This is a genomic window from Nitrosospira sp. Nsp2 (assembly GCF_003050965.1).
GTDB lineage: Bacteria > Pseudomonadota > Gammaproteobacteria > Burkholderiales > Nitrosomonadaceae > Nitrosospira.
This window is the reverse complement of record NZ_QAOU01000007.1, coordinates 1-57,671: the sequence shown is the minus strand read 5'-3', so window position 1 is coordinate 57,671 and position 57,671 is coordinate 1. Positions and strand designations below refer to the sequence as shown.

At 54.4% G+C, this 57,671-nt stretch carries 52 protein-coding genes (1 of these 52 running past the window's edge); 36 read left to right on the top strand and 16 right to left on the bottom strand.

Going from position 1 to position 57,671, the window contains the following annotated elements; all coding sequences use genetic code 11:
- Both aat and C8R31_RS13520 read left to right on the top strand, forming a co-directional pair.
- On the top strand, nt 1-281 hold the end of the coding sequence (gene aat / locus C8R31_RS13525; protein WP_107694605.1) for a leucyl/phenylalanyl-tRNA--protein transferase. Its footprint begins 418 nt before the window's first position; only the last 281 of its 699 coding nucleotides appear in the window; the start codon falls outside the window, past its left edge; its stop codon occupies nt 279-281.
- Nucleotides 265-1,020 carry an arginyltransferase gene (locus tag C8R31_RS13520; protein ID WP_107694604.1) on the top strand — a complete coding sequence of 252 codons (756 nt, stop codon included), beginning with the start codon at nt 265-267 and terminating at the stop codon, nt 1,018-1,020. The genes aat and C8R31_RS13520 overlap by 17 nt, the downstream gene beginning before the upstream one ends.
- A gap of 68 nt (nt 1,021-1,088) precedes the next feature.
- Here C8R31_RS13520 and C8R31_RS13515 read toward each other — a convergent pair whose 3' ends face one another.
- Nucleotides 1,089-2,024 (bottom strand): tetratricopeptide repeat protein, encoded by a 936-nt coding sequence (locus C8R31_RS13515; RefSeq protein WP_107694603.1) that lies wholly within the window; start codon nt 2,022-2,024, stop codon nt 1,089-1,091.
- A gap of 126 nt (nt 2,025-2,150) precedes the next feature.
- Between C8R31_RS13515 and C8R31_RS13510 the strand changes: the two genes are divergently transcribed.
- The 4 genes from C8R31_RS13510 to C8R31_RS13495 all read left to right on the top strand — a co-directional run bounded on the left by C8R31_RS13510 (nt 2,151) and on the right by C8R31_RS13495 (nt 5,249).
- A complete protein-coding gene (locus tag C8R31_RS13510) occupies nt 2,151-3,191 on the top strand; it encodes a quinone-dependent dihydroorotate dehydrogenase (RefSeq protein WP_107694602.1) in 1,041 nt (346 codons plus the stop codon).
- Nucleotides 3,188-3,892, top strand: coding sequence for an electron transport complex subunit RsxB (locus C8R31_RS13505; RefSeq protein ID WP_107694672.1), 705 nt, complete (start codon nt 3,188-3,190; stop codon nt 3,890-3,892). Before C8R31_RS13510 ends, C8R31_RS13505 begins: the two co-directional genes overlap by 4 nt.
- A 46-nt stretch (nt 3,893-3,938) precedes the next feature.
- Nucleotides 3,939-4,658 carry an endonuclease III gene (gene nth, locus C8R31_RS13500; RefSeq protein ID WP_107694601.1) on the top strand — a complete coding sequence of 240 codons (720 nt, stop codon included), beginning with the start codon at nt 3,939-3,941 and terminating at the stop codon, nt 4,656-4,658.
- A gap of 156 nt (nt 4,659-4,814) precedes the next feature.
- Entirely contained in the window at nt 4,815-5,249 is a 435-nt protein-coding gene (locus C8R31_RS13495) for a DUF1841 family protein (protein ID WP_107694600.1), read from the top strand.
- A 70-nt stretch (nt 5,250-5,319) separates the two neighbouring features.
- Here the strand turns inward: C8R31_RS13495 and C8R31_RS13490 are convergent, their stop codons facing one another.
- The 9 genes from C8R31_RS13490 to ppc form a co-directional block, all read right to left on the bottom strand.
- Nucleotides 5,320-5,646 carry a cytochrome c gene (locus C8R31_RS13490; RefSeq protein ID WP_107694599.1) on the bottom strand — a complete coding sequence of 109 codons (327 nt, stop codon included), beginning with the start codon at nt 5,644-5,646 and terminating at the stop codon, nt 5,320-5,322.
- Between the two features lie 29 nt (nt 5,647-5,675).
- Nucleotides 5,676-6,005: a cytochrome c gene (locus C8R31_RS13485; protein ID WP_107694671.1), complete on the bottom strand. Its 330-nt coding sequence runs from the start codon at nt 6,003-6,005 to the stop codon at nt 5,676-5,678.
- Between the two features lie 91 nt (nt 6,006-6,096).
- Complete coding sequence (locus C8R31_RS13480; protein ID WP_107694598.1) at nt 6,097-8,007, bottom strand: ATP-binding cassette domain-containing protein; 1,911 nt, start codon at nt 8,005-8,007, stop codon at nt 6,097-6,099.
- Nucleotides 8,008-8,105: 98 nt separating this feature from the next.
- Nucleotides 8,106-8,633 carry an inorganic diphosphatase gene (locus tag C8R31_RS13475; RefSeq protein WP_258192712.1) on the bottom strand — a complete coding sequence of 176 codons (528 nt, stop codon included), beginning with the start codon at nt 8,631-8,633 and terminating at the stop codon, nt 8,106-8,108.
- A gap of 116 nt (nt 8,634-8,749) precedes the next feature.
- A complete protein-coding gene (locus tag C8R31_RS13470; RefSeq protein WP_107694597.1) occupies nt 8,750-9,586 on the bottom strand; it encodes an HlyC/CorC family transporter in 837 nt (278 codons plus the stop codon).
- A 54-nt stretch (nt 9,587-9,640) separates the two neighbouring features.
- Entirely contained in the window at nt 9,641-10,144 is a 504-nt protein-coding gene (ybeY, locus tag C8R31_RS13465; protein WP_107694596.1) for an rRNA maturation RNase YbeY, read from the bottom strand.
- Nucleotides 10,128-11,105 (bottom strand): PhoH family protein, encoded by a 978-nt coding sequence (locus tag C8R31_RS13460; protein WP_181320619.1) that lies wholly within the window; start codon nt 11,103-11,105, stop codon nt 10,128-10,130. The genes ybeY and C8R31_RS13460 overlap by 17 nt, the downstream gene beginning before the upstream one ends.
- A gap of 169 nt (nt 11,106-11,274) precedes the next feature.
- Nucleotides 11,275-12,630: a tRNA (N6-isopentenyl adenosine(37)-C2)-methylthiotransferase MiaB gene (miaB, locus tag C8R31_RS13455; RefSeq protein ID WP_107694594.1), complete on the bottom strand. Its 1,356-nt coding sequence runs from the start codon at nt 12,628-12,630 to the stop codon at nt 11,275-11,277.
- Between the two features lie 52 nt (nt 12,631-12,682).
- Nucleotides 12,683-15,496 (bottom strand): phosphoenolpyruvate carboxylase, encoded by a 2,814-nt coding sequence (ppc, locus tag C8R31_RS13450; protein WP_107694593.1) that lies wholly within the window; start codon nt 15,494-15,496, stop codon nt 12,683-12,685.
- Between the two features lie 117 nt (nt 15,497-15,613).
- Here ppc and hemC point away from each other — a divergent pair, with 117 nt between their 5' ends.
- Genes hemC through C8R31_RS13430 form a run of 4 tightly spaced genes read left to right on the top strand, consistent with a single transcriptional unit; the run spans nt 15,614 to nt 19,621 of the window.
- On the top strand, nt 15,614-16,579 hold the full coding sequence (gene hemC, locus C8R31_RS13445; protein ID WP_107694592.1) for a hydroxymethylbilane synthase: 966 nt from the start codon (nt 15,614-15,616) through the stop codon (nt 16,577-16,579).
- On the top strand, nt 16,576-17,376 hold the full coding sequence (locus C8R31_RS13440; RefSeq protein ID WP_107694591.1) for a uroporphyrinogen-III synthase: 801 nt from the start codon (nt 16,576-16,578) through the stop codon (nt 17,374-17,376). The genes hemC and C8R31_RS13440 overlap by 4 nt, the downstream gene beginning before the upstream one ends.
- Nucleotides 17,373-18,422 (top strand): uroporphyrinogen-III C-methyltransferase, encoded by a 1,050-nt coding sequence (locus C8R31_RS13435; RefSeq protein WP_107694590.1) that lies wholly within the window; start codon nt 17,373-17,375, stop codon nt 18,420-18,422. Before C8R31_RS13440 ends, C8R31_RS13435 begins: the two co-directional genes overlap by 4 nt.
- Nucleotides 18,419-19,621: a heme biosynthesis HemY N-terminal domain-containing protein gene (locus tag C8R31_RS13430; protein ID WP_107694589.1), complete on the top strand. Its 1,203-nt coding sequence runs from the start codon at nt 18,419-18,421 to the stop codon at nt 19,619-19,621. The genes C8R31_RS13435 and C8R31_RS13430 overlap by 4 nt, the downstream gene beginning before the upstream one ends.
- A 75-nt stretch (nt 19,622-19,696) precedes the next feature.
- Here C8R31_RS13430 and C8R31_RS13425 read toward each other — a convergent pair whose 3' ends face one another.
- The gene (locus C8R31_RS13425; protein WP_107694588.1) at nt 19,697-20,737 is read right to left on the bottom strand and encodes a CDP-6-deoxy-delta-3,4-glucoseen reductase; all 1,041 of its coding nucleotides are present in this window, start codon (nt 20,735-20,737) and stop codon (nt 19,697-19,699) included.
- A gap of 51 nt (nt 20,738-20,788) precedes the next feature.
- On the opposite strand from C8R31_RS13425, the gene C8R31_RS13420 reads away from it, so the two are divergent.
- The 4 genes from C8R31_RS13420 to C8R31_RS13410 all read left to right on the top strand — a co-directional run bounded on the left by C8R31_RS13420 (nt 20,789) and on the right by C8R31_RS13410 (nt 24,761).
- Complete coding sequence (locus C8R31_RS13420; protein ID WP_181320618.1) at nt 20,789-21,700, top strand: SDR family oxidoreductase; 912 nt, start codon at nt 20,789-20,791, stop codon at nt 21,698-21,700.
- A 30-nt stretch (nt 21,701-21,730) separates the two neighbouring features.
- Nucleotides 21,731-22,060, top strand: a complete 330-nt coding sequence (gene cutA, locus C8R31_RS16100) for a divalent-cation tolerance protein CutA (RefSeq protein WP_181320616.1) — start codon at nt 21,731-21,733, stop codon at nt 22,058-22,060.
- Between the two features lie 17 nt (nt 22,061-22,077).
- Nucleotides 22,078-24,027 carry a protein-disulfide reductase DsbD gene (dsbD, locus tag C8R31_RS13415; protein ID WP_107694587.1) on the top strand — a complete coding sequence of 650 codons (1,950 nt, stop codon included), beginning with the start codon at nt 22,078-22,080 and terminating at the stop codon, nt 24,025-24,027.
- 182 nt (nt 24,028-24,209) lie between these two features.
- A complete protein-coding gene (locus tag C8R31_RS13410) occupies nt 24,210-24,761 on the top strand; it encodes a TlpA disulfide reductase family protein (protein WP_107694586.1) in 552 nt (183 codons plus the stop codon).
- Nucleotides 24,762-24,789: 28 nt separating this feature from the next.
- On the opposite strand, the gene C8R31_RS13405 is transcribed toward C8R31_RS13410, so the two are convergent.
- The 3 genes from C8R31_RS13405 to C8R31_RS13395 all read right to left on the bottom strand — a co-directional run bounded on the left by C8R31_RS13405 (nt 24,790) and on the right by C8R31_RS13395 (nt 27,490).
- On the bottom strand, nt 24,790-25,104 hold the full coding sequence (locus C8R31_RS13405; RefSeq protein WP_146164602.1) for a hypothetical protein: 315 nt from the start codon (nt 25,102-25,104) through the stop codon (nt 24,790-24,792).
- A 265-nt stretch (nt 25,105-25,369) separates the two neighbouring features.
- Nucleotides 25,370-26,137 (bottom strand): DUF2490 domain-containing protein, encoded by a 768-nt coding sequence (locus C8R31_RS13400; protein ID WP_107694584.1) that lies wholly within the window; start codon nt 26,135-26,137, stop codon nt 25,370-25,372.
- 375 nt (nt 26,138-26,512) lie between these two features.
- Nucleotides 26,513-27,490: a sulfite exporter TauE/SafE family protein gene (locus C8R31_RS13395; RefSeq protein ID WP_107694583.1), complete on the bottom strand. Its 978-nt coding sequence runs from the start codon at nt 27,488-27,490 to the stop codon at nt 26,513-26,515.
- A 273-nt stretch (nt 27,491-27,763) separates the two neighbouring features.
- Between C8R31_RS13395 and C8R31_RS13390 the strand changes: the two genes are divergently transcribed.
- Together C8R31_RS13390 and C8R31_RS13385 are read left to right on the top strand one after the other, a co-directional pair.
- A complete protein-coding gene (locus C8R31_RS13390) occupies nt 27,764-28,132 on the top strand; it encodes a DUF2784 domain-containing protein (protein ID WP_308811279.1) in 369 nt (122 codons plus the stop codon).
- A 168-nt stretch (nt 28,133-28,300) separates the two neighbouring features.
- Nucleotides 28,301-31,426, top strand: a complete 3,126-nt coding sequence (locus C8R31_RS13385; protein WP_107694582.1) for a DUF748 domain-containing protein — start codon at nt 28,301-28,303, stop codon at nt 31,424-31,426.
- Nucleotides 31,427-31,572: 146 nt separating this feature from the next.
- Here C8R31_RS13385 and C8R31_RS13380 read toward each other — a convergent pair whose 3' ends face one another.
- Nucleotides 31,573-33,270: an OprO/OprP family phosphate-selective porin gene (locus C8R31_RS13380; protein ID WP_107694581.1), complete on the bottom strand. Its 1,698-nt coding sequence runs from the start codon at nt 33,268-33,270 to the stop codon at nt 31,573-31,575.
- 304 nt (nt 33,271-33,574) lie between these two features.
- Here C8R31_RS13380 and C8R31_RS13375 point away from each other — a divergent pair, with 304 nt between their 5' ends.
- The 19 genes from C8R31_RS13375 (at nt 33,575) to C8R31_RS13285 (ending at nt 55,902) form a co-directional block, all read left to right on the top strand.
- On the top strand, nt 33,575-33,832 hold the full coding sequence (locus tag C8R31_RS13375) for a DUF2024 family protein (protein WP_107694668.1): 258 nt from the start codon (nt 33,575-33,577) through the stop codon (nt 33,830-33,832).
- A 61-nt stretch (nt 33,833-33,893) separates the two neighbouring features.
- Nucleotides 33,894-34,679 (top strand): serine protease, encoded by a 786-nt coding sequence (locus C8R31_RS13370; RefSeq protein ID WP_107694580.1) that lies wholly within the window; start codon nt 33,894-33,896, stop codon nt 34,677-34,679.
- 166 nt (nt 34,680-34,845) lie between these two features.
- Nucleotides 34,846-35,328 (top strand): response regulator transcription factor, encoded by a 483-nt coding sequence (locus C8R31_RS13365; protein WP_107694579.1) that lies wholly within the window; start codon nt 34,846-34,848, stop codon nt 35,326-35,328.
- Nucleotides 35,329-35,356: 28 nt separating this feature from the next.
- Nucleotides 35,357-36,022, top strand: coding sequence for a response regulator transcription factor (locus C8R31_RS13360; RefSeq protein WP_107694578.1), 666 nt, complete (start codon nt 35,357-35,359; stop codon nt 36,020-36,022).
- Nucleotides 36,023-36,757: 735 nt separating this feature from the next.
- Nucleotides 36,758-38,155 (top strand): TIGR03013 family XrtA/PEP-CTERM system glycosyltransferase, encoded by a 1,398-nt coding sequence (locus C8R31_RS13355; RefSeq protein WP_107694577.1) that lies wholly within the window; start codon nt 36,758-36,760, stop codon nt 38,153-38,155.
- A gap of 22 nt (nt 38,156-38,177) precedes the next feature.
- Complete coding sequence (gene prsK, locus C8R31_RS13350; protein ID WP_107694576.1) at nt 38,178-40,256, top strand: XrtA/PEP-CTERM system histidine kinase PrsK; 2,079 nt, start codon at nt 38,178-38,180, stop codon at nt 40,254-40,256.
- Nucleotides 40,257-40,296: 40 nt separating this feature from the next.
- A complete protein-coding gene (gene prsR / locus C8R31_RS13345; protein WP_107694575.1) occupies nt 40,297-41,649 on the top strand; it encodes a PEP-CTERM-box response regulator transcription factor in 1,353 nt (450 codons plus the stop codon).
- 52 nt (nt 41,650-41,701) lie between these two features.
- Nucleotides 41,702-43,294 carry an acyl-CoA ligase (AMP-forming), exosortase A system-associated gene (locus C8R31_RS13340; RefSeq protein WP_107694667.1) on the top strand — a complete coding sequence of 531 codons (1,593 nt, stop codon included), beginning with the start codon at nt 41,702-41,704 and terminating at the stop codon, nt 43,292-43,294.
- Nucleotides 43,287-44,522: a pyridoxal-dependent decarboxylase, exosortase A system-associated gene (locus C8R31_RS13335; RefSeq protein WP_107694574.1), complete on the top strand. Its 1,236-nt coding sequence runs from the start codon at nt 43,287-43,289 to the stop codon at nt 44,520-44,522. Before C8R31_RS13340 ends, C8R31_RS13335 begins: the two co-directional genes overlap by 8 nt.
- A gap of 188 nt (nt 44,523-44,710) precedes the next feature.
- A complete protein-coding gene (locus C8R31_RS13330) occupies nt 44,711-46,480 on the top strand; it encodes an asparagine synthetase B (protein WP_258192710.1) in 1,770 nt (589 codons plus the stop codon).
- Between the two features lie 429 nt (nt 46,481-46,909).
- Nucleotides 46,910-47,605 (top strand): DUF2064 domain-containing protein, encoded by a 696-nt coding sequence (locus C8R31_RS13325; RefSeq protein ID WP_107694572.1) that lies wholly within the window; start codon nt 46,910-46,912, stop codon nt 47,603-47,605.
- On the top strand, nt 47,592-48,278 hold the full coding sequence (locus C8R31_RS13320; protein WP_107694571.1) for a TIGR04283 family arsenosugar biosynthesis glycosyltransferase: 687 nt from the start codon (nt 47,592-47,594) through the stop codon (nt 48,276-48,278). Before C8R31_RS13325 ends, C8R31_RS13320 begins: the two co-directional genes overlap by 14 nt.
- Nucleotides 48,279-48,295: 17 nt before the next feature.
- A complete protein-coding gene (locus tag C8R31_RS13315; protein ID WP_107694570.1) occupies nt 48,296-49,348 on the top strand; it encodes a methyltransferase domain-containing protein in 1,053 nt (350 codons plus the stop codon).
- Between the two features lie 2 nt (nt 49,349-49,350).
- Complete coding sequence (locus tag C8R31_RS13310; RefSeq protein ID WP_107694666.1) at nt 49,351-50,304, top strand: radical SAM protein; 954 nt, start codon at nt 49,351-49,353, stop codon at nt 50,302-50,304.
- Nucleotides 50,305-50,360: 56 nt separating this feature from the next.
- Nucleotides 50,361-52,493, top strand: a complete 2,133-nt coding sequence (locus C8R31_RS13305; protein ID WP_107694569.1) for an FAD-dependent oxidoreductase — start codon at nt 50,361-50,363, stop codon at nt 52,491-52,493.
- Between the two features lie 12 nt (nt 52,494-52,505).
- Entirely contained in the window at nt 52,506-53,324 is an 819-nt protein-coding gene (locus C8R31_RS13300; protein ID WP_107694568.1) for a phosphate ABC transporter substrate-binding protein, read from the top strand.
- Complete coding sequence (gene pstC, locus C8R31_RS13295) at nt 53,278-54,162, top strand: phosphate ABC transporter permease subunit PstC (protein WP_181320612.1); 885 nt, start codon at nt 53,278-53,280, stop codon at nt 54,160-54,162. The genes C8R31_RS13300 and pstC overlap by 47 nt, the downstream gene beginning before the upstream one ends.
- The gene (gene pstA / locus C8R31_RS13290; protein ID WP_107694567.1) at nt 54,149-55,033 is read left to right on the top strand and encodes a phosphate ABC transporter permease PstA; all 885 of its coding nucleotides are present in this window, start codon (nt 54,149-54,151) and stop codon (nt 55,031-55,033) included. The genes pstC and pstA overlap by 14 nt, the downstream gene beginning before the upstream one ends.
- Before the next feature lie 74 nt (nt 55,034-55,107).
- Nucleotides 55,108-55,902 (top strand): phosphate ABC transporter ATP-binding protein, encoded by a 795-nt coding sequence (locus tag C8R31_RS13285; protein ID WP_375136133.1) that lies wholly within the window; start codon nt 55,108-55,110, stop codon nt 55,900-55,902.
- A gap of 36 nt (nt 55,903-55,938) precedes the next feature.
- Here the strand turns inward: C8R31_RS13285 and C8R31_RS15875 are convergent, their stop codons facing one another.
- On the bottom strand, nt 55,939-56,337 hold the full coding sequence (locus C8R31_RS15875; protein WP_181320610.1) for a hypothetical protein: 399 nt from the start codon (nt 56,335-56,337) through the stop codon (nt 55,939-55,941).
- Between the two features lie 41 nt (nt 56,338-56,378).
- Between C8R31_RS15875 and nirK the strand changes: the two genes are divergently transcribed.
- Nucleotides 56,379-57,479 carry a copper-containing nitrite reductase gene (gene nirK, locus C8R31_RS13275; protein ID WP_107694564.1) on the top strand — a complete coding sequence of 367 codons (1,101 nt, stop codon included), beginning with the start codon at nt 56,379-56,381 and terminating at the stop codon, nt 57,477-57,479.
- Nucleotides 57,480-57,671: the final 192 nt, after the last annotated feature.

Sequence of the window (57,671 nt, the reverse complement as noted above, 5' to 3'; positions counted from 1 at the left end):
TGGTGGGCGGTTTATATGGTGTTGGCCTGGGAAAAATGTTTTTCGGCGAGTCGATGTTTTCCCGCGTTTCCGACGCTTCTAAAATCGCGCTTGTGCACCTGGTGAAAAAATTGCAGGGTTTGGACTTCGGTATGATCGACTGCCAGATGAAAACAGAACATCTCGCTTCTCTCGGTGCGCGCGAAATTTCCCGGAAGGAATTTAGTCAGACATTAAAAGAATTGGTACACTATCCTCAACGAGGCGAAAAATGGTGTCTTGATCATGAGCAAGTTAAATGATCTTCCTTCTTCGGCGCTACAGTTCTATACAACTGCGTCTTATCCATGCAGCTATCTGCCGGAGCAGTTGGCGCGCTCCCAGGTAGCGACTCCCAGCCACCTGATCGACACTGGCGTTTATGGTGAGTTGGTACAGGCGGGTTTTCGGCGTAGCGGCGCTTTTACCTATCGTCCCTACTGCGACAACTGCCGCGCCTGCATGCCAGTACGGGTAGTGGCTGACAGACTGACTCTCAGTCGTACGCAGCGCCGTTCATGGAAGCGTCATCAGCAGTTGGTGGCGACACAACACGACTTGTATTATCACCCGGATCACTATTCACTCTATCTGCGGTACCAGGCAAAACGCCACGCCGGGGGAGGTATGGACCGTGACAGCCGCGAGCAGTACCGGCATTTTTTGCTTCCGAGTAACGTTAACTCGCGTCTGGTCGAGTTTCGCGAAAATGGTCAGTTGCGCATGATCAGCATTATTGATGAACTGCCGGACGGGATATCGTCGGTGTATACCTTTTTCGATCCGGACGTGCCGGGGGCGAGCTTCGGTACCTACAATATTTTATGGCAAGCACAACTGTGCCTGACATTGAAACTGCCTTATCTTTATCTGGGATACTGGATCAAGGATAGCCGGAAGATGGCTTATAAGGCTGCTTTCCGCCCATTGCAGGGCTTGATTAACGGGCAATGGGAGCAGCTAATGCCGCCAAGCAATTTGGAAGATCGCTATCCCGCATAGTCGCCCTAGGCTTTCGGGCGCCGGCCGGCGCCTGCCGGATTCGTCCAGGTCCTGATTGCGAAACCAGCTTAGTTTTGGGCAGCCCTTATTGCCGCCGCGCGTTTATCGAATGGTTCAGCTTTATCAGCATGACCGATATCCCGATAAAGTTGGGCCAGGTTTTCCAGGCTTGTTGCGACATTGGGATGATCCCGGCCGAGCGACTTTTCGGAGATTGCCACCGCCCGGCGGAAAAGTGGCTCAGCCTGCGGATATTTGCCTTGATCCTTATATAACCCTGCCAGATTGTTCAAACTCAAGGCCACGTTCGGATGGTCCGGGCCGAACGTTTTCCTGGAAATAGCGAGAACGCGCTTGTACAGAGGCTCAGCCTGTGCATACTGCTTTTGGGCATTGTGAAGGAGCGCGAGGTTGTTGAGACTCATGGCGACGGTCGGGTGGTTCGGCCCGAGGGTTTTTTCGAGAATTTCCAGCGCACGCTTGAGTAAAGGCTCTGCCTGTTCGTACTGCGCCTGCGCCTGATATAGCTGAGCCAGGTTGTTTAGACTGATGGCGACATTTGGGTGGTCGGGTCCATGGACTTTCTCGTCAATTGCCAGCGCCCGCTTATAGAGGGGTTCTGCCTGAGCATACTGGCCCTGCTTCCTGTACACCATTGCGAGGTTGTTCAAGGTGGCCGCCACCTCGGGCGTTTCCTGACCGACTGCGTTCTCAAAAATTGGCAGCGCACGCTTGAGTAGAGGTTCGGCCTGCGCATATTGCGCCTGGTCGTTGTACAGCAGCGCCAGGCTGTTTAAACTGGTGGCAATATCGGGATGACTCGCATCCAGCGTTTGCTCGGCTGTCTGTAAGGCCTTTTTCGCTACCACGGTCGCACGCCCGTAATCACCCTGCTGATAGAGCGTTTCCAACTCATGGTTAAGGGTTTCCCATTCAGTTGTCGCGAAGGTGTTCGAGCATAACGTCATCAGAATCATAACCAGGTATATGCTGAGTTGCTTCATGGAGGTTCCTGCACGCATTCGTTTTGGTTGAGGATTATGGATAAATAAACAGCAGTAATACCGCTGAGTGCACCCAGGGGCTTTCCCCCTTGGAGGTTAACCGTTCGGGGATGTTAAAATGAAGCCATGCTTTATTCCTTGCTCCGTCCGTTATTATTCAGTCTCGAACCGGAAACCGCTCATCGGGTTACCCTTAAGACGCTCGAAGTGGCCCAACGGTTCGGCTCGCGAGCCGCAGAGCCAATATCTTGCCCATCGAGGACGGTCATGGGCCTCAACTTCCCCAATCCTGTCGGGTTGGCCGCGGGACTGGACAAGGATGGCGAACACATCGAAGCGCTCGCGGCACTCGGCTTCGGCTTTATTGAGATCGGAACGGTGACGCCCCGTCCCCAACCGGGAAACCCGAAACCGCGGTTGTTCCGTCTACCTCAGGCCAAGGCCATTATCAACCGGATGGGATTTAATAATCAAGGCATAGATGGGCTGATCGCGAACGTGAGTCAGGCCGACTATCGGGGAATACTCGGTATCAATATTGGAAAAAATTTCGATACGCCAATGGAAAAGGCGGCCGCCGATTATCTGTTTTGCCTGCGCAAAGCGTATCGCTATGCGGGGTACATCGTTGTCAATATCTCTTCACCCAACACGCCCCATCTTCGTCAGTTGCAAAACGCGGAGGAGTTAAGCAATTTATTGTACCTGCTGAAACTGGATCAGCAAAAGCTGGCTGATGAACATGGGAAATACACCCCGGTAGCAGTTAAAATTGCTCCCGATCTTGAGCCCTCGCAGATTGATGCGATCGCAGCGTTATTAATGGAGTATCAGATTGACGGGGTTATCGCCACCAATACCACCCTTTCCCGTGATGAGGTGAAAACACTCCCTCATGGTAGCGAGCCCGGTGGGTTAAGCGGGCAGCCGCTGACCCAGCGCGCCACTGCCGTGATACGACGTTTGCATGTGGCCCTGCAAGGGGCGCTACCCATCATTGGGGTCGGTGGTATCATGAGTGCAGCGGATGCAAGGGAAAAAATCGAAGCCGGGGCGAGCCTGATACAAATCTATAGCGGCTTGATCTATCGCGGTCCCGATCTGGTGCGGGAGCTAACACAAGCTTTATGCGCGCCCGACGCTTCTTCACCGATGGGCCCGCAATGAAACAGAATGCGCTGATTGAAGAAATTGATGCCATTCTGCCGCAAACCCAGTGCCGGCGATGCGGGTTTTCTGGCTGTCTGCCTTACGCAGAGGCAATCGCGGAGGGGGGTGCGGACATCAATCAATGTCCTCCCGGCGGTGACGAAGGTATCCGCAGGCTCGCCGAGTTGCTGGGTAAGTGCCCGCCACCCCTTAATCCTGCTCACGGTTCGCACCAGCCTCAGATCGTCGCGCTGATTAATGAGGAAGCCTGCATAGGCTGCACCCTCTGTATTCAAGCGTGTCCGGTAGATGCGATTGTGGGCGCTACCAAGCAGATGCATACTGTCATCGCGGCGGAGTGCACCGGCTGCGAGTTATGTATTGCCCCCTGTCCTATGGATTGTATCAGCATGATGCCCAGGGAAAGGTTTGGGCGCGGCGCCGGGAATCAGTTCGATAACACGGATGACGGCTCGCGGCGGGACGGTAAGGCCGCTGCGGATCATGCGCGGAAACGTTATCGGTACAGGCTGCAAAGGCTTGAGCGGGAAAAAAGGGAAAACGAAGCCAGAATGGCGCAGGAGCCTGAAGCCGTGACGGTCACGAATAGCCCATCCGTAGCGGGCGACCGTAAAAAAGCAGCTATTCAAGCCGCGCTGTCGCGCGCCACCGCCGAGCGAGCCAGGGCTACCCGAACTCAAGGGCCAACGAAAACATAACAGCATATCCAGGCTGAGCCACTGGCTATTATTCATTCAGACTTCCATGAACTCAAACAAACGAAAGGAAATTTTTACACGCTTTAAGTTGGCCAATCCTAATCCCGCTACTGAACTGGAGTACGCCTCGCCATTTGAATTGCTGATTGCGGTAATTCTCTCTGCCCAGGCGACTGACAAGAGCGTAAATCTGGCAACGCACAAGTTGTTTCCCACCGCAAATACACCCGAAAAAATCCTCGCGCTGGGGGAGGCAAGCCTACGTGATTTTATCAAGAGCATTGGGCTATACAAGACCAAGGCCAAGAATATACTCGCTACGTGCCAATTGCTGATTCAGCATCACGGGGGTGAAGTTCCGCGAACCCGGGATGAGCTGGAGAAACTGCCCGGGGTGGGACGGAAAACCGCCAACGTTATTCTGAACACGGCCTTCGGTGAACCCACTATGGCGGTGGATACGCATATTTTTCGCGTTGCCAACCGGACTGGGATCGCACCCGGAAAAACTGTGCTGGAGGTAGAGCTGAAGCTTCTGAAGAACGTGCCACCCGGTTTTCGCCATGATGCTCATCACTGGCTCATCCTGCACGGGCGTTACACATGCGTCGCGAGGAAACCAAAATGCGCGATCTGTATCATTAACGATCTGTGCGAGTACAAGGAAAAAAATTTCGAGAAACCCGACAGCATTTATCCGATCGCTTCTGCGGCAGCTTACGAAGCCTCTGATCCGGCCATTGCTAGGCCCTCCTTCAGCAAATGAGTTGTCAAACGAACCGGCAGCGGAAAATGATAACGACTTGCCAGGTAAACGTTGCAGTCGTGATGCTAAGCCTTTGGACATGCTTTTTTGCCTTGGGTGGGTGCTATTCCTGCAACTTCCTTGTCGCGCTCGTGCTGGACGTATTCAGAGTGGTCGATGTTCAGCCCTTCTAGAGAGCAGGCGCGTCAGTTTTTCTTTGACGTCTGGCGCAAGTACCGGCAGCGAGAAATGCTTACCGCCATGGAAGACATGGCGCTGGAGATCATTTTATTGCATCCCGAGTATCAGCGAATGCTCGAAACGCCGGAACGATACCGGGATAAGGATTATTTGCCCGAAATGGGCGATATCAACCCCTTTCTGCACATGAGCATGCATGTGGCCATCAAGGAGCAGCTTTCAATAGACCAGCCATCCGGAATCCGCAAACGTTTCCAGCGACTGTTACAAAAAGCCGGCGACGAACATGTCGCCACACATCAACTCATGGAGTGTCTTGCGGAAATGATCTGGCAGGCGCAACGCGATCAGACGGCGCTGGATGCGAGGGTGTACTTCGAATGCCTGGACCGGCAGGAAAATAATGCCTAGGTGAAGCGGATTATTGAAGCCGGAGGGGCATAGAGCAGACAGGATGTGCATTTCCTGTCTGCTTTCCTGTCTAATATTTGGTCTTTAGACCCGACTGGCTGGCATAGTATGCAGCCACATTTTCAATGTCTTCCTTACTCAGGGCGGCAGCCATGCCTGCCATGATAGGATCCTTTCTTGTGCCCGACTTATACTCGTTCAGGCTTTTCGCCAGATAACTCGCATGCTGCCCAGCCAGCTTAGGAAAGGCGGGAGCGGGACTGTTGCCATCCGGACCGTGGCATGCGGCGCAAACCTCAGCCGCTTTCTTCTTGCCAGCATCAAGGTCAGCTGCCATTCCCTGGCCGGAAATCAGCAGCAATGCGCCGCTTGCCGCGGCAATAATATGATTTTTCATGAGGCTTCTTTCCTTGCGTAATGAATTGATTATTTTCCGCTGCCGGCGTAATAGGCGGCCAGATCTTCCATATCCTGTTGGGATAGCGTGGCGGCAATACCTTTCATGCTGGGATGGTTCCGGGCTTCAGTTTTATAAGCCTGTAGCGCCTTGATCAGATACTCGGCGTGCTGACCGCCTAATCTTGGGACGTGATATACGGTGGGATAAGATGTCCGATACCCTTCTATTCCATGACAACCAATGCACATTGCATTCTTCTGCTTTCCTGCGGCCGGGTCACCGGCTGCCTGAGCGGTACCGCTTAATGCCAGAAGCAGACCCCACGCAAATAAGCCTATTATTGCTGGTCGTTTCATCATCAGTGCCCTCTTTTTCAAAAAGAGCGACTCTAAACGATGTGCCATTTCTGGTCAATGTATAAAATTCATGACATACGGGAACTTATCATCAATTGCTGTGTCCGGACGCAAGTTTTGCTTCAAGCTCCTCCCAACGCGTAAGGTGGCTCATAACTTCCCCATCCAGCGCCGAAAGGCGCTGTTCCAAGGCTCTGGCTTTATCCGGACAATTCCGGTAGATATCTGCAGAACATAGCTGGTTTCTGATGTCCGCCTGTTCCCGTTCGAGCGCCTCGATCTTTCCCGGAAGCTCATCGAGTTCACGCGTTTCCTTGTAAGCCAATTTAACCCGGGGAAGAGATGCGGAGGCCTTGGCTGCCGGCGGTTGCGCCTCCTTTTGCTTTTGCACTGTTTTTTGGAAATTTTTCGCCCGCATCCAGTCTTCGTAGCCCCCCACGTATTCGCGCAGGATGCCGTGGCCTTCGAACGCAATAACCTGGGTAACGACGTTGTCGAGAAATTCTCGATCATGACTCACGAGGAACAGCGTGCCGGAATAGTTCTGCAGCAGTGCCTCAAGCAATTCCAGGGTCTCGATATCAAGATCGTTGGTTGGCTCATCCAAGACCAGCACATTGGCCGGACGCGTGAATAACCTTGCCAGCAACAGACGGTTGCGCTCTCCACCGGAGAGCGACTTTACCGGAGAGCGGGCACGTTGAGGCGAGAACAGGAAGTCTTCAAGATAGCTTATAACGTGTTTTCTGGTCCCACCGATATCAATGAAATCGGAGCCTTGACTAATCGTGTCTATCAGCGTTTCGTCGTCATTGAGTTGCTCGCGCATCTGGTCAAAATACGCTACGGCGAGTTTGGTGCCCAGCCTGATGTTTCCGGTGTCAGGCGGGAGAGACCCCAGTATCAGCTTGAGCAAGGTCGATTTCCCGGCGCCATTCGGTCCCAATAAGCCCACGCGATCGCCGCGCATAATTCTGCAAGAGAAATCCTTGATGATTTCCTTGTCGCCGTAACTTTTACTGACATGTTCCAGCTCAGCTACCATGCGGCCTGATTTTGCGCCGTCGTCCACGTTGAGATTGACACTTCCGGAGCGTTCCCGCCGCGAGGCGCGCTCTAGTCTCAATGCTTCCAGCCGCCTTACCCGGCCCTCGTTGCGGGTACAGCGCGCCTGGATTCCTTTGCGTATCCAGATCTCCTCTTGTGCCAAGGCCTTGTCGAACTTCTGATTTTGGACGGCTTCAATTTCGAGCATTTCCAATTTCTTTCGCTGATAGTCCGAAAAATCACCGGGGAAACTCGTCAGCTTGCCTCGATCAAGCTCGATTATCCGCGTTGCCACATTGCTCAGAAAGCGGCGGTCATGCGTCACGAATACCACGCTCCCCACAAAATCCTTCAGGAGCTCTTCCAGCCATTCGATAGAGAGAAAGTCGAGATGATTGGTCGGTTCGTCCAATAGCAGCACGTCGGGCGATAACACCAGCGCACGAGCCAGCGCGACGCGTTTTTTTTGCCCGCCGGAAAGCTGCCCGACCAATGCATCGGTAGGAAGGCTAAGCTTGTTGATCGCGGTTTCGACCTTAGCCTGAATGCTCCAGCCGTCCTGCGCTTCCAGCTCGGCTTGCAAATCTTGCAGCCGCGAAAGAAGCGCTTCGGTGTCGCTCCCGCCGTCACTCAATAGATGAGACGTCTCGTGGTAACGAATTAGCACCTGGCTGACTGCGCCGACTCCTTTTGAAACTTCTTCAAAGACGGTAAGCTCTGGATCGAGCGTCGGCTCCTGAGGCACGTAGGCCAGCTTCAACGCGGGTGCGCGCCAAATTCTCCCATCGTCCGGCTTGGCTTCCCCTGCTACGATGCGTAGCAGACTGGATTTACCACCGCCATTTCTACCGATCAGACCGATACGTTCGCCCGCGTCGAGCTGTAGGTCGACATGATCGAGCAGCGAGTGATGCCCAAAAGCAAGACAAATTTTTTCAAGGGTAAGCAGAGGCATAAGACAGTCGTGGCTTCAGCGTATTCAGAGGTTCCTTAACAGGGGCGCAATTCTGCCATGGTCCGCGGGCATTGGCAAAAATCAACAACTAATGCCTATCAGAACTCAAGCGGTGGTCCCCGCCAGGAACCGTTTCGCGGCCGTGCACGAGCAAGCGCGTCACTCGCTTCGCACCAGCCTTCGCAGGCGTTGCGCCCGGGTCGGCCTCTCCAGATATTCAGTAAACCCTTGCACCTTGCATAGAAATGAAAAAAGCGCAGTACTTTACGGCGTTGCGCGGCGTCTGGAGAATGTTCAGCACAGATAAGCTTGTCATCCGTCAGGCCGCGATCCCTCATCACCACCGCTCCCCAGGGTCGGACGCGGATCTTTGTGCCCAACGGAAGCCGTGGTCCGAGCACCACCGCGTCCAGAAGGTCGCCATCAAGACCGATATAACCGGGCACTGAGCCGTAATTGAACGGACAAGGGAGGGGAGAAATAAAGTCAACTTTACCGGTTGATCCGCGCTTGAGAAAGCTGCCCTGCGGAACTTCAATCACCACCTCTACCGGGGGTGGCTCGGAGCGCGCCTTATAGTGCGATTCTTGCCTATCGTTCGCCTGGGCGAAAGTCTTGCAAGTCAAAGTGATCTGTACCCCTTGATGGCCGAACGGTGCTGCACAACTTCTACTCATCCCGGTGTAAACAGAATCACTATATAGGGATTTAAAGCCGGGCATCATCCCAGGGGCGAGCAATATTATTGCTCAATCTCGGCGCTATTCTTTTCGACCAGCAATGTATACAACCTGCGGCTATCTGCGCGCAACACGGTAAACCTGAAATCGTCAACGGTTGCCGATTCGCCGCGTTTCGGCAGGCGCCCGAACGTATGCAGCACCAGACCCCCGACGGTGTCGTAATCGTCATCGCTTAATTCCCCACCGAGCTTTTCATTAAAGTCCGCAATTTCGGTAATTGCCTTAACCCGATGATGGCCGCTCGCGTCCTGAACAATATTGTCTTCAGCTTCGTCAAAGTCGTGCTCATCCTCGATCTCGCCAACGATTTGCTCCAGCACATCTTCGATGGTAACCAACCCCGCTACTCCGCCGTACTCATCCACGACAATGGCAATATGATTGCGGTTCGTCCTGAAGTCCTTGAGCAGCACGTTGAGGCGCTTGGATTCAGGAATAAACACGACTGGCCGCAGCATCTCGCGTACGTCAAATTCCTCCTCACCCGCGTAATAGCGCAGCAAATCCTTCGCCAGCAGGATGCCAATGACGTTGTTTTTATCGCTCTCGGTAACTGGAAAGCGCGAATGCGCAGTCTCGATGACAAAGGGAATAAACTTGTCCGGCGTCTGGCTAATGTCGATGACGTCCATTTGAGAACGCGGAACCATGATGTCACGCGCTTGTATCTCTGATACCTGTATCACGCCTTCAAGCATGCTCAAGGCATCGGAATCGAATAAATTGCGTTCAAAGGCAGCACGCAATAATGTCACCAATTGTTCGCGGTCTCCTGGCTGGCGGAGAATCAGGGCGGTAATACGCTCTAGCCAGCCAGGCTTGGGAAGTTCATCCATGGCTAAATGCCGCCAGTTGGCATGTGAAGAAATCGGTGGGTTCCGGCAACATACTTAGTTAGAGGTTCCTCTGTAAGGATCTTTATATCCCAACTTTTCGACGATTTGTGTCTCCAGCCGCTCCATTGCAGCTGCATCAGCGTCGGTCTGGTGATCGTAGCCCTGAAGGTGCAGTACACCATGCACCGTCAGATGCGCGTAATGCGCTGTCAGAGCTTTGTGCTGCTCGCCGGCTTCATTTTCTATTACCGGCGCGCACAGTACGATGTCTCCAGCCAGAGATTGGGAATTGCGCTCAACGTTGTCATACACGAACGTCAGCACATTGGCGGCATAATCCCTTTTGCGAAAATTGAGATTGAGATCGCGGCCTTCGTCTGCATCAACGATACGCAGCACAATTTCCGCATCCTGCTTCAGCGCGGCTTTGACCCACTTGCGAAACTCGGAACGGGGCGGCACTTGCTGGACCTCTGTCGCATACTGTACCGCCAGTTTCAGCCTCGGCGTCCTGGCAGCAACTCCTGCGGACTCGGCAACGCTACCGCTGTTTCTCATACTGTTGGTAAGCATTGACGATTCGCTGGACGAGAGGATGTCGCACGACGTCCTCTGCGTCAAAATGCGTAAAGGCGATACCGCGCACTTTTTCCAAAACCTGCTTGGCCTCGACGAGCCCGCTTTTCTGATGTTTTGCCAGGTCAATCTGAGTAATGTCGCCGGTTACCACAGCCTTTGACCCGAAGCCGATACGAGTCAGAAACATTTTCATCTGTTCGGGTGTCGTGTTCTGTGCTTCGTCGAGAATGATAAACGATTGGTTCAGCGTGCGTCCGCGCATGAATGCGAGCGGCGCTACTTCGATCGCGCTGCGCTCAAATTGCTTACTGGTTTTATCAAAACCCATCAAATCATACAGCGCGTCATATAGAGGGCGCAGATAAGGATCCACCTTCTGCACCAGATCACCGGGAAGAAAACCCAACCGCTCGCCGGCTTCGACCGCCGGACGCACGAGCACAATTCGCGCGACGATGTCGCGTTCCAGCGCGTCCACCGCGCTTGCTACCGCTAGATATGTTTTGCCCGTTCCTGCGGGGCCAATGGAAAACGTGATGTCGTGGGTCTGAATTTGTTGGAGATACTCGACCTGGCGTGGTGTTCGGCCGCGCAAATCGTTGCGGCGCGTCAGCAACGCCGGTTCCGTTATCTCCTTTGCGTCGTCGTCAGCGGGATGTTTTTTGGTATGACGAGGGTTCATCGCCTCGATCAAGCCCAACTGAACCTGCTCGATGCTTATATGGTGCTGTGCCCGGCTATAGAAATTCTGCAATACCTCCGCCGCTAGCGCAGTTTGGCTGGACTTGCCACGCAAACTGAAACGTTCCCCGCGCCGGGCGATGGTGACGTCAAGCACGGTCTCAATTTGCCTTAGGTTTTCATCCAGCGCCCCGCAGAGATTGGCAAGGCGCTGATTATCGGCTGGGGAAAACGAAATTTCTACAGGCTTTGGTTTCAAAGGCGCGGGGAAGCGTCGCGGTAAATTCGTTGTGAGGTAGCTAATTCTGGCAGCGACGCACCTACTTTGCAAGAAATGAACTTCTGGCGACTCCTCCCGGGTGCTTCCCCGGACGATTTATCCACGATAGTGGGTCAACCGTGACCCAACCGCAAGGCCTTTCAATGCACTATCCAATATTGTCCCCCTCCTTGTTCTTTACGATTTCCCCTCGCAACGAGTGCGTTAAAGCCGCAGTAATCTTAACGCTGATGAAATCGCGTGCGTCTTCCAGATCGCCGGGGAAGTTCACCGTGCGATTGTTATCCGTGCGCCCGCACAGTTCATCGCGGTTCTTTTTAGAAACACCCTCGATCAGAATGCGTTGTGTCGTGCCAACCATGCTTTGACTGATAGCCTGCGCCTGTTGCATGATTTTTTCCTGCAGTCGTCGTAGCCGTTCAAGTTTTATTTCTTGTGGCGTGCTATCAGGCAAATCGGCGGCAGGTGTTCCAGGACGCCGGCTGTAAATAAAGCTGAAGGAATCGTCAAACCCGACATCCTCAACCAGCTTCAAGGTGGCCTCGAAATCGGCAGCTGTTTCCCCAGGAAAACCAATGATGAAATCGGAGGTAAGAGAAATGTCGGGTCGAGCAGCGCGCAGGCGGCGGATAATGGATTTGTACTCCAGCGCGGTGTAGCCACGCTTCATCGCCGCCAGTATTCGATCCGAGCCTGACTGAACCGGCAGGTGCACATGACTGACCAGTTTGGGTAACTTTGAGTACGCGTCGATCAACCGCCCGGTGAATTCCCGGGGATGGGAAGTTGTATAGCGAATGCGTTCGATGCCGGGAATCTCGTGAACGTATTCAAGCAACAACGCTAAATCAGCGATTTCGTCGTCCCCGTCATCAGCGACTCCACGATAGGCGTTGACGTTCTGTCCGAGCAGCGTAACTTCCTGGACCCCCTGGTTTGCCAATCCGGCGATTTCCGCTAACACGTCACCGAGCGGACGTGAAATTTCCTCTCCGCGCGTATAAGGCACCACGCAAAAGCTGCAATATTTGCTGCACCCTTCCATAATCGATACGAATGCGGTCGCGCCGTCGGTGCGGGCGGGAGGCAGTTGGTCAAATTTTTCAATTTCAGGAAAAGAAATGTCAACCTGAGAACGGCCCGTAGCGCGCCGTGCTGAAATGAGTTCAGGCAGCCGATGCAGAGTTTGCGGACCAAATACTACATCTACATATGGCGCGCGCTTCACGATCTCCGCCCCTTCCTGACTGGCGACACAACCGCCCACGCCTATGAGCAGGTCTGGGTTGAGGCTCTTAAGATACCTGACGCGGCCGAGATCGTGAAACACCTTTTCCTGTGCCTTTTCGCGCACTGAGCAGGTATTGAACAGAATCACATCGGCATCGGCCGGATCGTCGGTCTTTTCCATGCCCTGCGTGGCGTAAAGCACGTCCGCCATCTTTTCCGAGTCGTACTCGTTCATCTGGCAGCCAAAGGTTTTTATGTAAAGTTTTTTTGCCACGGTCCTGTCTTAAATTGTGCTGTTGCTTGTCGTGAACATCTTGCCGAACAACTTATCCGCTATTTCGAAGTCCGGCGGCTACGCCATTTATGGTCAGTTGGATAGCCCGCTTTACCGCATCAGTGGCATCACCGGAACGATAACGCCGTAACAGTTCTACTTGCAAATGGTTGAGTGGATCGATATACGGCGTACGGTTACGGATGCTCCGGGCCAGCGTCGGATTGTCCTGTAAAAATTCCGTTCGTCCCGTGACGGCGAATAGCCATTTTACGCTACGGTCCCATTCCATCTGGATGCGTCCGAAAATTTCCTCTCGCAAACCGATGTCAGCCACCAGCTCAGCATAGCGCGACGCGATACCCATATCGGTTTTAGCCAGCACCATGTCCATGTTGGACAATAGCGTTTGCAAGAACGGCCAGTCCCTGTGCATTTCCTGCAGGAGCGCCAGGCCCTTTTCGCCTCCATCTTCGTGTTGCACAAACGTTTCCACAGCGGTGCCGAAGCCATACCAGCCGGGGATCATGGAGCGGTTGACGCTCCAGCTGAACACCCAGGGAATGGCCCGCAAGTCTTCGATCAAATCCGACTTCTTGCGCGATGGCGGTCTGCTACCGATATTCAGCCCTGAAATTTCCCTTATGGGGGTTGTTTCCTGAAAATAGCGGTTAAACCCTGGCGTTTCGTACACCAGATTGCGATACGCGGCGAGCGCATCTTGTGCCAGCGCCTCCATAATCTCGTAATAAGCAGCGGCACGCTCACCCAGCGTATCATGGCTCAGCAGCGTGGCCTCGACCGTCGCCGCCACCAGGGTTTCGAGGTTGCGTCGCCCGATTTCGGGGTCTGCATATTTACTGCCAATTACTTCGCCCTGTTCGGTGATTCGTATCTGGCCGTTAACACTCCCGGGAGGCTGAGCCAGGATGGCCTGATAGCTGGGTCCTCCACCGCGTCCAACGGAACCTCCCCGACCGTGGAACAGGCGCAATTCCACCTTGTGCCTGGCGAATACCTTCGTAAGTTCAGTTTCCGCTTTGTAGAGTTCCCAGTTGGCCGCAAGGAAGCCTCCATCCTTGTTGCTATCGGAGTACCCCAACATCACTTCCTGAACATTCTGCCGCGAATCCAGTAGCTTGCGATAACACGGCAGCGAGAACAGTTCGTCCATAACCTTGCCGCAGCCACGCAAGTCGGCGATTGTTTCGAAGAGGGGAATGATGTTGAGGCGCAGATTCGGTTTCTCCCCCACCTGCAGGAGACCGACTTCCTTCAGTAGTAACGCAACCTCCAGCAGGTCGGAGACGCCATCGGTCTTGGATATGATGTAGTTTGGCAACGCGTCTCCACCGAAACGCCGGTGGATATCCGCTGCGGTTTGAAGAAGGCTCAGCTCGCTTTGGACAAGTTCGGAATATTCCAGATAAGGCGAACGGAGGGGGCGCGGACTGCTGATCTCGGCCAATAGCCATTGTACGCGTTCTGCCTCGGGCAGATGGGAATAACCTTTGCGATGCGCGCCGTAATCGAACAACTCGGCCACGACCTGCTCGTGAATATTGCTGTGCTGGCGCATATCGAGCGATGCGAGGTGAAAGCCGAACACCTCCGCGGCACGCCGCAGGTGACGCAGGTCGCCGCGAGCCAGTAATGCCGCCTTGTGCTGCTTCAGCGAACGGATGACGACATCCATTTCGTGCGCGAATTCCATGCTGTCGGCATAGGGCGTGGCAGACCCGACGGGACGGCGTTGCCTGATCACATGACCCAGTCCCTGGCTGGTTGCGGCGAGCCGAGCGTAAATTCCGATCAGTGCGCGCCGGTACGGCTCATCGGCACGGCTGGGTGCCCGATCGGGAGACGCCTCCGCCAACGTGGCCAATTCGTCGTCCACGTCGACGAGGCGCTCCGTGAGGCTCAGTCGGCGGCCAATCCGATGGACCTCGCCCATATAAAAGTCCAGCACCAGCGCCGATTGGCGCTCGGCTGCGTGCAGCATAACCTCATCAGTTACGAAGGGATTACCGTCGCGGTCGGCGCCGATCCAGCTTCCGATTCTTAGAAATGGCGGGATGTGCGGGGCGTCGGATCCCATCCGGCGTTCAAGCAGGTCTTCAATTTCCGCATAGAGTCGCGGTACCTCAGTCAGAAAAGTATAATGATAGTAGGCGAGGCCGTTCTTGATCTCATCAAACACGGAAAGGCGCTCTGAACGCAGCATTCTGGTCTGCCACAATATCTGAATGGCCGCGCGCAGCCCCTCCTCATTGTTGCGTAATTCATCCGGCGTAAGCTGCACGCGGTCACGCTCATTCAACAAATGGGCAATGCTGAGCTGGCAATCCAGTATGCTTCTGCGCTGAACTTCAGTTGGATGAGCGGTTAAAACCGGTGAAACCAGGGCTTTGGCGAGAAATTTTTTCAATGCTTCGCCGTCTGTACCGCTAGCGAATACTCGATCCAGCGCGAGTCCTACGCTACCCGCCTGCGGTGGCGATCCCGCTCGAAGATGCATGCGACGCCGGCGATTGTGATGCAGATCTTCGGCAATGTTGGAAAGTTGCGAGAAATGACTGAAAGCGCGCACTACGGCTTCAGTGGCCTTGTTGCTGAGCTGATTAAGTATCATGTCAAGCTCATGCCGTGCTTTCAGGTCCTGCTCGCGACGAAATCGGATCGCTGTCTGACGAATGTTCTCAATGAGCTCAAACGTGGGTTCACCTTCCTGCTCACGCAGGGTATCACCCAGCATTCGACCCAGCAGCCGGATATCTTCGCGCAAAGGGTCATCTTTCACCAGGGTGTCTTTATCGACCGCCGGATTCTTGTCGCAGTTTTCGCTTTGGGAAGCGACGAGTGTCATAACGCAACCTCGTTCGGGAGGGGCATACTTTGAGGTGTCGTTCGCGCAGTCCGGCTAGCCGCCTGCCATGCTAAAATGAACTGTTGGAAATAATTCATTAATTTTCTCATCGTAATAATGCCCAATTCATCGATACCCACAAAAGTCGTTATTGCTACGCGAGAGAGCGCTCTCGCGTTGTGGCAGGCGAATTACGTTTGCGACCGCCTGTCGAAATTATACCCGCAAACCGAATTCAGCATATTTGGCATGACGACACGCGGAGACCAGATTCTTGATGTATCGCTGTCTAAAATCGGCGGCAAGGGACTGTTCATCAAAGAGCTGGAACAAGCGCTGGAGAACGGGAGTGCGGACATTGCCGTTCACTCAATGAAGGATGTTCCGATGGATATGCCCTCGGGATTCTCTCTCGCGGCTATCGCGGAACGTGAAGACCCCCGTGATGCGCTGGTGTCCAATCAATACACCGGTCTTGATGAGCTCCCGCCGGGTAGCGTTGTGGGAACCTCCAGCCTGCGACGCGAAAGTCAGTTGCGTGCCCGCTTCCCGCATTTGCAAGTCCGGCCGCTCCGCGGCAACGTACAAACGCGTTTGCGGAAGCTGGACGAGGGGCAGTTTTCGGCTATTATCCTGGCAGCCGCGGGCTTGAAGCGGCTGGGGCTGGGCGATCGAATTGCGGCATTATTAAGCGCTGAACTGAGTTTGCCGGCAGTAGGACAGGGCGCCCTCGGTATCGAATGCCGCTCAGATAGAACCGATCTGCTCAAGCTCATGGAGCCGCTTCATCATCCAGAAACCGCACAGTGTGTGGAGGCCGAACGGGCCATGAGCCGGGCGCTCGGCGGCAGCTGCCAGGTTCCGCTGGGAGGTTTTGCGGAAATCAGTGCGGGCGTACTTCGGCTGCGCGGATTCGTAGCGAGCCAGGATGGAATGCGTATCATAAGTGATGAATTGAGCGGCGACCCCCAAACAGGTACGGAAATGGGCGCACAACTGGCAAGGAATCTTAAGCTGCGGGGCGCTGAGGAAATACTGGCAGCCTTGGGTTCCAGAGCAATGGAGCCTGTGAGTCATCCGTGACTAAAACGCTGGCGGGGGCCAATATCCTGGTCACGCGCCCGGCGCACCAGGCGGGGCAGCTTGCCGAAAAAATACGCCTGGCAGGCGGTCATCCGGTTTTATTTCCGGTATTGGAAATTCGGGATACGGCCAATCCGGGGCTGTTGCTGGAGTTGATCCGGCGTCTGGATGAATTCGATCTCGCAATTTTCATCAGTCCAAACGCGGTTAACAAGGCGATGACCCGAATAAGCGCAATGCGGCCATTGCCCCCCGGATTGAAAGTTGCGGCCGTTGGTCAGGGCACTTCGAGAGCGCTGGCCCATTTCGGCCTCGATAATGTCATTGCACCCGCTAAACGTTTCGATAGCGAATCCTTGCTCGACGTGGCGGAATTGAGGGAGGTCGCGGATAAGCGTGTGGTGATATTTCGCGGGGATGGCGGCCGTGAGCTGCTTGGGGACACGCTGTGGAAACGCGGCGCCACGGTCGAATATGTGGAGTGCTACCGCCGAGTCAAGCCGGAGGTCGACATTACGCCGCTGAGAATGGCAGCAAGCGGAGGCTTGGATGCGATTACCATAACCAGCAGTGAGGGACTGCGCAACCTGTGCGAAATGGTGGGAGACGCGGAACAGGCATGGCTTAAGAAGGCGCCCCTGTTTGTCTCCCACGAACGAATAGCCGAAACTGCCGGCACACTGGGATTTACCCATGTGATTCTTACGCCCTCCGGCGATGATGGTCTGCTTGAGGGCATGTCAAATTATTTTCGGTCGCGAGCTAGCGCTGAAAACAGTGTTTCATCCAGACAATGAGTGCGGAACTTCAACCTGCGGATAATAATGAACCACAGGACCTGGCGCATAACCCGCCCAGGCGTTTCAACCCTCTCTGGATTTTTGCATTTATTATTATCGCTGTCATGGCTTGGCAGTGGTACGACACTCGCAACCAGATCGGGGACTTGCAACATGAGCTCGCAAAACGGCTGGCCGATGCAGATGCTCTAGGTAAGGAAACACGTCATCTTGCGACTGAGGGAACAGAGGCAGGACGAAGGCTGGATACGAAGCTCAGCCTGCTAGAAGCCAAGCTGGCTGAATCGCAAAGCCAGCAACTGGCTCTGGAGGCGCTGTACCAGGAGCTTACGCGAACGCGCGACGAGGCCACGCTGGAGGAAGTCGAGCAATTGCTGCTCATTGCGAATCAACAGCTGCAGTTGGCGAGTAATGTAAAGGCTGCACTGATCGCGATGCAGGAGGCCGATGCCCGCCTGCAGCGTATAGACCGCCCTCAGTTATCCCCCTTACGCAAGATTCTATCCAAAGACATGGACGTTCTGAAATCCGCGCCGTATCTGGATACGGTGGGGATCAGCCTGCGTCTCGACAATCTTGCCGCTGCGGTTGATGCTTTGCCGCTGGCAATGGAACTGCGCCCCCCGGAACCCGGTGCTTCTCAACATCAGACACCAGCATCGGAAAGTATATGGCTCAGATTCGCGCGTGAAACCTGGGACGAAATGAAACGGCTGGTGCGTATTCAACACATGGATAAGCCGGATATCCCCCTGCTCTCGCCATCACAGGCATATTTCCTGCGCGAGAATCTCAAGTTGCGCCTGTTATCGGCACGGCTCGCTCTGCTGGCGCGAGATGGCGCAAGTTTCAAGGCCGATCTCGATGCGTCGCAAGATTGGATAGGCCGATACTACGATAACAAATCCCTGCCCGTCGTCAATATGCTCGAAGCGCTGCAACAGTTGCGTGCAAGCGAGGTTGGCATCGAATTACCTCGTATTTCAGCCAGCCTGGATGCGGTGCGGAACTATCGTTTAGCACGTGACCGGGGAAACAGGTGAAAGTAGCGGTCTGGCTTCTCGCATTGTTTTTCTTTGCGGTAGCGGTCACGCTCGGAGCCAGATATAACAGTGGGTATGTGCTGGTAGTTTCCCCCCCTTACCGTATCGAGCTATCACTTAATTTGCTGGTGGCGGTGCTCCTCGCCTTGCTTTTCGTTGCTTATTTTGCAGTGCGACTGGTTGTCGTTACCAGCCGGCTGCCAGCCGAGGTGAGCGATTTCCGCGCCCGGCAGCGCCGAGAGAAGGCTCATGCAGCGATGATGGATGGCCTCAGGGCATTCTTTGAAGGCCGCTATGCCAAGGCCGAGCGCGCATGCGCCGCGGCGCTGGAAATGGAACAGCCTCCCGAAATGGCTGCGATCAACGCTACGATTGCGGCGCGCTCCGCGCACGAACTGAGAAGGTATTCACAGCGGGACGAGTTCATTGACAAGGCGGAATCGAGTGCACCAGACGAAGTAACGCTGCGGCTCATGACTCATGCCGAATTGTTGCTGGATGAACACCGGCCAGACGAGGCTCTGAAACTTTTAGACGCATTGCGGACGACAGGAACTCGACAGCATACGGCTGCATTGCGCCTCGAACTTAAAGCGCGGCAACTTTCGAGGGACTGGGTTGCGGTACTGGATCTGCTGCGTCAGCTAGAGCGCCGAAATGCGCTCGACATGAACCTGATCAGGCAGTGGCGACGTCATGCACATTTGGAGGGTTTTAAAAGCAGAACGCAAGACCCTCAGGCGCTAAAGGAATATTGGCAAAATATTTCCCCGCTTGATAAAAAGGACAGCAAGCTGGCTGCCGCTGCCGCACACGCGTATGCGACGCTCAGCGATTGTGGGGCAGCTCATCAGATAATCGAGCAGAGCCTTGATGATCGTTGGGATTCGGAATTAGCCGAGCTTTATGGCGAATGTGTTGAGAACGATGCTATCCGGCAAATCGAACGCGCCGAGGCGTGGCTCAAGTCTCATCCTAACGACGCGTCGCTCCTCCTCGCGCTCGGCAAACTTTGCACCCATTGCGAGTTATGGGGCAAAGCGCAGAACTATCTGGAGGCGAGCCTCTCGGTGGAGCCGAGCTATACGGCCCATCTGGCATTGGCGCGGTTATACGAAAAAGTCGGGCGGCCGGAGCCGGCGAAGGACCACTATGACAAAGGGCTGGAGCTTGCATTGAGGCGTCTGGAATTGGATTAGCGCCCCGCCCTGCCCAAATAAGCTAATAAGGTGCACCAGTCGGTTCTCGCGCTGGCAGGGCACGTCAACGTTCTTTCAGGCTTTCGGTTCGCTGGAAGAAGCAGTAAACGCATCGGAAAAAAACTCTTCTTCCGGGAGTCCGCGCAACTGGGTGAAATCCCGATGCGCGGCTTCAACCATACCGGGCGCACCACAAGCGTATATCTGATAACCCGCGAGGTCGTCAAAGTCCTCCATTACCGCCTGATGCACCAGCCCGGTTCTTCCGTTCCAGCTATCTGATGGTAATGCCTCGGATAACACCGGAATAAACGTGAAGTTGTCGTGTTGCTGTTGCCAGCTGCCCGCGAGATCTGCGAGGTAAAGATCCGCCGTGGTCCGGTTGCCCCAGTAAAGCACCATCTGTCGTTCATTGGCGCTCGAATTGCGTACGTGAAATACATGCTCAAGTATGCTCTTGACGGGAGCGAACCCGGTCCCGCTGGCAACGAATATTATTGGCTTGTCCGAATCTTCACGTAGAAAAAACGTGCCGAAAGGTCCTTCAAAGCGCAGGATATCCCTTTCCTTCATTTGGGTGAAGACATGCTCGGCGAATGTCCCGCCGCGGTAGTTGCGCACATGCAGTTGCAGCAACTCGTCATCATGAGGGGCGTTAGCCAGCGAAAAACTTCGGCGCTTGCCGTTTTTCATGAGGATATCGATGTATTGTCCTGCGAGAAACTGTAAGCGTTCGTTGGTGGGAAGCTTTAGGGAAATAATCATTACGTCGGGTGCCACCCGCTCCAGTTTGTGCACGCGGCATGGTAGCGTTTTTACTTTGATATCCTTTATTGCTCCGATTTCACGGCATTCGATTACCAGTTCCGCCAGCGGCACGGCGCGGCAAAATAACGCCATCCCGGCCTTTTTCTCGACTTCCGACAGCGCACTTTCGTTGTAGCTGCCGAAATCGACCGTTCCCTGTATGATTTTGCCCTTGCACGTTCCACACGCACCGTTCCGGCAGCCATAAGGAAGGGGAAAACCTTCGCGAAGCGCGGCTTGCAGTATGGTTTCACCGGCTTCGGCGAAGAAAACATGTCCACTCGGCTGAATGGTGATCTGATAGGGCATGGCTTACGAATGCATCAATAAATAAATAGGTGGCGGTAAACTGAATATTTTATGAAACAGACACTCTTGATAGTGGGGTGCGGCGACGTGGCGTTCCGCGCAGCGCCCCTGCTACGGGCACATTACCGGTTGCTGGGTCTGTACCGGCGTCCGGAGAACCGCGCTTCCTTGCGGTTGCGGGGTATCACTCCCGTGTTTGGCGATCTGGATATACCCGGTAGCCTGAGCAAAATTTCCGGCTTGGCTCATGCAGTGCTGCATTTGGCGCCGCCTCCCAACCTGGGGGAGCACGACACGCGGACTGCGAATCTCCTCGCAGCGCTTACAAGAAAAAGACGCCGGAAGATAAAGGCAGCAATGTTACCACAACGACTTGTGTACATCAGTACCAGCGGTGTCTATGGTGATTGCGAGGGAAGGCTGGTGGATGAGACGCACGTGCTCAACCCTCAGACCGGACGCGCACTGCGCCGGGTTGATGCAGAAAGACAGCTTAGGAGCTGGGGGTTGCGCACCGGCGCGAGTGTTTCGATTCTCCGCGTGCCGGGGATTTATGCTGGGGACCGCCTGCCGCTGGCGCGCTTGCGTGCGGGGATACCGGCGCTATTGCCGGAAGAGGACAGCTTTACCAATCACATACACGCCGACGATCTTGCACGTATCGTGCTCGCCGCGTTGCGTCTCGCCAGACCGGGCAGGGTCTACCATGCGAGTGACGACTCGCACTTGAAAATGGGCGAGTATTTTGATTTGATAGCCGACCGGTTCGGATTGCCACGGCCCCCCCGCATCCCGCGCGCCCAGGCCGAGGAGCAGATATCGCCAGGCATGCTGTCGTTTATGCGGGAGTCGCGGCGGCTGACAAATACGCGTTTGAAGCATGAGTTGCACGTAGACCTCCGCTATCCCACCGTGCGCGACTGTTTCGCATCCGGCACGGCAATTGCCAGCGAAAGCAGATAAAATTCCATTTCCGCGACTACAATACGCTCGATGGAACCCATACTCATTTTTACAAATCTACCCGATAGAGCCGCAGCCATGGCTCTTGCGAGCAAACTGGTGGATGAACGCCTGGCCGCCTGCGTAAATGTCCTGGCTGACTGTACCTCTGTATACCGCTGGGAGGGGAGAAATGAAAGTGTCAGTGAAGTGCCAGTGCTTATCAAAACGCTTGCCCAACATTATGCGCGGTTAGAGCAGCTGATCAAGACCGTCCATCCATACGAACTACCCGAGATCATTGCTGTCCCAATCAGCAGTGGTTTACCTGCCTATTTGAAGTGGATTGCCGAAGAAACGTCAGCCGCGGACCAAAAATGAACAGGACCTGTTTCTCGATGCGCTTGAGCCGCTTTTTGCTGCTATTGCTCTGTTTTTCCAATATCAACGTTTTCGCCGAGGAGGGGAAGCCATTCGGTTTTCTTTCAGGTTTAAAGCAACTCGGCACGGGCTTCGATAAAAGCGATGAGGAGGAATTGCTGCCTCCCGACCAGGCTTTCAAGCTGACGGTCAGGGTCCGAGACGAGAATACGCTAGTCGCGCAATTCGAGCCGGCAAAAAATTATTATCTCTACAAAGATAAGGTTGCATTCAAGCCGAAGGACACCGAGACCTCCATCGAGAAAATATCGCTCCCCTCGGGTACGGTGAAAAGCGATCTTACCTTTGGTCAGGTCGAAGTGTTTCACCAGCCATTCGAGGCAGTTGTATCCTTGAAACGCGACGGGTCGTCGACAGACAAACTTACTCTCGTTGCCACTTATCAAGGGTGCAACGAACCAATAGGCGTCTGCTACGCACCTATCAGCAAGGTAATTGAGTTGACCCTGCCCGTGGCTAAAGCCGCGGCAGGGTTGGCTGCCAGTGCCATCAGCAACAACGCGGTGGCGGCGCCTGCCTTTACGGCCCCCAAGCCTGACGCCGCGTCGGAACTCTTCCAATCGTCGCGATCCCCCGCTATTGAGACAGAATCCGCCAAGATAGAGCGAATGTTCGATAGCGGTAATTTCTGGCTGATTTTGACCGGTTTCTTTGGCATCGGGCTGTTGCTCGCCTTTACCCCATGCATATTTCCGATGTTTCCGATTCTATCGGGCATTATTGCAAAGAAGGGAGAACACATTACCAAGAGGCGGGGTTTTGTTCTCTCGCTAGCCTACGTCCTTGGCATGGCGATCACCTATGCCTGCGCCGGCGTCGCGGCTGGCCTTTCCGGCGCGATGCTCTCCGCAACTTTACAAAATGCCTGGGTATTGGGCACATTTGCTCTGGTTTTTATCGTGCTCGCCTTCTCCATGTTTGGTTTTTATGAACTGCAATTGCCCGGCTTCTTGCAGAGCAAGGTTTCTGAGGAGGCGGGGCAATTGAAGGGTGGCCACCTGACTGGCGTATTCGGCATGGGCGCGTTGTCGGCCCTGATCGTCGGCCCTTGCGTGGCCGCTCCGCTGGCCGGGGCGCTGCTTTATATCAGCCAGACCGGCGACGTCGTCCTGGGCGGGTCCGCGTTGTTTGTCATGGCGCTGGGGATGGGCGTTCCGTTGTTGTTGCTGGGCGCATCCGCGGGCGCGCTTTTACCCAGGGTGGGCCCCTGGATGGAATCGGTCAAAAACTTTTTCGGCGTTTTACTGCTCGGTGTCGCCATATGGCTGATATCGCCGGTAATCCCTGCGGTGGCGCATATGCTGCTATGGTCTGCGCTGTTGATCGTCTCAGCCATTTATTTGCGCGCGGTTGACCCGCTGCAACCCGGCGCCTCAGGAGTGCAAAAACTCCTGAAGGGTCTGGGCATGATTGCATTGCTGACCGGAATTGCTCTGCTGATAGGTGTTTTCTCTGGCAGCCGCGATGTCTTGCAACCGCTTTCGAAGATAGGCGTTGGTGGCGCGGGTGTGAACGGAACAAGCCAAACCGGGATGGAGCAAACCCGTCATTTACCATTTCAAAAGGTGAAATCGATAGCTGAACTTGAACAGCATATTGTCCAATCCAAAGACAAGTATGTCATGCTGGATTTTTCCGCCGACTGGTGCATCTCGTGCAAGGAAATGGAGCGTTTCACTTTTACCGATGCCAAAGTGCAGTCGCGCCTGAAGGACGTGGTGTTACTGCAGGTCGATGTTACCGCCGGCACGCCGGATGATACCGCTTTGCTCAAGCGCTTCAGGCTGTTCGGGCCGCCAGGCATTTTGTTTCTCGACCGGCAGGGGCGCGAAATTCCCGGCGTGAGGCTTATCGGCTACCAGGATAAGGACAGTTTTTTGTCGATCCTCAACGCGGTGCTGATCTAGGCTTTCCGGGCGGAAGCCATCGAAGGGCACAGATAGGCATGCGAGGACTTATTCCTTGGGTCTCGATCTCATCTAGAGATAATTCAATTCACTGAGAATTTAGTACACTCTCTGGAGTGTCCTTGCAATGGCGACGCAGCGCCAAAATCGGAGCTTCACCAGAATTTTACCGGGGTTGGCTAATGACAAAATTACAACAAGTATTGTTATACACCGGTATTGCAATGATTGCATTGACCGCGGGGGTTCTGCTGCGTAGTCAGTTGACGAGCAGTAGCGCCAAATTCGAAGTGTCGCCGGATACGGCGCGAAAAGGGGCGGAGACGATATTTGCCGCGACCCTGCCTGACCTTGCCGATAGGCTGCAGCCGATTTCCCAATGGCGTGGCAAGGTTATGGTGGTGAATTTCTGGGCAAGCTGGTGCGAGCCCTGCCGGGAGGAAATTCCTGAGTTCATTGAGCTTCAGAAGAAATTCGGTGAGCAGGGAGTGGTCTTTGTCGGCATTGCGGTGGATCAAAAAGAAAGGGCAGCGGCTTTCAGCAAGCAGATTGGTATAAATTACCCGGTGCTGGTTGGAGACCTGAGCGTCATGGCACTGGCGGATGCGGCGGGGAATCGCCAGGGAGCGCTGCCGTTCACGGTTATTATCGATCGCAGCGGAAACATAGCCGGGTCAAAATTAGGGCGTCTGAGCCGAAGCAAGCTCGAGGGCATGTTAAAACCTCTATTGTAGAGCCGTCTTCGATACTTCGCGGTTGGTATTATCGCGCTTTGTAACCTCGTGCCTTCGTGATCTTCCACGCATATTCAAGGGTATTGTCGGAAGGAACAGGCATGGAAAGGGAGCCTTTCGCCAAGGGTTCCAAAGCTAAAGCGATATCGTATTCCGTGCCGCTCGCCGGGGTTTGATCAGATTTATTGTTTGCTGGCGGAGTGAGAAGGACGGTAACACCTGTCAGCACGTAGTCCTTGTTGCCGTTGTAAACGGTTCCGCTGAATATTCCCCAACCAAAACCAGCATTAACGACAAGTTTGTTTAGCGCTTCGGACGGCAGGTCGAGTTCGTTCGACCCCACGTTTTCCAACCGTTTCGCGCAACCTGCTTCAGTTGCAGTAGTAGTATCCTGTCCGCTCTTTCTTTTGGCTGATCTATCGATGCATTGATTATAATCGTCTGTGGCGGCGAGACTTGGAGCAGAAGCAGCCAGGGATATCGCGAGCGATAACGACCGGATAATTAAGGCCGGGAATGAACAGGAATTTGAAATCAAAACGGGTGAGGTCGCCACGGAATTATCAGGAAGTGTTTATCTTTCCCTATCCCGTGGCGAAAAGAGATTCTCAGAAATTTGCAAGCAGGTTGACTACCAGGTTGTGCCCCATGTAGTTGGCCCCGCGGCGAATAATGTATTGGTTCATGTATCCGATCTCCCCCGTGATATTTTTCGTAAAAGCATAACCCACACCCGTAAAGAACCGGTTTTGATCGAATCCTTGCCGGGGGACCCAATCAGTATCATTAAGACTCACAAACGCCTCGCTCTGAACAATGTAACTGAAACCCGGTGCAAATTTCAGTGGGATGGACGCTTTGAGCAAGTGCCGATAACGATAGCCCACCCACGACGCGTTGTTGGGATTTCCATCCCCGGGGTTGGACGCTCGCCCTATATGGTCGGGGACAAAACGTTCTTCCAGGCGGCTGCGGCTTTGAAACTTCCCCCATGAGTATGTGTCGGCGTATATGAATTGTTGCCAGGCGCGGTGTTCATCGTAGGTATTCCCGACATAGGGAGTTGTAGTCGGCGTCCAAGCGTATCCCGCCCACACACTCATGGTTGGGGTAAGCTGATACCCGATACCGGGGCGAACGATCGCCTGAGAAAACTTCGATGCGTCATCAGCAAAACGCCCCTGCCCTTCCGCCCACCACTTCACTTTCGCCAGTGTGGGATTGTCCGGATTGAGGAAGCCAAAATTGCCGGTCGCGGTTGCAGCGCCCCATACTCCAAAGTCTTGAACATCATCAGCGAACTGTTGTGCCGAAGCGGTCCCTGAAATTGCCAGGCTAGACAGTAACAGAGCAGTCCCAAATTGCTTTCGCATCATTTTCTCTCCCATGGATATTATTAAAAAATGTAAATGTCAAACCAGAATCCGCGTTCATGCGTTACCGGATAATTGCTTGCGCTAAATGCGACTGCAAGAAACGTGGCCACATTAACTTGGAGGCGGTTAACTGCACAGCCGCGCTATATAGGCACCTACCCCCAGGGGCCGACTGGACGGGATGAATCCGAAACAATAACGTGTCGCAACTTATCACAACTTATCTTAAAAAAGTATCGTGCCGATGTGAGGAATTTGTCAAGCCTGAGCTGTAGAAAGTATCACTTGCAGTACGGCGGGGACAGCTTCCCCACTTCATCATGTCAAGGGTGTCCAAAACGTACAGAAATACGAATTCATCACTCGTTCCAAAATTTAGCTGAGAAGCGCCTTATACAGGTTGTACAAGCTGATGATAACGATCAGTATTCCAACCAATATCAGCAATGTTCGCGCGTGAAGCATCTTGCACAGTACCGCCGCGAAAGGCGCCGCGAATAGCCCCCCAAAAACCAGCCCCATAATTATGGGCCAGGTATTGGTTTCCATCAGCAGTGTGAAGACGGCAGCGCTCGTTAACGTAAGAAAGAATTCTGCAAAATTCACTGAACCGATGGTCGTACGCGGATCGTTGCCCGATCCAACCAAAGTCGATGTTACAACCGGGCCCCAGCCTCCGCCTCCTGCTGCGTCGACAAATCCGCCGAAAAGCGCCAGTTTTCCCACATGTTCCGGCGCTTTCTGGCGCAGACGCAGCGGCCGAAACGCTTTACTGAGGATATAGATTCCCAGCAGCAACAAATAAGCCGAGATGTACGGTTTGAAGGCCGCACCGTCGATCTGGGTAACGAGGACCGCGCCAATTATTCCCCCCAGGATGCCCGGCACCAGCAAACGTACGAACAAGTCTCTGTTTACGTTACCGAACTTCACGTGAGAAATGCCAGAAACACCGGTGGTGAAAATCTCCGCGATATGAACGCTTGCGCTCGCCGCTCCAGGCGTGGCGCCGGTCGCCAACAGAAACGTGGTCGCGGTAACGCCATACGCCATTCCCAATGCGCCGTCGATTACCTGCGCCAGAAACCCGACCATTGCGGCGCTCCAAAAAACCTTCCCGCTCAGGGTTTCGCCCACGATCTGCCAGCCGCCTGACCAGTTATTGGAAAAAAAGAATCGCCCAATCAAAAAAATCACCAGCGCGATCAACACCACGATGGCAAACCACATTGCCGCGTGAAGAAATGGATGCGCTCCCGGATGAGATATGGGCTCCTCTATAGGCGGAAGCCCCAATTCCTCATGCTCGAGATTGATTGGATTACCCGTCAAGTCCAGGTTGCGAATCTTCATTATTTAGTTCAGCCTGTTTTTCGTTGCGCAACACTATACCCATGCGCAAACACATCCAGAAATAACCTAATAGAATATGTTTATTCTATTGCCATTTAGGCTGATCAATGCACATGGCCGATAGCGCGGCGTAAACAGCGCCTCATCGAATAGGAAATGGATGAGCCGGCAGTTTCTGTTTTACGGAACTCACCCCGGCGGCCGAACGGTTCCGGTACGCCATGTTCCAACCATAAGCGCTATAAGTCATAATTCTCGCGATTACGAATGCCCATGCTGGCCGATATCGTACTTATTATTCATTTGTTTTTTGTGCTATTCGTCCTGGGCGGCCTGCCGTTGATCTGGATCGGTGCCTGGATGAGAGCGGATTTCGCGCGAAACCCCCGCTTTCGGCTTGCGCATCTTGCCGCAATCCTGTTCGTGGCGGGAGAGTCCCTCCTTGGCATGGTATGTCCGCTTACATGGATGGAAGATGCGTTGCGTGGCACCGCCACGGAAAGCGGATTTATTCAGCGCTGGCTGCACCGCGTCCTTTTCTACGATTTCCCTGAAGGTGTATTTACGGCAGCTTACGCAATGTTTGCAATACTGGTCGCTGTGACCTACAAACTGATTCCCCCCCACCCGCGCAGGGCGTGACGCTGAATTGGGCTTAAACCTGTCTTACGATTGACCCATCTTTCTGCTCAGCGTAAAGTTGGGCAGCTAGAAGCCCTGTTACGCCGATGGCATTCTCGGCTACTCCGTGACCCTGCGGTATATCGATCAACTTCAACATTTATTCGATCTATATCTAAACGTCTCATCATGTCCCTGGCCTCTCTACGCCATCGTTTCGCTGCCCACAAACGTCTGGGAATCACCCTGGGTGTTCTCGTTGCCATTTTTATCCTGTTCGGCCTGCTCGCTTATTTCTGGCTGCCAGGTTACGCCAAGGCGAAGCTTGAAATGGCGCTGTCAGAAGCCTTCCACCGGCCTGTGACCGTACAGTCCATCGAGATTCAACCGTACACGCTGGAACTGACCATCCACGCTTTCCGCGTGGGCGAAAGGCCCGGAATCGCGGATGCTGAGAATGCCGTTCTTTCCGTGGACAAGCTTTATGTGAACCTCAGCATTGCTTCGATCGCTCATCTTGCGCCGGTAATCAGTTCGGTATCGATATACCGCCCCACGCTGCGTCTGGTGCGTGAAGGCGAAAATCAGTTCAATATCACCGATCTTATCGAAGATTTCTTAAAACAGCCGAAGGACGAAACTCCAACGCTGTTTTCCGTGAGTAATGTCGTCGTAGAAGGCGGCCGCTTTGAATTTGTCGATCGGCTCAAAAAAAGCCAGCAGGAAATTTCCGACATCAACATTGGAGTGCCCTTCATTGCCAATCTTGAGAGTGCCGAGGAAACCTGGGTAGAGCCCCATTTCAGCGCCAAGGTCAACGGCGCTCCGCTCTTGATTGAAGGAAAAGCCCGTCCGTTCGCAGAGAACCGTCAAGCTACGCTTGAGCTGGAGCTAAGCGGCATCGACCTCACGCGATTAGACGAATATTCTCCCATCCCCGTCGGTGTCAAGCTGAATTCCGGTTTTTTCGATAGTAAGTTATTGCTGACTTTTAACCAAACCCCGGGTCAGCCTCCCAATCTCGTTCTAACCGGGCGCGCCGTGCTAAGGAAGCTGGAAATTGAGAACCGGGCGACAGAAGCGCCCTATTCAGCCAGGCTGGGGCAGCTTGATGTGGAATTAACGGAGGTCAATCTCAACGCTGTAAAACCCTCACAGGGTACCCTCGTTCTGACTGAAGCCACTATAGCGCGTATTGGCGATACGGAACCGGCAATGAGCCTGCCCCAGTTGCGTGTGGATGACGTTACGGTTGATCCCAAGCGCCAGAGCCTGTCAGTTGGTTCGCTCGTGCTGGAGCGAGTTAAAGCATCTATCCGTCGCGAATCCGACGGCCGCCTTGACCTGGCCAAATTATTTGCCCCGACTCCCGGGACGGAGCCGGCACCTGAGGCAGCAGCTCCTCACGCCGAGGCGAGCAAGCCGTGGTCCGTCAAGCTTGGCAGTTTAAAAATAATCGCGGCAGTTCTTGGCTTTGAGGACAGCACATTGTCAAACGTACCGTCCATGGTTGCGGATCCGCTGGACCTGACCATAAGCGATATCGACCTCAGCGGTGCCCAACCGCTGAAGCTGGAGCTGAAAGCTGAAATAAATCAGGAGGGCCACCTGCAAACAAGTGGTTCGCTGGCATGGGCGCCCTTGATGGCTGATCTCGCGGTAGACGCAAAAGATATCAATTTTGTCCCACTGCAAGGTTGGGCGGGTGATCGGTTGAACGCGTTGATCACACGTGGCGCGCTGTCGTTTCAAGGCAACGTTAAAGCTGAGGGGGTGAATGGCGCGGCAGCAAAAGTAGTACTGAACGGTGACGGCCGGCTCAGCCATTTTAACGCCTTGGACAAGTCAGACATGACCGAGCTCATGCGCTGGCGCAGTCTCGACATCAGCCGTATGGAATTTTCCAGTGAACCGTTGCGCGTCAATATCGAATCCGTCGCACTCGCCGATTTCTTTGCTCATGTGACCCTTAGCCCAGACGGCCAGCTCAATCTCAAGCGCCTAATCCGCCGAGATAATGCGAACGTGCCTCCCGCACCGTCCGCCGCCATGACGCCGCCGGAACAAACGAAATCTTCCACATCCTCCTCGCAGCCTGGTGTAGCGCGCGCTCCCGTGCCAGCCCGCAAGGATACGCCAGTACAGATCGGCCGGATCACCCTGCAGGGAGGGCACGTCAACTTTCATGATGAGTTCATCAAGCCCAACTATAGAGCCAGGTTGACCGGACTGTCCGGTCGAATAGGGCCTTTGGATCCGAGAAAGCCGGGTGAGATTGATATACGCGGCGCGGTGGACAAAACCGCGCCACTAAAGATCGTGGGAAAGATGGACACTTTTGGTAGCGAGCTCTTCCTCGACATCAAAGCAACCGCAAGGGGCATCGATATGCCGACCTTCAGCCCCTATTCAGGTAAATACGTGGGCTACACAATCGAGAAAGGCAAGCTGTCGGTCGATATTCACTATCACATCGAGAAAGGAGAATTGCGGGCAGAGAATAACGTGTTTCTCGATCAACTTACCCTGGGTGAAAAAATTGAAAGTCCGGACGCGCTGTCGATCCCTGTAAAACTGGCATTGGCGGTGCTTAAAAACAGCGAGGGAGAAATTGATGTCCATCTGCCAATAAGCGGCTCCATCAACGATCCGCAATTCAGCCTCGGCGGGGTGATCGCTAACGCGATTATCAATTTGCTTACAAAGGCAGTAACGGCACCCTTCACCGTGCTGGGGTCGCTTTTCGGTGGAGAAGAGTTATCCGAGATCGGTTTTGCCCCTGGCGATGCAACGATTACGGCTGAGGCTGAGAACCGTCTGAAAACCTTATCCAAGGCCTTAACAGATCGATCGTCGCTTGAACTTGAGATTACCGGTCGAGCGGATCCTGCGCATGACCGGGAAGCCCTAAAGCACAGAATGCTCGAACGCAAGGTTAAAGTTCAAAAACTGGCGGAGCAAGTCAAAAAGGGTCAAACAACTGGAGATATAGACGAGATCGAGCTCACGCCGGACGAGTACCCCAAATATTTGACGCTGGCTTACAAGGAGGCAAAGTTCGCAAAGCCGAAAAATCTTGTCGGTCTGACAAAGAGCCTGCCTGTACCGGAAATGGAGCAACTATTGCTGGCGAACGTAAACGCCGACGACAACGAAATGCGCGAACTCGCTGAGCAGCGGGCTGCGGCTGCACTCAACTGGTTCGTTGAGCACGGCGGTATTCCAGGCGAACGGATATTTGTCCTGGAGCCAAAAGTCGAAGTGGAACCGGATGAAAAGAAAGTTGGCAGCAAGGTGGAATTTTCGCTCCGATAAACGGCCCCGTGCTGCGTAAAAACTGAGAGGCCTTCGCAGAGCGCAGGGTTAATTGCCACGTTCCGCAAAGGTGTCTATCAAGCTTGTTCCCGAAGTTGTTCAATCAACCCCGATCAACAGGAACTTTATCTCCCGTTTTAAAGACGTTAGAAATCGAACTGAAGCTGAGTCAAGAAAGCAGCCAAATCGGCATTATTAAAACCGGCTGTACGCGCGATCGGGGAGCCACTCGTGTCTACATTTAGAGTATAAATAATGTTGTTCTGCAACTTGACATTGGGGTGAGGATACCAGTTGAGGGCGAACCTCACCATATCGGCTTTCCCTCCCCTCACCACACCGCTGTTCAGGTTGATATAATCATACCCGGCGGCGATTTCCCATGCTCCCCAGCCTGAACCGTTCCATTGAAAGTTCTGCTTGGGTTTTATGCGATTTGCCGCGCCATTTCTGACATGATAGGCTTTCGACTCGCCCGTCAAGAAGTAACTGGCAAAACCATAATAGCCGGTGAAATGTTCGTTGTCGTATCCCAGGCCGTTGATATTGGTTCTTAAATATTCTCCTTGAACCGAGAATGGACCATGAACCAGCCACCCTTCCGCTCCATACCGGTCATAGCTGTCTATCCGCCGCGCGTTAGGGTCATTCCGGTTGCCAACACTCAGGTTGCCGGTATTCAGCATATTGGTGCGATCCACGTTTGTTCCGGGAAAGGCAAAGAAAGCCATTCCACCACCTCCACCTCCCTGAGCCGAGGGCGTGGCCGCGATATCGCCGGCGGCAGTGTATTGCGTATTGACATCCGTGTGTCCGGCTGAAATACCCACATGCAAGAATTTGGTTTCGTCTTCCATCCAAGGTCTGCCAGATATACGGCCGATGCCTTCCCAGCTGGTATCGCCCGATCCGTTATTGCGGCTCTGGTTGCCGGCGTTATTAACCGAGGTTGAGGCGGACGACCAGGGCCCGACCGGTTCTGTTTGAAAAGCGACGCCAAATTGGAAACGAGGAACTGCATAATTGGCGCCGATACCGGTTTTATAAGTGTTGGGATTGTCCACGAATGAATTGACCGACATGTGACGTTCGATGAATGTGAGGAAGCGGTTGCTGGCGGCTTCTTCCAGGCTAAACGGTTCCTTGAAGGAACCGACCTTCACGGAGAACGGCTTGGTTACATTCAGCCGCACGAACGCGTCGGTGATCCCGGCGGTTACCGAACCATTGCCGCGACTGAAGTCGTATTCGAATTTGTAATCCCAGATCTTGAAGAAAGTACCTTCGACACCAAGGCGAGCACGACGTAGGGTTGCGCCGCTGTTCCATTCGTTCGGTGTGTTGTTGCCGGTAGGGGGCGCAACCTCATTGATAAAGTTGTATTGGGACCCAACCTGTGCCCGTCCATTGACCGCAAACGTGAAATTGCCATCCTTGCTTGAAAAATGGGGTGCGCCATCGTGAAACTCAATGTGGACCTTCTCGCTTTCCTTGACCCGTTCCTCCAGTGAGCCAATATCGCTGACCAGGCGCGCTTCCCGCATTTTGGCCTTCATTTCAATATCCTTCCTCACTGCCGCTATGTCGGCTGGCTCCGGTTTTTCAGCCGCGTTATCCGCTGTCTTATCATTTATTCTTTCGGACGTTTTGTTGCTGGTGCTGCCAGTTGTTTTAGCCGCGGCATCGTCCTTTACGAAGGAACCTAGATGTACCCGTCCAGGACCAGGCGTTGCGTAAATCTGCTCCGTTTTTCTATCGACATACAAATCGAGGGCGAAAATCGTGGATGATGCGCCTGTACCTAAAATGGTGGCGAGGGCTAACGTAAGCTTGGATAATTTCATGAAATGACTCTCTTCCCGTGTGTTTATCGAAACTGACGAAAGAATACTGCCGGGAAGTGTCGTTTTTATTGCAGTTATGTCACAGTTTTATGACAACAATGATGAGTTCGGTTTAGGAGAATGGCTGAGTATTATGGGACTTCATTCAGGTCCAACCCGCGAAGGCACTCGGAAACACTACCGTTTCGCGCGTGCCTCAACATTCCACTTTTTGCTGGGGCGTGATAGTCTATGCAGGGATTTGATTCCGCGGGTAAACGTGCTTTATCTTCCCTTAGACCTATTAAAACTGAAGAGGAACCACATGGAAATTCACGTCTATGACACCTACGTTAAAGCCAAGGATGGCCACACAATGCATTTCGACGTCTTCACTGCGGTAAAAGACGACGAAAAAGCAGTTGAGTATGCGAAACAGTGGCTGACTTCAATTGGTGAAGGCGATGCGACCGTTACCAGCAAAGAATGCAGTTTTTGTCATAGCCAAGGCGCGCCGGCCAACGTGGCCGACGCGATTAACAAGGACGGATACTTCATCTACAAGATGGAAGGCTGCAGCTAGTTCTTATCCGGCCGTAAATGGAACGATGGTCCATAGCGGGAGTGTGATCAATAAAAGAGCAATGAATATCACGAACATCTTCCGGCACCTCGGGGCCAGCTTCATCAAAGTTGTCTTTTCCGGCCTGATCTGTGTTTCCCCCCTTTGGGGTACCGAACTGGTCAAAACTATCGAGTACACCAAGCCTTCGATAGTTGGAGTGGGTACATTTCAGAAGACGCGCTCCCCTCCGCTGAATTTTCTGGGGACTGGTTTCGTCGTGGACGATGGTCTCCACGTAATAACCAATGCTCATGTTGTTCCTGAAGTGCTGGACGTCGCCAATAAGGAGGCATATACCGTTATTACCGGCAAGGGCAAGGATGCTGAACTGAGGGACGCAACAATTGCCGCGGTCGACAAGGAACACGATCTCGCATTGTTGAGAATCAGCGGTTCTCCCCTGCCAGCCATGCGACTGGGAGATACAAGCAAAGTTCGCGAGGGCCAGTCTCTGATTTTTACCGGCTTCCCAATTGGAATGATACTGGGATTTTACCCGGTCACTCATCGGGCCATGGTTTCTTCGATTACGCCTATAATCTTGCCAGCGCATAATTCGCGGCAACTCAACGCGAAGATGATCGGGCAGTTACAGAAGCCGGCTTATGCAGTATTTCAGTTAGACGGCACTGCCTATCCCGGCAGCAGCGGAAGCCCGCTATACGATCCTGAGACGGGCCTGGTTTATGGTGTTATCAATATGGTATTTGTCAAAGGTAAAAAAGAAGCAGCTCTCAGCAACCCCAGCGGGATCACCTATGCAATCCCAGCGAATTACATCATTGATTTGCTCCGCCGTAAATAAGTTACGCGCCAAGCTTGAGTTTGCGGTGACAGCAAATTGTGCCAAGCTTGGCAAACGAGATGCAGTGAGACGGGCGGAGTTGCGGAATATCGCTGCAAACTAGCCGAACAGAATAATAGATCGCTTAATTATTTCGAGAGCCCATATATGGGCTGGGAGGCACACAATGCAAATGGTTACGGTGGCAATAGCCGATACCGATCCGGGAAGACGCGCGAAGGTAGAACAACTCTTGCAAGAAGGGCCGGATATCAAAGTTCTGACAGACATCCTGCCGGAAGGAGGAGAGACATTCGTTGACCACCAGGGCGAGCCCTATGCGGCCGTTCATGCGGATGACATGGTTGAACGGATTGGTCGGTTAAAGCCGAGAATTCTCTTTTTTCATCTAGGTCCGTCCACGGCAGCGGATTTCGCCCTGCTGGAGGTGCTGCACCGGGAATGTCCGGAGACATTCGTCGTATTGTTAACTGATAAATCCGTCAAGGAGGAGTTGATCATGCAAGCGTTGGCCAGCGGTGCGCGCGGTTGCTTGAGCCACGAAGCAGAGCCATTTTATTTCCTGAAGGCGGTACGCGTTATAGATCGTGGCGAAATATGGGTGACGCGGCGACTGCTGGGTAAAATCATGGATAAGGTATTGCACTGACCAATCCTGAATGTGATCGGAGAGTTCCTTGATTTTGCTCGCTAGTGGGTCGCACGAAAACCTTTATCGATGGGAGCAGGCGGTGAACAGCCTTGCCCCTGTCTTCTGTTCAACCAATCTGGATTCCCTCAGGGCGGAGTTGGTCCGAGTAAAACCTCAAATTCTGATGCTTGACCACGATGTGCCGGAATTGGATGGGGTAAATGGAATCGCAGGTCTTATGAAATTGAACCCGGACACAAAAGTTGTGATTTTAGGTGGTCCTTTTTCTGACGAAACAGAGTGGGGTTTGTTCCGGACCGGGGTGCGTGGCTGCTGCCGGCGTGAAACCGAGCCCGAGCAGCTTAAAAGCGTAGTGCTGGCGGTTCAGCAAGGCGAATTGTGGATACGACGGTCGCTGAGTTGGCATTTGCTGAATGAACTCGTTACGATCACGCAAGAAAAAAACAGAATCAAGCAAGCGGTCACCGAGTTGCTGGCAAATCTGACCCGTCGCGAATACGAGATCGCTACACTGGTGGGCAACGGTGAAAGCAATAAACAAATCGCGCGACGTCTGGATATTACCGAGCGGACGGTAAAGGCCCACCTGACCGAAGTTTTTCGAAAGCTTGACGTGGCAGATCGGCTCAAGCTGGCATTAATCGTCAAGGGATCAATCTCACCTCGCGACTCTACACAGATGGGGCATTAGCACGGCGGGCTATTTCGCCAGTCTGCTGAATCGCGGCGGATTCACAATTTAGTTTCAGTAAGGGTCTGCCCGGGGTGGGTACAGAAAGGTTCCCTTAGAATGAAAGTCCTGGCGCCGCAGGATACGCTGAAATCTCCGCTTTGCGCCTTATGGTAAACCCCGATAGTTGCCAAAAGATGTGGCACATGGATCGTCGCGTCGCTTCTGCTTTTTCAAAACGGTTCCGCTCAAGGATGGGCTGTGGAAAGATCAGGCTCTCTTCTGGATGCGGATTGACGTACCAAAGTCCAATTGCCCCTTCGGGCGAAGTTGATATGATGCGATGACGGCCGTGCATTAGGGCGTCTACCGGTCATAAGAGCCGTCTCATCATTACGAGATTTAGCGCAGACGTTAATGGCCCTGCCCGACGTTTGCTGGTTTTTAACACAGGGGTATTTGAGGCAGTGCGACGCTCACCTAGCGCGCCGTGCAATAACGAAATATTTTTCTGCGTCCCACTATCCGGCGGAGAGGAACCCGCTCGGTTATATATCAGGTTAGAGCCAATGTCTGGTATATCGAATCAAAATAATGATGGGTCACCGTTTCAGTGCGAGAGCAAGCGCACGTTAAGTTGTCTTCGTATGCTGGTCCGAGCTTGTTCCGAAGTGGCCGTCCGCTTAATATTCGGCTGCAATAACAATACTGATCGCAGTGATACTCTTCTTAAAGAGCACTGATAAGGGATCGAAATTGCTTCGCATATATAATCATTACATCTCAAGAACGGCGATCCTGCTCATCAGCACTGAAATTTTGGTGCTGATATTCATGGTTTATTTTGGAGCCAGTCTTCGTTTTTTGGATCAAATCGAGCCGTTTCCTTTCTCGTTCTCCTCTTTGTTCCCGGAAGCCTTCACGTTTACCTCCGTCATGATTCTAAGCATGGCGGCGATGGGATTGTATCAACTCGATTCCCGGCTGGACCTAAAAGAAATCTTATTCCGGTTGATGCCATCGATGATGCTGGGATTCGGAATCATCACCCTGATCTTTTATCTGCTGCCTGATCTCTATCTCGGCCGTGGTATTCTCGGCTTGGTCATGCTTCTTGCTTTAGCTGGAATTCTCCTGACCCGTGCGGCATTCCTGAAATGGTCGAGCTTGGGAATCATGGAGTCACAGGCCATCGTGCTTGGCGTGGGGGGTAAGGCCAAGGAATTTGTCGAGCAGGCAAAAAATGATTCCGCGCGGCGAGGCCTCAAGATCATCGGTTTTGTATCGGTGCCGGACGAAGAGCTGCATATCCCGGCTTCTTCTGTTTTGCCGAAGACGGGTTCCTTAATGTCTCTGGCCAATCGATACAGAGCTCAAGAAATTATCATTGCCATTCAGGAGCGGCGCGGCGGATGTTTTCCCATTCAGGATCTGCTTGAATGCAAGCTGAATGGGATCAAGGTTACCGACTCAGCCGCTTTTTTTGAGCGGGAGCGAGGCCAGATTCGGGTGAATACGCTTTACCCCAGTTGGCTTGTTTTTGGCGGCGGTTTCGATCAAAGCCTGCTTCGCTCAGGTATCAAGCGTGTTTTCGATCTGGTCGCGAGCGGTATTCTGCTCGCGGCAACGCTGCCCATCATGCTCATCACTGCCATTTGTATCCTTTTAGAAGATGGCCCTCCAATTTTTTACCGGCAGGAAAGGGTGGGAAAGGGTGGGAAAACGTTTATGGTTCTCAAGTTCCGGAGTATGCGGAACGATGCCGAGAAAGGCGGGAAGCCGCAGTGGGCGACGACGGACGATCCTCGGATAACGCGCGTGGGCAGAATCATCCGGAAGTTGAGAATCGATGAGCTTCCACAAATATTCAATGTTCTGAATGGGGATATGAGCTTTGTCGGTCCACGTCCGGAAAGGCCTTATTTTGTAAACCAACTCTGCGGAGAAGTGCCATTCTACAATGTTAGGCACAGCATCAAGCCCGGAATAACTGGATGGGCGCAGGTGCGCTATCGATATGGCGCGTCGGTGGAAGATGCTATCGAAAAGCTTCAGTACGATTTATATTATGTAAAAAACCATAGTCTTTTCCTTGATGTCATCATCCTGATTGATACTATTGAAGTAGTTGTGCTGGGCAAGGGCGGGAGATGATGTCCAGGCGCAGCCGCACAAAATGGTAACGAGCATCGCGGCGGTCAGCTATACACTTGCGGCGGTAGCGTATCTGGTTTTGGCTGTGCTCCTGCTGACGAGCTGGCGGGGCCGTTTGCAGGGGATAGTACTGCCTATTGCCTGCCTTTTGTCCGTGCTTTGGGCGGCGGCGCTGGCCTACCAGGCATCCCAGGACCGCCCCCTTTCGCTCCTCACGGACCTCCTGGAAATCACCCGGAATGCGGGCTGGTCGGCGTTTCTCATCACCCTGCTGGGGCTAAATCGGGACGCGTTTTTCACCGGCAGGGTGAACCCTGCCATGTCGATCATCGTGTCACTCTATGTCGGATGCGTTATTGCCGCTTTGTATGGCCATGGGGACTTTACCTTTTCCGGAGTTCAAGCCGATTTCACCTACAGTATCATTGCGAGTGTCGCAATGGCGCTACTGGGAATGATACTGGTTGAGCAACTGTACAGGAACACACCGGTTAAGCAGCGTTGGGGAATAAAATTTGCTTGCCTCGGCATCGGCGGGGTTTTTGCATACGATTTTTACCTCTATAGCGATGCGTTGCTGCTCAGGCATGTAAACCCCGAGATCTGGGCGGCTCGCGGGATTGTTAACGCGCTTATTGTTCCGCTTGTCGCCGTGTCGGCCGCGCGAAACCCCCAATGGTCCGTTGGTATTACAGTATCGCGTCGCATTCTCTTTTATTCTGCGGCATTATTTGGTGCTGCCGCGTATTTGCTGGCAATGGCCGGTGCTGGCTACTATCTCCGTTTTTTCGGCGGCAGTTGGGGCACCGTCATGCAGGTGAGTTTCCTGTTTGGCGCTGTAGTCCTGCTCATGGCTGTGTTGTTCTCGGGCACGTTGCGTTCCTGGCTAAGAGTCTTTATCAGCAAGCATTTTTTTAGCTACAACTATGACTATCGCGAAGAGTGGCTTCACTTTACGCGTACGCTCTCCGAGGGCGGGCATGGATTGGGTGAGCGCGTGATTCAGGCTTTAGCGCAGTTGGTGGAGAGCCCGGGCGGCAGTCTTTGGATATCCCGGGAGTCCGGAAACTTCGAACACGTCGCTCATTGGAATATGCCCTTCGCCAGCGGGATTGAACCGGTTACAAGCTCTTTCTGCCAGTTCCTTGAACACAGGGAATGGGTGATCGACTTACAGGAATATCGGACAAACCCGGAAAAATACTCGGAAATTACTTTGCCTCAATGGCTGCAAACCATCCCCAAGGCATGGCTGGTGGTACCCCTCATCCAGCACCGAAAATTATTCGGTTTTGTGGTGCTGGCACTACCGAGAAGTAAAGTAAAGCTGAACTGGGAAGTTAGTGATCTGCTCAAGGTCGCGGGGAATCAGGCGGCGAGTTACCTGGCGCAGCACGAGGCTGCCAACGCGCTCATGGTGGCGCGCCAGTTTGAGTCATTCAATCGCATGTCGACCTTTGTGGTCCACGATTTGAAAAACCTGGTTTCACAGTTATCCCTTTTGCTTTCCAACGCAGAGAAACATAAACAAAATCCGGCGTTCCAGCAAGATATGGTTGAAACGGTCTACCTGTCTGTTCAAAAAATGAAACGGCTTCTGGAAAAACTAAGTGGTAGCGATTCGGCGGAGACGCCCGTTCCCCTTTCCATTGCTCACCTGTTACAAGAAGCGGTCACGAGCAAATCGATTGCCGAACCCAAGCCTGTTCTGGAAGTACAGGATTCCAGCCTCACGGTTTACGCGAACTCGTCACGACTGGAAAGGGTTGTAGGGCATCTCATCCAAAATGCAATCGAAGCGACGCCACGTGATGGTCTGGTTCGGATTCGGTTGCAGAGGGAACATGATTTCGCGATGGTTGAAATAAAGGACACGGGGCACGGCATGAGTGAAGAGTTCATCCGCGAAAAGCTTTTTAGACCCTTTGTATCTACCAAATCTGCTGGCATGGGTATCGGGGTGTTTGAGAGCAAGGAATATGTGTCTGAACTCGGCGGCAAGCTGGAGGTCATGAGTAGTGAATCGGATGGCACCGTCTTCCGTATCCTTCTGCCGCTCTGTCAAAACGTTCAAGCTATTAAGGCGTTAACCGTAAAGTAGAGATCGCTTGGAAAATTCGATCAAATGGAAGAGGATGTAAGTGAGTCAGGATAAAAAGAGTTTGCTGGTAATCGAAGATGATCCCGGACTGCAGAAACAACTGCGCTGGAGCTTTGACGCCTACGAGGTATTAGTGGCGGGGGATCGTGAAAGCGCACTTGCGTTGCTGAGAAGGCACGAGCCGGCGGTTATTACCATGGATCTGGGGCTACCCCCGGATCCGGACGGCGCTTCGGAAGGGCTTGCCACTCTTGCGCAGATACTTGAGCTTGCGCCGGACACCAAGGTGATTGTGCTTACAGGCAATCAGGATCATGGAAATGCACTGAAGGCGATTGCCGCTGGAGCTTATGATTTTCACCAGAAGCCCTTCGATCCCGACATGTTGCATCTAGTGGTTGAAAGAGCATATTACTTGTATGCATTGCAGCAGGAAAACCGCAGGCTGCTTCAAACCCAGACGCATTCGCTCATCGCGGGCGTAATAACGCGTGATCCGTTGCTCTTGAAGGTATGCCGCAATGTCGAAAGAGTGGCGCCATCGGATGCGACGGTAATTCTGTTGGGAGAGAGCGGAACAGGTAAGGAGATACTGGCGAGGGCGCTCCACCAGTCCAGCGCCAGAAGGGAAAAACGCTTCATGGCCATAAATTGCGCGGCCATTCCGGAAGCGCTTTTGGAAAGTGAGCTGTTCGGCTATGAAAAGGGAGCTTATACTGGGGCTGTCAAGCAGACGCCCGGAAAAATTGAACTGGCCCATGAAGGTACTTTCTTTCTTGATGAGGTCGGCGATTTACCCATGGCGCTACAGGCGAAACTTCTCCGTTTCTTGCAGGAAAGAGTGATTGAAAGAGTCGGTGGCCGCAAGGAGATCCCGGTCGATGTCCGCATTGTGTGCGCCACCCATCAGAATCTGAAGAAACTGATCGGGGAAGGGCGTTTTCGGGAAGACCTCTATTATCGGCTCAGCGAAATCGTGATCACCATTCCGCCATTGAGAGAACGGGTGGGTGATGCCGCACTGCTTGCACATCACTTCAAGAATAAATTCTGCGCGCACGAAAAACGGGCCTCGCTCAGCTTTAGTCAGGATGCACTTGCCGCCATCGAGAGTCATCCCTGGCCCGGCAATGTCCGCGAGATGGAGAATTGCATCAAACGCGCCGTAATCATGGCGGACGGGCCCATTATCAGTTCCGAGGATCTTGGACTGCAGGCGGCCTCGGGCCCGGCCGAACCCATCAATCTTCGTCAGATACGCGACAAGGCCGAGTACGATGCGCTGATGAAAGCGCTGGCCAGGGTGAACGGAAATGTCGTGAAGGCGGCTGAATTACTCGGGGTCAGCCGCCCCACAATTTATGATCTGATGAATCGTCACGGGATAAAATAACGGCCCTTGCATGAAACACCTGGCATACACTTTCTTAAAGTAGATGTACGTTATGGCACACCTCGTACAAGAGCTTGTTTTAAACTCTGCCAACCAATTTCCGGACAAGGAAGCCTTGGTGTACCGCCAAAGCCGGGTAAGCTACGCCGACTTGGCTAAGGACGTCGACTCGGCCGCGAAGGCCATGCTGGCCTTGGGCCTCGACCGCGGCGAGCGAGTGGCGGTCTATCTTGAGAAACGCCTGGAGACGGTCGCCGCATTATTTGGCGCAACGGCGGCGGGGGGGGTTTTCGTTCCGGTCAACCCGCTGCTGAAGGCGGAACAGGTGACCTATATACTGCGCGACTGCAACGTAAGAATTCTGGTCACTTCGGCTGACCGCTTGAAGTTGCTACTCCCCGTTTTAGCGCAGTGCCATGATTTGCACACGGTGATGGTCATCGGTTCGGCCGAGGGTTTATCCAATATTTCCGGCAACTTGAATATCTTATTATGGAACGAGGCGCTGATCGCGGGCAGTGGGACCGGCGGCCACCGTAGTATCGACGACGATATGGCTGCGATTCTTTACACCTCGGGGAGCACAGGTAAGCCCAAAGGGGTTGTTCTGTCCCACCGCAACCTGATTGCCGGTGCGACGAGCGTGGCGCAATACCTCAAAAATGGGGCGGAGGATCGAATTTTATCAGTCCTGCCACTCAGTTTTGACTATGGGCTCAGCCAGCTCACCACGGCATTTAATGTCGGGGCAACGGGCGTACTCATGAACTATCTGCTGCCCAGGGATATTATTGCTGCCGTGGAAGCGGAAAATATCACGGGTCTGGCGGCGGTCCCTCCCTTGTGGATTCAGCTGGCACAATTGACCTGGCCAGACAATATTTCCTTGCGTTATATCACCAACTCGGGCGGGGCAATGCCGTGCGCGACGCTGGATCTGTTGCGAAACAATCTTCCCAGTACCGCGATATATCTCATGTACGGGCTGACTGAGGCGTTTCGCTCGACTTTCTTGCCACCTGAAGAAGTCGTGGCGCGTCCCGACTCGATAGGCAAAGCCATTCCAAATGCCGAAGTGCTGGTTGTGCGTGAAGACGGATCTCTTTGCGCGCCCGGAGAGCCGGGCGAACTGGTCCATCGTGGTGCACTGGTGTCCATGGGATATTGGAACGACCCTGAAAAAACTGCCGAGCGTTTTAAGCCCGTTCCCACCCGTCAGGCCGGCCTGCCCATCCAGGAATTGGCGGTCTGGTCTGGCGATACCGTGCGCATGGATGAAGAGGGCTTTCTGTATTTCATCGGTCGCCGGGACGAGATGATCAAAACATCCGGTTACCGGGTTAGCCCCACCGAGATCGAAGAGGTTATCTATGCTACGGAGCTCGTGGGAGAAGCGGCCGCCATTGGCGTCGCGCATCCGGTGCTTGGACAGGCTATCGTCCTGATCGTCACAGCGCGGTCAGGCCGCAATATTAACCAGGAGGAATTGCTGTCAGCGTGCAAGGTTCATCTCCCCGCCTTTATGCTGCCGAGCAGGGTCGAGTTAAGGGAAGGCAGCTTGCCACGCAACCCCAACGGTAAGATTGATCGTAAACTGCTCACACAGGAGTTCGAGAACGCTTTCGTGGAGCCTGTGCATGAGTAATATTCGCCCAAAGCACGCTTCAATGGATCAATTCCCGATCCGCGACAATTGCTTGCAGATTGGCGGTATTTCTCTAACGCGGCTGGCCCAGCGCGTAGGTAAGACTCCTTTTTACGCCTATGACAGACAGCGGATTACCGAACGGGTCGCCCTGCTGCGACAACACCTGCCGGCTGAGATTCATCTGCACTATGCGATGAAGGCCAACCCGATGCCTGCTGTAGTGCAGCATATGGCTAGCCTGGTCGATGGCATCGATGTAGCGTCAGCGGGTGAGATGCACGTCGCACTCGATACGACTATGCCGCCGGGTCACATCAGTTTTGCCGGACCGGGCAAGACCGACGCCGAGCTTTCCTGCGCTATCGCTGCCGGTGTAGTCGTGAATATGGAATCGGAGCAGGAAATGGAGCGCATTGCCACTTTGGGTCAACACCTTGGCATTCGTCCCACAGTGGCGGTTCGCGTCAATCCCGACTTCGAGCTAAAATCTTCGAGCATGAAAATGGGCGGCGGCGCAAAACAGTTCGGTGTGGATGCGGAGCGAGTCCCACCCATGCTTCATCGGATGGGGCAGCTTGACCTGGATTTCGAAGGATTTCACATCTTCAGCGGTTCGCAGAACCTCAAGGCGGCGGCCTTGGAGGAAGCCCACGAAAAAACGGTGCAGCTTGGCGTCGCGCTTGCCCGGTACGCTCCAAGTGGAGTTCGATTGCTGAATATAGGCGGCGGCTTTGGCGTGCCTTATTTTCCCGGTGATGAACCGCTGGATTTGGCGAAAGTAGGCGACAACCTTGAGCGCTTAATACCAGAAGCGAAGCGGGATCTGCCTGAGGCCCGTATCGTGATTGAGCTCGGACGGTATATGGTGGCGGAGGCTGGCATTTATGTGTGTCGAGTCCTGGAGCGCAAGGAGTCCAGAGGTCAGGTCTTCCTCATTACGAATGGGGGCTTGCACCACCACCTTGCCGCATCCGGTAACTTTGGCCAGGTGATCCGCAAGAACTACCCGGTTATTGTCGGTAATAAGGCGCAACATAGCGTAAGAGAGACGGTCTCGGTCGTAGGGCCGCTTTGCACGCCTCTGGATCTGTTAGCGGATCGGATGGAGATGAGCAAAGCGGAAACCGGCGATTTAATCGTGGTTTTTCAATCAGGTGCTTATGGCCTGACTGCAAGCCCCACGGCATTCCTCAGCCATCCCGCACCTATTGAAGTGCTGGTTTAATTCCTGTCACACTTCATCAATTCATTAGACGATAGGCTTTCCTACCGGCTAGTATGCCGCTCGTAGCCAGCAGAGCCAGTGACAAAAGCAGGATGATGTAAAAAAACGGGAGAACTGTTTTGAGCGGATTGTGCGGTTGGATAGGCCATAGTGCCTCCGTTATTGAAAATATGCAGCTCGTGCAGCGAATGGCCGCCCCTCTGGCTCGGTTTGATGCGAGCGAGGTTGAGGCTGATGCTGAAGGAAGCAGCGCGGTGGCAGTTGCGGCAAGCAGCGATAGCAGACATATTCATAAGCAGGATGGGCTTCTGGTCGCGTTATGGGGGCGGCCCCGCTTGCGCGAGCCGCGCTTAGTCCAGCTTGCGCGCACCGAAGGGGTGGCAAGGACCTTGGGGCGCGAGTGGCGTGAGCGAGGCGAAAAAGCCCTTGAGAGTCTGACAGGAGTGTTTTCCTTATGCATTCTGGATGAAGCCGCGCAGGAAGGCGTTCTGGCGGTAGACCGGATGGGCATTAACCCTCTAGCCTATCAGGAGCATGGGGGCGGGCTGGTCTTTGGCTCGTCGGCGGACGCAATTAATATACATCCCCGAGCCCGATCCGAAATCGCCCCTCAAAGCGTATACAACTATGTGTACTTTCACATGGTGCCGGGTCCGGATACTATTTACCAGGACCAGAAACGCCTCTTGCCCGGCGAATACCTCTTTTATCGAAAGGGCCATGTCGAGATTCGCAAATATTGGCGAATGCAGTTCGTGGAAAACGAGAAGCGCCCTTTTCAGGAGCTCCAGCAGGAATTTCTAAACGTGCTGCGCTCCAGCGTGCGCGACGCGGTAGGCGATCAGCAAGTTGGAGCCTTCCTTAGCGGCGGCACAGACAGCTCGACCATTGCCGGAATATTGGGAGAGGTGTCGGGCGGCCCAGCCCACACCTACTCCATCGGTTTTGACGCGTCGGGTTATGACGAAATGGAGTATGCGCGAATCGCGGCCAGACATTTTTCCACCCGTCATCACGAGTATTACGTTACGCCCGATGACATCGTGAACACGATCCCGCAAGTCGCAGCCGTTTTCGATCAACCTTTTGGCAATGCGTCGGCCATACCGGCTTTCTATTGTGGCCAAATGGCTAAAGCTGACGGCTTGGCCAGAATGTTGGGGGGTGACGGCGGGGACGAACTGTTCGGCGGCAATTCCCGTTACGCCAAACAACACCTGTTTTCGCTCTATGAAAAGGCCCCCTCCCTGATGCGCAAGGGTATCCTTGAGCCGCTCATTTTTGGCCTGCCGGGTGGGGCTGCGTTACCGCTGGTACAAAAGGCGCGGAGCTATATTGAACAAGCATCGATCCCGATGCCGGCGCGAACAGAAACATATAACCTGCTGGAGCGGTACGGGGCTGCGGAAGTTTTTACGCGTGAATTCCTTGGAACCGTTAACCCCAGCAACCCGGCTGCCCTGCTTGACGACGTCTATCACGAGAACAACGCCACCAGCCTAATTAATCGCATGCTTGCTTTTGATCGCAAGTTCACGCTCGCTGATAACGACCTGCCCAAAGTGGCAAAGGCTTGCGAGTTGGCGGCGATGGAGGTCGCATTTCCCCTGATCAGCGACGAGATCGTGGCTTTCTCGCTGCGGTTGGAGCCTCATCTGAAGCTCAACGGCACGAAGCTACGTTATTTTTTTAAGGAAGCGCTTCGGGGATTTCTGCCCGACGATATTATCGCGAAGCAAAAGCACGGCTTCGGCTTGCCTTTTGGCGTCTGGCTGCAACAGCATCGAGGTTTGCAGGGTTTGGCTTCGGATAGCCTGAGCAGTCTCAAGTCACGTAATATTATCCGGGCCGACTTCATCGACAAGCTGCTCGGGCACCATCTGGATGAGCACGCCGGTTACCATGGCACTATGGTCTGGGTTTTGATGATGCTGGAGCAATGGTACAGGCAAAGGTGATTCGTCTCTGCGGAAAAGCTCTTCGTACCCCTGTAATAGCCTGATTTTACTCGCCTGTCGTCATATCTAATCCGCCCTTCGTATAATCCGCCCTAGTCCCGTCACCGTAGCTCTCCCTTCTTTGAGCTTGATTCGTTCCGTCATTCAGCAGGAGAATGGATTTGTACGCCAAGCCCGGAAGGCGAAAACCGAACGGAAGCGAATTTGCGTGAGCAAGTCGCGGCGATTTAATTCGCCCCGGCGTTCAGCGCAAATTGGGCGGCAGACGGTGAGATACGGGCTATGATGTAAAGATTCTACCGCTCTAAAGTAGCGTCATTGCTCAAAGCTATGCGAAGTTCGATTTGTCATCGGGCATTCCAGCGGGATACTCATGAGTAACAGTGTTATCCGTCGTTCGATTCTCAGGTTCGCGGATGGGACGCTGGCATGACAGAAACCACTTTGGTGCTTGTTTGCAAGCGTCCCGCATACGGCAGCAGCAAGCAACGGCTGTCAGCGAGCCTGGGACAGGAAGGGGCCAGGCGTATTGCGGAGGCATTGCTCGCCTGTGCATTGGAAGACGTCCGCGATTGGCCTGGTCCGGTGGTCATCGCGCCTGCGCACCCCTCCGATTATGCCTGGGCTGCCTCCTTATTACCCCAGCTTCAGCCAAAAATTCATATCGTGCCTCAAACGGACGGCAATCTGGGACAACGGCTGAACGCTGTCGATCATAATTTGCGCGATCGGGGGATCGCACACCTGATTTATATAGGCAGTGACGCACCCGTGCTTGCGGCCACCGACTACTCCGCAGCCCGCGCGGCGTTGCTGAAACATGATACTGTTCTGAAGCCGGCCGTCGATGGCGGTGTGGTGCTAATGGGGAGCCGCCTGCGTTGGCCCATGCTGGACGCCTTGCCGTGGAGCACGTCGCATCTGGGCTCGGCACTGGCCGGCTGCTGCCGCGGGGCTGGACAGTCGCTTGCCATGCTCACGCAAAGTTTCGACGTGGATGAAGAGCAGGATGTCTTTCGTCTACTAACCGCATTGAAAGCCGACCATCGGCCGGCGCGACGTGCGTTGTATCAGTTGACTTGTGATATTGTCAGCATGGGAGAACCGGGCGATGTCCAGGTTTAGCGTCATTATTCCCTGCTACCAAGATGAGGACAAGCTGGCGGATCTGCTCGGCCAGTTGCGGCAGTTGCCAGACTCATCACCTGAAATCATCGTCGTCGACGGCGCGGGAAATCCGGCATGCGGAAGAGTGTGCCAGCAATATGGAGCGCAGTGGCTGGCGGCCGAACCTTGCCGTGGGCAACAACTACGCGCGGGCGCCGCGCTAGCAAAAGGGGACGCGTTATGGTTCCTGCATGCCGACACCCGGTTATGTCCCGACCCGTTGAGCGCGATGCGGTTGGCACTCGACCAAGGCGCGGTCGGCGGCTATTTTCGCTTTCGTTTCGATCTTCCTCGCGCTTGGCCTGCCCTGCTGCTGGAACCGGCTATTGCCATGCGTTGCCGGTTCGGGGTTCCTTATGGCGATCAGGGTTTATTCATGCGGCGGAATGCATATTGGGAGGCAGGCGGTCATTCGCCCTGGCCCCTGTTCGAGGAAGTCGCCTTGATAAACGGACTGCGCCGGCTGGGGGGCTTTGTTCCGTTACAAGAAGCGATCCTCGTGGACCCCCGCCGCTGGCACCGCGATGGCTGGTGGCGCCGCACCTGGATCAATCGCAATCTTGCGCTTGCTTTTGCTTGGGGCGCTTCGCCTGATAGGCTGGCCGCACGCTACCGCTCCAAAACGAACTGATTTTAGGAGGCAGATTCATGCATGACATTGTCCAGCAATACTACGGAGCAACCTTAAGCTCGTCGCTTGATCTTCAGACCAATGCTTGCACAACCGGGGATGACCTGCCCGAATATGTGAAGCCGATACTTGCCCAGGTACACAGCGAGGTGCTCGCGCGCTACTACGGGTGTGGGCTGGTGCTGCCCGAACTGCTTGAAGATCTGACAGTGCTCGATCTTGGGTGCGGCGCCGGACGCGACGTGTACGTGTTGTCGAAACTGGTAGGAGAAAATGGGCAGGTGATCGGGGTTGATATGACTGAAGAGCAATTGGCAGTCGCGCGCCGCCACGAGGAATACCACCGTAAAGCGTTCGGTTATGGCAGCAGCAATGTGTGTTTTCTGCACGGTTACATCGAGCGCCTGTCCGAGCTTAAACTGCCTGATGCGAGTGTGGATGTGATCGTGTCGAATTGCGTGCTCAACCTCGCACCCGACAAGGGAGCGGTCCTGCGCGAGGCGTGGCGGGTGCTGAAGCCCGGCGGCGAACTCTACTTTTCCGATATTTATACTGACCGGCGGGTGCCGGCAACACTCGCCGCCGATCCCGTTCTATATGGCGAGTGTCTAAGCGGCGCGCTGTACTGGAACGATTTCATCAACCTTTCGCTGAAGCACGGGTTTGACGACCCGCGTTTGATAGAGGATCGCAGGATTGTCCTGCGCAACGCAGAGCTGGCTGGCCGCACTGGCAACATGCGTTTTTACTCCGCGACTTACCGCTTATTCAAGCTGGACAATCTGGAGCCGGCATGCGAAGACTATGGCCAAGCCGTAGTCTATCGCGGCACCCTACCTTATCACCCCCATGTGTTCGTGCTCGACAAGCATCACCGCATGGAAACCGGAAAGCATTTTCCTGTCTGCGGCAACACGTGGCGCATGCTGCACGACACCCGGTTCGCCTCGCATTTCGAGTTCTATGGCAGCTTCGAGCGGCACTACGGTATTTTTCCCGGCTGCGGCGTGGGGCTCCCATATGATGATGGCGATAGTGCCGGGGCGGGGCTTGCCGGTGGATGCTGCTAGGCATGGGCATGCGGCCAGGGCATGAAGCGGCGGCATCTGCCCGTTCCCAAGACTGGTTGCTAACCCGGAGCGGCGAACCGCGTGGCGTTATCCAAGCGCATGCGCTGGACGAACTCTGGTTTCACACCGGCACGGCCTGCAACTTGTCCTGCCCTTTCTGCCTGGAAGGCTCGAAGCCGGGCGACGAGCGCTTGCAACTGTTGCGTTTCGAGGACGCGACTCCCTATATCGATGAAGCGCTCAGCCTGGGTGTCAAGCAGTTTTCCTTCACCGGCGGGGAGCCTTTCGTCAATAAGGACATCATACGCATCCTGGATTATGCATTGCGGCACCGCCCCTGCCTGGTGCTGACGAACGCGACTGAGCCATTGATAAAACGCCTCAAGCACTTAAAACCGTTACGCAACCATTCAGGCGAACTGCATTTCCGCGTAAGCCTCGACTATGCGGATCCCGCACGCCACGACGCAGCCCGTGGAGAAGGCATGTTTGCCCAGGCGGTGAAAGGTTTGCGCGAGCTCCACGGCATGGGTTTTCATGTTTCCGTGGCGCACCAAAAGCTGCCCGACATGGCAGGGGATGTGGTGGCAGGTGGCTTTGCAGAGGTTTTTCGCTCCGCGGGGTTACCCGAGCAGTTGACGCTGGTCGAGTTTCCGGAATTTCATCCCCCGGAGACGCAGGTGGCAGTGCCGGAGATTACAGGACGCTGCATGACCGAATTCCATACTGAAGAGACAAGACGGTCGTTCATGTGTTCCTTCAGCAAGATGGTGGTCAAAAGGGACGGCAGCATGTATGTTTACGCGTGTACGCTAGTGGATGACGACCCCGATTACGTTCTTGCGCAAACGCTGACCGAAGCCCTGCAAATGCCTGTAAGCATGAAGCATCATCGATGCTTTAGTTGTTTTAAATACGGCGCGTCGTGCAGCGAAATGAAGCGGAATGTTGATTAAGGCGAGGCCCGTCAGACCCCCTTCTCCGCGAAGATTGTTCTTTAAAGGCGCTCGGGATGAAACGCTGGTGGTTGCTCTTAGTGCTGGTATTGCTGGGCGGATTGTTTTTTGCTTTTGATCTCCAGCGTTTCATTACCCTCGAAACCCTCAAGAACAGTCGCGATGAACTGCAGCAGGCCTATCGGGCGCAGCCATTGCGCATAATAGGATTTTACGCGATCGTCTATATCCTTATCGCTGCCCTTTCCCTGCCTGGAGCTGCGGTAATGACTCTGGCGGGCGGCGCGATTTTCGGGTTGTTGGTCGGGATCCCGGTAGCGGTCATTTCCGCGAGTATTGGGGCGACGCTCGCGTTCTGGGTCGCCCGGTACGTGTTTCGCGATGCGGTCCAGAAGCGCTTCGGTGGGCGCATGGCGGTGATCGACGAAGGCATCAAGCGGGACGGCGCATTTTATCTCTTCACGTTGCGCCTGATGCCTATCTTTCCCTTCTTCATGATTAATCTGCTAATGGGACTGACGGCCATCCGAACCCGCACTTTCTTTTGGGTCAGCCTGTTGGGCATGATGGCGGGCACCGCGGTTTATGTTAATGCCGGAACCCAGCTGGGTTCGCTTACCAGTCTTTCGGGGCTCCTTTCTCCCGGGCTGATCGGTTCCCTCGCGTTGCTGGCCGTATTTCCCTGGCTGGCGCGGTGGGGTATCGGACGTGTGAGGATGAGCAGAATGGGAGCCAAAAAGTGGGCCAAGCCAACGCGATTCGAGCGTAATCTCGTCGTCATCGGCGCGGGGGCCGCCGGCCTGGTAACGTCCTATGTCGCAGCCGCTACGCGCGCAAAGGTGACACTTATTGAAGCAAACAAGATGGGCGGAGATTGTCTTAATTTTGGTTGTGTCCCTTCCAAGGCACTGATCCGGTCTGCTGCGTTCCTGCGGCACGCCCGACACGCTAACGAGTTGGGCATCGCGCACGCAACCGTCGAATACAGTTTCGCTGACATATTGGCTCGTGTGCGCCGAGTCATACAAACGGTCGAACCCCACGACTCCGCCCAGCGCTACACCGAACTAGGGGTGGAGGTCATCGCCGGCAGGGCGCGCATTACCTCTCCGTGGACGGTAGAGGTCAACGGTCGATCCATCACAACCCGCGCGATTGTCCTGGCTACCGGCTCCCGCCCCATCATCCCATCCATCCCGGGCTTGGAGCGCGCGCGCTATTATACATCAGACACAATCTGGTCTCTCACAGAGCGTCCCGAACGGCTGATTGTGTTAGGCGGCGGTCCTATTGGCTGTGAATTGGCACAGGCATTCGCTCTCCTGGATTGTGAGGTGATGCTGGTAGCCAATCACGATTTGCTGACGCGAGAGGACGCGGATGCTGTTGCGCTGATTGAAGCGGCATTGCGCGCCGACGGTGTCCGTTTGTTAACCCAAACTGATGCTATTCGTTGCGAATACGAAGCAGGGGAACAGCAATTGATCGTGCGTCAGCAGGATGGAACTGAAAAAACGCTACCTTTTGATGCCATGCTGTGCGCAGTAGGAAGAATGGCTTATACCAAAGGGTTCGGTCTGGAAGAGTTGGGAATTCCGGTTTCAAAGAAGGGTAACGTTGAGACCGATGCGTGGTTGCAGACGCTTTATCCCAACATCTATGCCTGCGGCGATGTGGCCGGGCCTTATCAGTTTACCCACGTTGCGGGGCACCAGGGATGGTACGCGTCTGTAAACGCTTTATTTGGCGGCGTGAAACGCTTCAAGGTGGACTACTCGGTCATTCCATGGACCACATTTACCCACCCGGAGCTCGCGCGGGTCGGATTATCTGAGGCGGAAGCCGGCAAACGCGATATCAAATGTGAGGTAACACGCTACAGCCTGAAAGAACTCGACCGCGCCATCACGGATGAAGCGGCGTACGGGTTTGTGAAAGTTCTTACCCCGCCGGGCAGCGATCGCATTCTGGGGGTCACCATTGTCGGTGAACGGGCCAGCGATCTGCTGGCGGAATTCGTTCTCGCCATGAAACAGGGCCTTGGCCTCAACAAGATCCTTGGGACGATTCATACATACCCGACCTGGTCCGAGGCGAACAAGTATGCTGCGGGACAGTGGAGGCGCGAGCATGTGCCCGGCCGGTTGCTTGATTGGGTGGAAAAATACCACGCCTGGCGGCGAGGATAGGGGGAAAGGGACATGAAACTTGCAATGGCGAGCGCAGTAATGTTTACCGCGGGACTTTGGTGGAGCCCAGTGGGGAACACTGCAGCACAAAAACTGGTGTTGACAGGTGCCAGCACAATAGCGCCCTTAGCTGGGGAGATCGCTCGGCGGTTCGAATCACGGCATCCTGGAACACGAATAGATGTGCAGACCGGTGGTTCTTCGCGGGGGATTAACGATGTCCGCAATGGGACTGCCGACATCGGCATGGTATCGCGCGACCTGAAGCCGGAAGAGCGGGGTTTGCGCACCCACACTATCGCGTTGGATGGGGTTGCAGTTATTGTGCACGCCAGCAACCCCGCCGTAGTGTTAAATCGGCGCCAGCTTATCGATATTTATACCGGAAAAATTGTGAACTGGAAGGAAGTGGGAGGGGTGAATTCGCCTATTACCGTGGTCAACAAAGCCGAGGGACGTTCCACGCTTGAGCTGTTTTTGAACTATCTTAATCTAAAGAACAGCGAAGTTAAGCCGCATGTAATCATCGGCGACAACTCCCAGGGGATAAAAACTGTTGCGGGCAACCGGAATGCAATCGGCTACGTTTCAATAGGCGCTGCCGCATACGAAGCAAAGCATGGGACGCCAATCAAGCTGTTGCCGCTCGATGGTGTCGCTGCTACGGTGGCGAATGTCCGTAATGGTACTTTTCCGCTATCGCGGCCGCTGAATCTGGTAACACGGGCTGTGCCGGGAGGGCTGGCCCGGGAGTTCATCGATTTCGCACGTTCCATGGAGGTTCATGACCTGGTCGAAGCCCAATATTTCGTTCCCGTCACCGTCGATTGACGCGCTGTTTCTCTGGCTGCTGCGAATAGCCTCCGGTATCGCGGCCGGCTTGGTGCTGCTGATCCTTTTCTTCCTTCTGGCCGAGTCCTCGTCTCTTCTCAGGGACATCCAGCCGGTGCGCTTTGTCACTGACCCCTCGTGGCAGCCCACGGAAAGGGCATATAACCTCGCGCCTATGCTGTCGGGCACGCTTTACGCCGCAGGAGGGGCGTTATTGCTGGCGACGCCACTTGGCATAGCCTCTGCGTTATTTGTCGCGTACTACGCGCCGCCCCAGATCGCCGGCATTTACCGGCGTCTGGTCGAATTGCTCGCGGGCGTTCCCTCAGTGGTCTATGGCTTCTGGGGATTGACCACCCTGGTGCCGCTGATTAATCAATTGCACCCCCCGGGCGCCAGTTTGCTGGCGGGGATCCTGGTGCTGACGTTAATGATTCTACCCACCATCGCGCTTACGGCGCACGCGGCGCTGCTGGCTGTGCCCGATGAATACCTGCGCGGCGCGGCCGCGCTGGGCATGTCGCGTTGGGGCATCATTCGCGGCGTGGCTCTGCCAACGGCGAGGATGGGCATCACTGCGGGCGTTATCCTTGCGGCCGGACGTGCCATCGGGGAAACCATGGCTGTGTTGATGGTAACGGGGAATGTAGTGCAGCACGCGTCCAGCGTGTACGACCCGGTACGAACGCTCGCCGCTAATATTGCATTGGAAATGCCATACGCCGTAAGCGACCACAGAGCTGCTTTGTTCGTGTCGGGCTTGGCGCTCATGGTGCTGGTGATCACGCTATGGAGCGCCGCAGCGCGGCTGGGAAGGAGCTGGCATGGGACAAGCTGAAACAGCCTGGGCAACGGCTGTGCCGCTCGGCAATGATCGGCGGGACCGGATGGCGGGATGGACCGTATATGCTGTCGCTTTTCTGGTCAGCGGCGTATTTCTGTGGATACTCGGCGATCTTGTGCGCGGTGGGATTGAACATCTTTCCTGGAGCTTCATCATGGACCCCCCGCAGAACGCCGGGCGAGGCGGCGGCATCAACTCCATCCTGGTCTCCACCACCCTGGTCCTCCTGACCGCTTTGGTTGTGGCTCTACCGCTAGGCTGGGCTGCGGCTGTCATGCTTGCCGAATATCTATCGGCTCGCAGCCGCTTCGGCTACACAGTGCGCTACAGTCTGCAGATTCTTGCCGCAGTACCCTCCATCGTCTTTGGCCTGTTCGGCAATATTTTTTTTAGCATCTATCTCGGTCTCGGGTTTTCCATTTTGTCCGGAGGGCTGACCCTGGCCTGCATGCTACTGCCCATTCTTGTCAGCACCGCCGAGGCGGGTTTGCGTGCCGTGCCGGACACCTACCGTTCATCAGCCGTGGCGTTGGGCATGTCGCGCGCAGGAACCTTGTATCATGTGTTGCTACCCGCCGCGGCTCCTGCGCTGGTAGCCGGGTTGCTCCTGGGGATCGGCCGCGCCATGGCAGAAACCGCGGCTTTATTATTTACCAGCGGATATGTCGATCGCATGCCCGGGTCCCTGCTCGATTCCGGGCGTACGCTGGCAGTGCATATCTTCGATTTATCAATGAATGTTCCGGGCGGGGACGCGCCCGCTCATGCCTCTGCACTGGTGCTGATCGCTGCGCTGCTGCTCATCAACCTCCTTGCGATGAAGCTGGCAGCAGGCTGGCAACGAGGAAAGATAGCACCGGAATGAACATAAAACGCCGATCCAGCACAACGGCGTCGGGCCACTTCATCGGCCAGGACGACGCGTATACCCTAGGACCCATGCAGTTGGGTCCGGCATGTTGCGAACCTCAGCCCGTGATCGAGGTGGAGAACTTCTCTCTTAGCTATGGGGCGAGGACCGCATTGGAAAGCCTCTCCCTGAATATCTATCGCGGATGCATCACTGCTCTGATCGGTCCTTCCGGGTGTGGGAAAACCAGTTTCCTGTCCTCGCTCAACCGGCTCACCGATCTGATCCCCGGTTGCCGGATCACAGGCCGTATTCGCATTGATAATTGCGATATCCATGATCCCGCGTGCGATTTGCGCGTGCTACGGCGGAAGATCGGCATGGTCTTCCAGAAGCCCGCGCCTTTCCCGCTCTCAATCCATCGCAATATCGAGTTGCCTTTGCGCGAACATGGCATTACCCGGCGCAGCGAAGCGGATGCCATCATACAGCGCGTCTTGCAGGATGTCGGGTTGTGGGAAGAGGTGCATGACCGGCTGCATACTTCCGCGCTCAGCCTGTCAGGTGGGCAGCAGCAACGCCTTTGCATTGCGCGCGCACTCGCATTAAATCCCCAGATTCTGCTTATGGATGAGCCATGCAGCGCCTTGGACCCGATCGCCTCCGGTGTCGTGGAAGATCTCATCGAGCGCTTACGCGGGCGCTACACCATCGTTATTGTGACGCATAACCTGGCGCAGGCTCGCCGTATCGCAAACTATGCGGCATTCTTCTGGATCAGGGACCATGCGGGACAGCTGGTAGAATTTGGACATTGTAGGCAGATATTTGAATCACCCGCCCATGAACTTACTGCCGCTTATATCAATGGCGCCCGTGGATGATGCATCAAGCCAGCCTAGCATCCGTTAGACGTCCGATTAGGCATTTGCAAGGGGCCTCAGGTCGAATTTATGGAACGCCCCGCCATGCCGAATATTCATGACAGAAGGTTTACCGCCTTGAAAAACCCTTTTCACATCAATGCTATTTCGGTAACTTTCTCCATGGACATGTAAATTGTAAAGCTGTATAGTTGCCGGGCCTTCGCTCTTAAGGGCATCTCTAAAAATTCGAAATTCGCGCATACCTCGTTGTTGTTCGGAAAAATGTTTTTCTCCCCCCGTGAATACATATTGCGTCGGCATTTTTGCGGGACGATGGCGTCCTGGCGGGCGTGGTGCTGGCAGCGAAGGTTGCGCGACGGGGTTTGAGTTTTTAGAGATGCTCTTCAGAAAAGGGTGAGCAGTCAGGATTGAACGGCAGATGTAATGGCGCATAGGATGATGCGCGGTGATAAACAATTATATGGAGGGAAGACATGAACAAAGTTGTTCAAGGGGTTGTCGGACTGGGATTGCTATGCATAAGCGCTGCCCCGGCCGTAGCGGCAACCAACGTTTCCAAATTACCCGTAGTGACCCAGGAACTGGTGGCGCCGCCGTTTGTGCCCAAGCACGACCAGGTGGCCAAGGGCGGACCCAAGGTAGTCAAGATTCGCATGGAAACCATCGAGAAGCTGGTGGATGTTGCACCGGATGGCACCAAGATGTGGGCGCTGACATTCAATGGCACCGTTCCGGGTCCGCTGATTGTCGTGCATGAAGGCGATTATGTGGAACTGACGCTGGTCAACCCCAAGACCAGCACCATGTCGCACAATGTTGACTTTCACGCCGCCACTGGCGCCCTAGGCAGCGCTGGCCTGACCCTGGTTGCACCGGGTGAAGACGTGGTAGTGCGCTGGAAGGCGATCAAGGCGGGTGTATTCGTCTATCACTGCGCGCCTGGTGGCACCATGATCCCGTTTCACGTCATCTCCGGCATGAATGGAGCCATCATGGTATTGCCACGCGACGGCCTGAAGGATGCCAAGGGCAAGCCTGTGCGCTATGACCGCGCCTACTACATCGGCGAGCAGGACCTCTACCTGCCCAAGGGTGCGGATGGCAAATTCAAGACCTATGGTTCCCCTGCCGAAGGCATGCATGAGATGCTGGAACTGTCCAAGGGACTTATCCCGACTCATGTTGTCTTTAATGGCTCAGTGGGTGCTCTGACCGGGGATAATGCACTCAAGGCCAAAGTGGGCGAGAAAGTGCTGTTCGTCCACTCCCAGGCCAACCGCGATTCGCGGCCTCACCTGATTGGTGGCCATGGCGACCTGGTATGGCAAGGGGGCAAATTCAGCGATCCCCCCATCACCAACCAGGAAACCTGGTTCATCCCGGGCGGTGCGGCGGGTGCAGCGTTGTATGAATTCAAGCAACCCGGCCTGTATGTGTACCTCAGCCACAACCTGATCGAGGCGGTATTGCTGGGTGCGGCAGCGCACATGAATGTCGAGGGTAAATGGGACGACGATCTCATGATACAACTCAAGAAACCAAACGAGAATTCAACCCCGGCAATGGATCACTAGCAGCAAAGCTTAAGCTCCAAAAATGAAAAGCGGCTTCAACGAAAGTTGAAGCCGCTTTTTTCTACAGAAGCCGCCTGAAACGGCCATGTGGACGAGGTTTTAGCGTTTGCATAGAGGACGATGGCCTGTGTAATTCTCCTGTAATTTTCTTGACACAACAGGGGGATGCGGGTTAGGCTATGCGGCGTTTTA

Coding starts and splice junctions, on each gene's coding strand:
- C8R31_RS13520 (WP_107694604.1), top strand. CDS start 265: ATGAGCAAGTTAAATGATCTTCCTTCTTCGGCGCTACAGTTCTATACA.
- C8R31_RS13515 (WP_107694603.1), bottom strand. CDS start 2,024: ATGAAGCAACTCAGCATATACCTGGTTATGATTCTGATGACGTTATGC.
- C8R31_RS13510 (WP_107694602.1), top strand. CDS start 2,151: ATGCTTTATTCCTTGCTCCGTCCGTTATTATTCAGTCTCGAACCGGAA.
- C8R31_RS13505 (WP_107694672.1), top strand. CDS start 3,188: ATGAAACAGAATGCGCTGATTGAAGAAATTGATGCCATTCTGCCGCAA.
- nth (WP_107694601.1), top strand. CDS start 3,939: ATGAACTCAAACAAACGAAAGGAAATTTTTACACGCTTTAAGTTGGCC.
- C8R31_RS13495 (WP_107694600.1), top strand. CDS start 4,815: ATGTTCAGCCCTTCTAGAGAGCAGGCGCGTCAGTTTTTCTTTGACGTC.
- C8R31_RS13490 (WP_107694599.1), bottom strand. CDS start 5,646: ATGAAAAATCATATTATTGCCGCGGCAAGCGGCGCATTGCTGCTGATT.
- C8R31_RS13485 (WP_107694671.1), bottom strand. CDS start 6,005: ATGAAACGACCAGCAATAATAGGCTTATTTGCGTGGGGTCTGCTTCTG.
- C8R31_RS13480 (WP_107694598.1), bottom strand. CDS start 8,007: ATGCCTCTGCTTACCCTTGAAAAAATTTGTCTTGCTTTTGGGCATCAC.
- C8R31_RS13470 (WP_107694597.1), bottom strand. CDS start 9,586: ATGGATGAACTTCCCAAGCCTGGCTGGCTAGAGCGTATTACCGCCCTG.
- ybeY (WP_107694596.1), bottom strand. CDS start 10,144: ATGAGAAACAGCGGTAGCGTTGCCGAGTCCGCAGGAGTTGCTGCCAGG.
- ppc (WP_107694593.1), bottom strand. CDS start 15,496: ATGACACTCGTCGCTTCCCAAAGCGAAAACTGCGACAAGAATCCGGCG.
- hemC (WP_107694592.1), top strand. CDS start 15,614: ATGCCCAATTCATCGATACCCACAAAAGTCGTTATTGCTACGCGAGAG.
- C8R31_RS13435 (WP_107694590.1), top strand. CDS start 17,373: ATGAGTGCGGAACTTCAACCTGCGGATAATAATGAACCACAGGACCTG.
- C8R31_RS13425 (WP_107694588.1), bottom strand. CDS start 20,737: ATGCCCTATCAGATCACCATTCAGCCGAGTGGACATGTTTTCTTCGCC.
- C8R31_RS13420 (WP_181320618.1), top strand. CDS start 20,789: ATGAAACAGACACTCTTGATAGTGGGGTGCGGCGACGTGGCGTTCCGC.
- cutA (WP_181320616.1), top strand. CDS start 21,731: ATGGAACCCATACTCATTTTTACAAATCTACCCGATAGAGCCGCAGCC.
- dsbD (WP_107694587.1), top strand. CDS start 22,078: ATGCGCTTGAGCCGCTTTTTGCTGCTATTGCTCTGTTTTTCCAATATC.
- C8R31_RS13410 (WP_107694586.1), top strand. CDS start 24,210: ATGACAAAATTACAACAAGTATTGTTATACACCGGTATTGCAATGATT.
- C8R31_RS13400 (WP_107694584.1), bottom strand. CDS start 26,137: ATGATGCGAAAGCAATTTGGGACTGCTCTGTTACTGTCTAGCCTGGCA.
- C8R31_RS13395 (WP_107694583.1), bottom strand. CDS start 27,490: ATGAAGATTCGCAACCTGGACTTGACGGGTAATCCAATCAATCTCGAG.
- C8R31_RS13390 (WP_308811279.1), top strand. CDS start 27,764: ATGCTGGCCGATATCGTACTTATTATTCATTTGTTTTTTGTGCTATTC.
- C8R31_RS13385 (WP_107694582.1), top strand. CDS start 28,301: ATGTCCCTGGCCTCTCTACGCCATCGTTTCGCTGCCCACAAACGTCTG.
- C8R31_RS13380 (WP_107694581.1), bottom strand. CDS start 33,270: ATGAAATTATCCAAGCTTACGTTAGCCCTCGCCACCATTTTAGGTACA.
- C8R31_RS13375 (WP_107694668.1), top strand. CDS start 33,575: ATGGAAATTCACGTCTATGACACCTACGTTAAAGCCAAGGATGGCCAC.
- C8R31_RS13370 (WP_107694580.1), top strand. CDS start 33,894: ATGAATATCACGAACATCTTCCGGCACCTCGGGGCCAGCTTCATCAAA.
- C8R31_RS13365 (WP_107694579.1), top strand. CDS start 34,846: ATGCAAATGGTTACGGTGGCAATAGCCGATACCGATCCGGGAAGACGC.
- prsK (WP_107694576.1), top strand. CDS start 38,178: ATGGTAACGAGCATCGCGGCGGTCAGCTATACACTTGCGGCGGTAGCG.
- C8R31_RS13340 (WP_107694667.1), top strand. CDS start 41,702: ATGGCACACCTCGTACAAGAGCTTGTTTTAAACTCTGCCAACCAATTT.
- C8R31_RS13335 (WP_107694574.1), top strand. CDS start 43,287: ATGAGTAATATTCGCCCAAAGCACGCTTCAATGGATCAATTCCCGATC.
- C8R31_RS13330 (WP_258192710.1), top strand. CDS start 44,711: ATGGCCGCCCCTCTGGCTCGGTTTGATGCGAGCGAGGTTGAGGCTGAT.
- C8R31_RS13325 (WP_107694572.1), top strand. CDS start 46,910: ATGACAGAAACCACTTTGGTGCTTGTTTGCAAGCGTCCCGCATACGGC.
- C8R31_RS13320 (WP_107694571.1), top strand. CDS start 47,592: ATGTCCAGGTTTAGCGTCATTATTCCCTGCTACCAAGATGAGGACAAG.
- C8R31_RS13315 (WP_107694570.1), top strand. CDS start 48,296: ATGCATGACATTGTCCAGCAATACTACGGAGCAACCTTAAGCTCGTCG.
- C8R31_RS13310 (WP_107694666.1), top strand. CDS start 49,351: ATGGGCATGCGGCCAGGGCATGAAGCGGCGGCATCTGCCCGTTCCCAA.
- C8R31_RS13305 (WP_107694569.1), top strand. CDS start 50,361: ATGAAACGCTGGTGGTTGCTCTTAGTGCTGGTATTGCTGGGCGGATTG.
- C8R31_RS13300 (WP_107694568.1), top strand. CDS start 52,506: ATGAAACTTGCAATGGCGAGCGCAGTAATGTTTACCGCGGGACTTTGG.
- pstC (WP_181320612.1), top strand. CDS start 53,278: ATGACCTGGTCGAAGCCCAATATTTCGTTCCCGTCACCGTCGATTGAC.
- pstA (WP_107694567.1), top strand. CDS start 54,149: ATGGGACAAGCTGAAACAGCCTGGGCAACGGCTGTGCCGCTCGGCAAT.
- C8R31_RS13285 (WP_375136133.1), top strand. CDS start 55,108: ATGCAGTTGGGTCCGGCATGTTGCGAACCTCAGCCCGTGATCGAGGTG.
- C8R31_RS15875 (WP_181320610.1), bottom strand. CDS start 56,337: ATGCGCCATTACATCTGCCGTTCAATCCTGACTGCTCACCCTTTTCTG.
- nirK (WP_107694564.1), top strand. CDS start 56,379: ATGAACAAAGTTGTTCAAGGGGTTGTCGGACTGGGATTGCTATGCATA.